Raw genomic sequence first — 57,671 nt, 5'->3', positions numbered from 1 at the left:
GGCGTACCGCGCCGCAGCACGGCGCTCGTAGCCCATGAACAGCCCCGCCGTGATCGTGCCGCCGGAGCGGGAGACACCGGGGATGAGGGCGAGGGCCTGGGCGCCTCCGAAGATCGCGCCGTCGCCGTAGGTCAGGCTCTTCAGTCGTCGCTTCTTCGCTCCGACGGCGTCGGCGACACCGAGCAGGATGCCGAACACGATGAGCATGATCGCGACGATCCACAGTGAGCGGAAGGTCGTCTCGATCTCGTCCTGGAACAACAGGCCGAGCACGACGATGGGGACGCTGCCGATGATGATCAGCCACCCCATGCGGGCGTCGGCGTCATCCCTCGGGATCTTGCCGACGAGGGCCTTGCACCAGGAGGAGATGATGCGGACGATGTCGCGCCAGAAGAACACCACGACGGCGGCCTCGGTACCGATCTGGGTGATCGCCGTGAACGCCGCGCCAGGGTCCTTCGCCCCCGGGAGGAACTCGCCGAGGATGCGCAGGTGCGCACTCGACGAGATCGGGAGGAACTCGGTGAGTCCCTGGACGAGTCCGAGGATGATGGCGTTGATGAGGTCCACAGGGCACCTTTCTGCAGCCGGATGGCTGGTGTTCGGCCGGATCCGGCAGTCGTCGGCGGGGCGGCTCCTGGAGCGTCTCGCGGCTCGGAGGGCGCGAAGACGGACCGTGGGAAGTCAGTAGTCGAGGAGGAGGTCCGTGAGGACCTGCTTGCCAAACCCTAGCGCGTCGAGCGGCACGCGCTCGTCGACTCCGTGGAACATCGCGGGGAAGTCCAGGTGTTCCGGCAGGCGCAGCGGAGCGAAGCCGTACCCGGTGATGCCGAGGAGCGACAGCGCCTTGTTGTCGGTACCGCCGGAGAGCATGTACGGGAGCACCGGGGCGCCGGGGTCGTGGCGCCCGAGCGTCTCGACGACCGCGTCGACGAGCGGACCCGAGAACGGTGTCTCGAGGCCGATGTCGCGGTGCATGACGATGATCTCGATGTCCTCACCGACGATCTCCGCGACGCGCGCGAGCACGGCGTCCTCCTCGCCGGGCAGGGTGCGGATGTCGACGAGCGCCTCGGCGCGATCGGGGATCACGTTGTGCTTGTAGCCGGCCTGCAGCAGGGTCGGGTTGCTCGTCGTGCGCAGCGAGGCCTGGATGAAGCCGGAGGCCGTACCCGTCGCGAGGGCGAGCTCGTCCGGGCCGAGCCGTTCGGGTGTGGTGCCGAGGATGGTGGCGATCTCACGGAGCAGCTGCTCGGTGGTGTCGGTGAGTCGGACGGGCCACTCGGTGCGTCCGATGGCCGCCACCGCTTCCGCGAGGCGGGTGACGGCGTTGTCCTGCACGTAGCGGGATCCGTGGGCCGCTCGTCCGGTCGCGACCAGTTTGATCCAGACGAGGGCCTTCTCCGAGGTCTGGAGGAGGTAGGAGCGGCGTCCGCCGAACGTGATCGAGTACCCGCCGACCTCGCTGATCGCCTCGGTCGCGCCGGCGAAGAGCTCGGGTCGTTCCGTCACGAGGTGGTGCGAGCCGAACACACCGCCGTTCTCCTCGTCCGAGAACATCGCGATCACGAGGTCGCGTTCCGGGCGGCGGCCGCTGTCGAGGATCTCGCGGAGCGACGCGAGGATCATCGCGTCCATGTTCTTCATGTCGACGGCCCCGCGTCCCCACAGCAGGCCGTCCTTGATCTCGCCGCCGAAGGGGTCCACCGACCAGTTCGCAGGGTCGGCGGGCACCACGTCGAGGTGTCCGTGTACGACGAGCGCCGGCTTCTCGGGGTTCGCACCGGCGACCCGCGCGACCACGCTGGTCCGGCCCGGAGCGGCGTCGATCAGCTCCGGCTCCAGACCGAGGTCGCGGAGGTACGCCTCGACATATTCGGCGGCCTCCGTCTCGCCGTTGGAGCGGCCCTCACCGTAGTTCGTCGTGTCCATGCGGATGAGGTCCCGCGCGATCCGCGTGGTCTCGTCGAGCGTGAGGTCGGATGCGTCTGAGCCGGAGGTCATGGTTCCACGCTACCCGTCGGCCCTGACCGCTGCACCTCTCCCCCGTTCTGCGCGGTCGGCGCACGGCCGGAAGCCGTCGAGAAGATCCTCTGGCGGTACGAGGTGGTGAACGGCTGTCGAAATCCGTGCTAGAGTTTCTTCTCGTGCCCAGCGAAAGCCGGACACGATCACAACACGCGCGGGTGGCGGAAATGGCAGACGCGCTAGCTTGAGGTGCTAGTGCCCTTACGGGCGTGGGGGTTCAAGTCCCCCTTCGCGCACACCGTGTTGAGACGGCGAACGGCCGGAGCGAAAGCTCCGGCCGTTCTTGTTTTTCCGCCGGACTCCACGACACGCCGACACCCGAGATCGTCTTCGGCCAGAGCGAAATCCGGCGCACCTCCGCCGGTCCCAGAGCCTGCACCGCCGGTCCCTGAGCATCCTCCGCCGGTCCCTGAGCCTGTCGAAGGGTGGTCGGAGCAGGGGCCCTCGTGGGCACTTCGACAAGCTCAGTGACCGGGAGAGCTCCGTCCGGAACACGCCGGTCCCTGAGCCTGTCGAAGGGCAGCTCCGGCGGGCTGACCGCGATGCAGGAGAACGCGCGCGCGAGAAGAAGCGCTGTCCTCAGTGCCCGTGGCCCAGGCGCCGACGGAGCAGGTCGATGCGCGACTGCAGCTGCGTCACGCTCGCCTGTGCCACGGCGGGGCCGCCGCAGACGCGTCGCAGTTCGGCGTGCACGAGTCCGTGCGGCTCCTTCGTGTGCTTGGCGTAGAGGCCGACCAGGGTGTTGAGCACCTGGCGCTGCTCCTTGAGGGTGCGGTAGAGCGGAGCGGGGATGTCCGCCTGCGGACTCGGCGAGGCGGCGTTCTTGTCGACGAACGCCCCGCGCTTGGCCTGGCGGCTCTGGCGCTGCACGAGCAGCTCGTGCACCTGTTCAGGCTCGAGGAGCCCGGGGAACCCGATGAAGTCGAACTCCTCCTCGGTGCCCGGCTGGGCGAGCTCGCCGAACTCGTCGCCGTCGAACACCACCCGGTCGAAGTGCGCGTCCGAGGAGACGGCCTGCCAGGTGAACTCCTCGAGGAGTGAGTCGGAAGCCTTGTCCTCGCGCTCCGCGGCCGCCATCATCGCGTCCTCCGGGTTGAAGAGGTCGCCCTCCGCGTCCGGGTCGCTCGGGCGGTCGAGTGCGTGGTCGCGTTCGAGCTCGAGTTTCTCAGCGAGGGCCATCAGGTTCGGCACGTTCGGGAGGAAGATGCTGGCGATCTCGCCGCGTCGACGTGCCCGGACGAATCGCCCGATCGCCTGCGCGAAGAACAGCGGCGTGGCGGACGACGTCGCGTAGACGCCGACGGCGAGTCGTGGGACGTCCACGCCTTCCGACACCATGCGGACCGCGACCATCCAGCGCTTGGTGTTCCCCGAGAAGTCGGCGATCCGGTCGCTGGCCTCCTTCTCGTCGGAGAGGACGATCGTGGGCTGCTCCCCCGTCAGCTCGTGCAGGATGGCGGCGTAGGCTCGCGCGGTCGTCTGGTCGGTGGCGATCACGAGTCCGCCGGCGTCGGGGACCGCTTGACGGACCTCGGACAGTCGGAGGTCAGCGGACTTCAGGACCGCCGGGATCCAGTCACCCTGGGGGTCGAGGGCGGTGCGCCAGGCCGCGGAGGTGATGTCCTTCGTGTTGCCCTCGCCGAGGCGGGCCTCCATCTCGTCGCCGGCCTTGGTCCGCCAGCGCATGTGGCCGGCGTAGACCATGAAGAGCACCGGACGGACGACCCCGTCCTGGAGTGCTCGACCGTACCCGTAGTTGTAGTCGGTGACGGAGGTCCGGATGCCCTGGTGATCCGGCTGGTAGACCACGAACGGGATCGGTGCCGTGTCTGACCGGAACGGGGTCCCGGTCAGGGACAGGCGACGAGTCGCCCGCGAGAAGGCCTCGTGGATGCCGTCGCCCCAGCTCAGGGCGTCGCCGCCGTGGTGGACCTCGTCGAGGATGACGAGGGTGCGACCCGAATCGGTCGTGCGCTGATGCACGGGCGGGTTCGCCGCGACCTGGGCGTAGGTGACCGCGACACCGTGGTAGTGGCGGCCGAAGACCTGATCGCGGTTCGCGAAGTTCGGGTCGAGGCGGATGCCGACCCGGCTCGCGGCCTCGGCCCACTGGCGCTTCAGATGATCGGTCGGGGCGACGACCGTGATGCGGTCGATCGTTCCGCGATGGAGGAGTTCGGAGGCGAGCCGCAGCGCGAACGTCGTCTTGCCTGCGCCCGGTGTCGCCGCCGCGAGGAAGTCACGGGGTTCGGTCGTGAAGTACTGCTCGAGCGCCTCGGCCTGCCAGGCTCGAAGTTTGCTCGCCGTGCCCCACGCTGCGCGTTCCGGGAAGGCCGGTGAGAGGTGTTCGGCTGCGGACCCGCCCAGGTGCTGGGTCGAAGAGATTTCCGCGTTCACTGGAGACCACTGTACCCGGCCGCACCGACACCGCCGACCATCGTGTGCGTCCCCGACACCCATCCGGATGTCCGACTCGCGACTGATCCGCCAGCCGAGGGGCGGGCGTACGCTGGAGGTTCCGGATGCACAGCAGGAGGAACCACCCATGACCGAACAGCACCATCCCTGGTCGCGGTACGTCGCCATCGGCGACTCGTTCACGGAGGGGATCGGCGATCCCGAGCCGGGGGCGCCGGGCGGGCACCGCGGATGGGCCGATCGCGTCGCCGAGGTGCTGGCCGCGCAGAACTCGGACTTCGCCTACGCCAACCTCGCGGTGCGCGGCAAGCTCGCTCAGCAGATCCTCGACGACCAGGTGGAGCCGGCCCTGGAGCTGCACCCGGACCTCATCACGATCTCGGCGGGCGGCAACGACGTGATCCGGCCCGGCACCGACCCCGACGACATCGCCAGACGACTCGAGCAGGCGATCATCCGACTCCGGAGCGACGGAGCGACGGTCGTGCTGTTCACCGGCGTGGACGTCGGCTTCTCCCCCGTCTTCCGGAGCATCCGCGGCAAGGTCGCGATCTACAACGAGAACCTGCGGGCCATCGCCGCCCGACACGACTGCATCATCGCCGACCAGTGGGCCCTCCAGGCGATCCAGGATCCGCGGATGTGGGCACCGGACCGCCTACACCTGAACGCGCTCGGCCACCACGAGGTCGCCCGCCTCGTCCTGCACGCGCTGAACGTCGAGAACGACCTCAAGCCGCTGCAGCCGGAGCCGCTCCCCGTCAGGCGTTGGCGTCAGGCCCGGACCGAGGACTTCGCCTGGGCGCGCGAGTACCTCGTGCCGTGGGTGCTCCGTCGGGTGCGGCACCAGTCGTCCGGCGACCACATCACCGCCAAGCGACCGCTCGCCGGCCCGTTCCTCACGGTCGCAGCGCAGGACCAGGAACTCGACGTCTGACCGTCCGGCCGATCACCCGGGCTCCGGCGTCTGCTGCGGTCACGGGTTGGTCAGGCGCCACCAGGGCGTGACCGGCGCGACGTCCGCGTCGAGGGCCAGCGGGACGTCGATCGTCGCCGCGCCGCCCTCCGCGCCCGCCCCCACGGTGTAGCTGAGCTTCCCGACCGTCGAACCGGCGGCACCCGCGTCGATGGCTCTGGCGCGGCTCTCGACCGTGATCGGGGTGTCCTGCCAGACGAGCACGGAGGCGTCGGACGCCACGACGACCTTCGCGGCCTGATCCCATGCGGTCGAGTACGAGCCGACCGATTGCCCGGCGGTGGCGAGCTGGACCTGGTGGAATCCGGCCGGCACGCTCTGCAACAGGGAGACCACGGCCTCGTTGAGCACGGTGTGGTCGTCGGCGCCGAGGATGACGCCGACGACGGTCACCGTCCGCCCCTCCACCTGGAGGTCGGCGGAGAACAGCAGGCAGGCGCCGGAGGCGTCGTCGGTCCCCGTCTTCATGCCGGTCACCCCGTACTGGCCGAGGAGGGCGTTCGTGTTCTCGACCTCGCCGATGGCGGGCAGCACCGCGGTGGGCTCCTTGACGATCGACGAGAGCACCGGGTCGGCGAGCACGAGCTTGCCGATGGTCACGAGGTCGCTCGGGGTGCTGACGTTCGTCTCGCCCAGCCCGCTCGTGTTCGTGACGGTCGTTCCCGTCAGCCCACGTGCATCGAGCCAAGCGCGCGCCGCGTCGAGGTACGCGTCGACCGAACCGAAGGCCCAGACGGCGAGGGAGATGCTGTAGTTGTTCGCCGACGGGAGGAGCAGTGCTTCGAGCATCTGCCGCTGGGTGAACACCGACCCGGCGACGACGGGTGCCGCTGAACCGTTCTCCGCGATGGTGTCGTAGTAGAACCCGACGTCGGCGTCGGTCAGCGTGATGGACGGGCCCTGATCCCCCGCGGCGAGCGGCTTGGCCTCCAGCACGACGAGGGAGGTGATCGTCTTCGTGATGCTCGCGATGGGGAACGGCGTCTGCTCGCCACTCGAACTCAGGACGCCGTCGAACCCGACGGCACCGATGGCGCCCCGACCGAACCCTGGCCAGGCGACCGGTGTGGTCTGCTGGACGAGCGAGGTGGTGAGGGCGTCGCTGGATTCGAGCGTCGCGGCCGCGGCCGGCACCGGTCGGAGCAGCGCGCCAGCGCTGTAGCCGAACAGCCCGATGAGGAGGGCGAGGACGCCGAAGACGGCGAGACGGCGGCGGCGGTAGATCTGTCGTCTCGTGAGTGGCACCCGGTCATGCTACCCGGCGCTCCTGCGCGTACCCTGTCGCGACGTGCCGCCGACCGGGCGTCCTCGAGCAGCGTGGGACCGTGGTCAGCGGACCCGGAGCTCCCAGAGGGCGACGGCACTGGCCGACGCGACGTTCAGCGAGTCGACGCCGTGGAGCATCGGGATGGTCACGATCGTGTCGGCGGCGGCGAGGGCCGAGGCGCTCAGACCGTCGCCCTCGGCGCCGAGCACGATGGCGAGCCGTTCCGGCGCGGTTCGAGCATAGGTGTCGAGGTCCACGGCGTCGTCGGCCAAGGCGAGGGCGGCCGTCTCGAAGCCGGCATCCCGCAGGACGCCGGAAGCGACGTCCCATTCCGGCAGGCGGGTCCACGGCACCTGCAGGACCGTGCCCATGCTGACGCGGACGCTTCGACGGTACAGCGGGTCGGCGCAGCGCGGGGTGATCAGGACCGCGTCGGCACCGAGGCCGGCGACGGAGCGGAAGATGGCGCCGACATTGGTGTGGTCGACGATGTCCTCGAGGATGACCACCCGGCGGGCGTCGGCGAGGAGCTCGGCGGGGTCGGCGAGCGGTGGGCGGTGCATCGCCGCGAGCGCTCCCCGGTGCAGGTGGAAGCCCGTCAGCTGCTCGAGGAGTGCGGGCTCGCCGACGAAGACCGGGACGTCGTGGCCCTCGAGGAGTGGCGAGACGTCCTCGAGCCACTTCTCCTGCAGCAGGACCGATCGCGGTCGGTGCCCGGCGCGCAGCGCACGTTCCATGACCTTCGTCGACTCGGCGATGTACAGGCCACCCGCGGGTTCGGACACCCGGCGGAGGGCGACGTCCGTCAGTCGCGCGTAGTCGTCGAGTCGTCCGTCGTCGAGATCGGTGATCCTGATGACCTGCATGGGAGACGTCCTCTCGACGCGATGTTCGACCTCCACCTTGCCAGAGTGGGAACACGATCGAAAACGAGGCCGTTTAGACTCAGGGGAAGCGATGGCCTGGAGCACTCCGATCATCGCGGACGGATGGACGGAGCAGGCATGAGCACGCTGATCGCAGCAGGGGATCCCGCTGACGAGACGGCCGAGGCCGGGCTCGAACGGGCGATCGAGCTGCTCGCGGACCGCCGTGTCGCCTTCCTCACCGGGGCCGGCGTGAGCACGGACTCCGGCATCCCCGACTACCGGGGCCAGGGTGCTCCGGTGCGGACCCCCATGACGGTCGACCAGTTCCTGTCCAACGACGACGCCGCGCGCAAACGCTACTGGGCCGGCAGCCACCTCGGGTGGAAGCGGTTCGACGGTGCTCGCCCGAACGCCGGCCACCGGGCCATCGCGCTCCTCGAGGAGGCAGGCATCGCCGACGGCGTCATCACGCAGAACGTCGACGGCCTCCACGTCAGGGCCGGCTCGCGCCGCGTCGTCGACCTGCACGGGTCGATGGACCGCGTCAGCTGTCTCTCCTGCGGGCAGAGTTACGCCAGGTCGAGCATCGCGGAGCGCATGACGGACCTGAACCCGTGGCTCGACACCGAGACGGACGTGACGATCAACCCGGACGGCGATGCCGAGGTCGGGCGCGTGGACGAGATCGTCGTCCCCGTGTGCACGGTCTGCGGTGGCATGTTGAAGCCGGACGTGGTCTTCTTCGGCGAGTTCATCCCGACGGAGAAGTACGCCGAGGCGGCAGCACTCGTGCGCGGCGCCGACGCACTCGTGATCGCCGGCTCCTCCCTCGTGGTCAACTCGGGGATCCGGCTCCTCGAACTCGCCCGCCGGAAGCGGTTGCCGATCGTCGTCATCAACCGCGGCGTCACGAAGGCGGACGGCCGCGCGGACGTGAAGCTCGACGCTGGTGCCAGTGAGACGCTCACCGGGATCGCCGCTCGCCTGGTCCCGTCCGCCTTCACGAGCGTCGTCTCGCAGGAGGCGACCGACGCCTGACGCCTCAGGCGTCGGTGCGGTCGTCCGCGAGGAACGCGGTGAGGCGCTGCGCCGCGTCGTGCGGCTCCTCGTAGTGGATGAGGTGTCCGACGCCCGGGATGACGTGCAGCTGCGCGTCGGCGAACCGCTTCGCGAGCGCGTACTGCGCGGCCACGGGCGTGATGTCGTCACGCTCGGCGGCGATGAGCAGCGTGCGGCTCGGGATCCGGTCGGCGTACTCGCTGACGTCGTGGCTGACCGAGGCGGTGAACGACTCGAGGACGACCTCCCGGTCGGCGAAGGCGCTGAAGTACTGGTCGTGCTGGGCGTGGATCCACCGACGGAGCGTCGGGTCCTTCGTCTTCGACATCGCGACGCTCATGATGCGCACGACACCCTTGTTCCGGAGGAAGGCGAATCCCAGGCGTTTCGGGAGCTTCGCGGACGACCAGTAGTAGAAGACCGCGAGCCTCGTCAGGACACCTCGAGGACCCTGGAGCGCCGGGGCGGCGATCGGGTTCACGAGGATGAGGTCATCCGGTCGGAGTCCCCCGGCGACGGCGGCGCTCGACACGATCGAGCCGAACGAGTGCCCGAGCAGGACGACACGGCCGGTCAGGTGCAGTTCCTCGATGAACCGTCCCAGCCAGGCGGCGTACCCCTCGACGGAGTGGGTGGCCTCCGGGAAGGGAGCCGAGCTGCCGAAGCCGGGGAGGTCCGGAGCGATGATCCGGAACCCGGAGAGCTGCGCGACGACCGGTTCGAGGCCGTGGTGGTCACCCCGGAACCCGTGCACCATGACGATCGTCGTCGACGCCTCGTGGTCGCCGTAGTCCCAGAACCGGGTCTCGGCTCCGTCCACGATGAGCGAGCGCTCCCGGACGGGGATGCGGTCGAGCTGGTCGGCGTACGGTGATTCGACGGGCATCCACTCAGTCTAGGCAGTCCGGCTCCGCGTTCACCCGACGACGCGGACCGTGCCGCCCCGGCGTGGCACAGGACCCTGTCGGAGGTGCGTCATAGGGTGAAGGCGTGAACACGGTCGATGCGAATCCCCACTGGACGGACCGCCTGGCGGTCTTCGATCTCGAGACGACGGGCATCGAGGTGGAGACGAGTCGCATCGTGACCGCCTTCGTCGGTGTCATCACCGCGGACGGTTCGGTCGAACGTTCGTGGTCGTGGATGGCCGATCCCGGGGTCGAGATCCCCGCTCGCGCCGCCGAGATCCACGGCGTCACGACGGAGCGGGCCCGGGCGGAGGGGCGTCCGGCGCCGGCCGTCGTCGGAGAGATCGTCGCCGTCCTCACCGAGCTGTTCGCCGCGCGGACCCCGGTGGTCGCCTACAACGCTCCGTACGACTTCTCCCTCCTGCACTTCGAGGCGGAGCGACACGGGGTGACGTCGATCGCCGACCCGTCCCCCGTCGTCGACCCGCTGATCCTCGACCGGCGGCTCGACACCTTCCGGCGCGGCAAGCGGACGCTCGAGGTCGTCGCCGCCCTACACGGCGTTCCGCTCGAGGGTGCGCATGACGCGGGGGTGGACGCCGTCGCCGCCGGACGCGTCGCTCAAGCCATCGGTCGGCTTCATGCCGACGCCCTGCCGACGAGCGTCGACGAGTTGCACGAGGCCCAGCGGACCTGGTCGCTCGAGCAGGCGGAGAGCTTCCAGTCCTACATGCGCCGCGTGCGCGATCCCGAGTTCGTCGCCGACGGTGCTTGGCCCATCCGCACGGGACGCCCTGCCGCCCGACCCGAGGCGCCGATCATCGTCCCAGCGGACCAGCTGCCCATCGGCATCTGAGCTGTACGGCTCGCCACGACGACGAACGCCCCGATCCGAGGATCGGGGCGTTCGTGTATTCCAGCTGAAGGACTACTTGCCGAAGCCCTTGAAGCGCTGGTTGAACTTCTCGACGCGACCGGCGGAGTCCATGATGCGCTGCTTGCCCGTGTAGAACGGGTGCGACTCGGACGAGATCTCCACGTCGATCACCGGGTAGGTGACGCCGTCGAGGTCGATCGTCTTGCCCGACGAGACCGTCGAGCGCGTGAGGAACGTCGCGCCGGAGGCGAGGTCGCGGAAGACGACGGCTTCGTACGTGGGGTGGATGTCAGATTTCATCAGCAGTCCTTGTTGAGTGGATGGTGTGGGTAGTACCCGCGCTCGGAACTCCAGGCACGAGGCAGAAAGCTCTTGGCTCCGCGAGCCAAAGGTCGACTTTACCAGACTCGGCGCGCGTCTGCTCGCCAGCCGAGGACGACTCGCCGAGGCGTGGCCGTCAGGAGGGGGCGACGGCCGAGCGTCCGGCGCGGACGGAGCGGGCGTGGAACCGGCCGTCCTCCTCGCTCAGCTCGATCGGGAGGTCGAAGGTCTCGCTGAGGTGCTCGGCCGTGAGTGTCTCGGCGATCGGGCCGGCGGCGACGATGCCGCCGTCGCGAACGAGCAGGACGTGGGTGAAGCCGACGGGGATCTCCTCGACGTGATGGGTCACCATGATGATCGCCGGCGAGTCGTCGGCGCTCGCGTAGCCGCCGAGTAGTTCGACGAGCTCCTCGCGCGTGCCGAGGTCGAGGCTCGCGGCCGGCTCGTCGAGCAGGAGGAGTTCGGGGTCGGTCATGATGGCCCGCGCGATCTGCACGCGCTTCTGCTCGCCGTCGCTCAGAGTGCCGAAGCGGCGGTCGGCGAGGTGGTCGAGCTTCCATTCGGCGAGGACCCGCGACGCGCGCTTCACGTCGATGTCCTCGTACTGCTCGACCCAGCGCCCGGTGACCGAGTAGGCCGCCGTGAGCACGACGTCCAGGACGGTCTCCTCCGGCGGCACCCGCTTCGCGAGGGCGGAGGACGCGAAGCCGATGCGTGGGCGCAGTTCGAAGACGTCGACCCGGCCGAGCGTCTCGTCGAGCACGGAGACCGTGCCCTTCGAGGGGTGGATGAGCGTCGCCGCGAGCTGCAGGAGCGTCGTCTTGCCGGCGCCGTTCGGGCCGAGGACGATCCATCGCTGGTCGCCCGTCACCGTCCAGTCGACGCCATCGAGGATGGGGTTGAGATTGCGGACGACGGACACATCGGAGAACTGCAACACGCTCGGCATGGTCCTAGCCTATCCGCCAAGACTCGTCGCGCGTCGCCGTCCTCCGAGGTGCCCGCAGGTGGTTCAGACCAGGCTGCGGTACAGCTCCGCCGTCTGGGTGGCGATGCGCGACCAGCTGAAGTCGGACTCCGCGCGTCGGCGACCAGCGGCCCCGTAGGCCCTCGCCTGGGCGGGATCCTGGACGACCTCGGTGAGGGTGGCGGCGAGGTCGGCGACGAAACGCTCCGGGTCGAGCGGGGTGCCGGTGCCGTCGGACGCCTGCGCGAGCGGGACGATCCTGCCGGTCACGCCGTCCTGCACGACCTCCGGGATGCCGCCGGTCCCCGTCCCGACCACGGCGGCACCGCAGGCCATCGCCTCGAGGTTGACGATGCCGAGCGGCTCGTAGATCGACGGGCACACGAAGGTCGTGGCGGCGGTGAGGACGGTGCACAGCTCGTGACGCGGGAGCAGTCGTTCGATCCACACGACCCCGGTGCGCTCGCGCTGCAGCTCCTCGACGAGCGCCTTGACCTCGGCGAGGATCTCCGGGGTGTCGGGAGCGCCGGCACACAGGATGAGCTGCACGTCGGGCGGCAGCAATCGGGCCGCGCGGAGCAGGTACGGCAACCCCTTCTGACGGGTGATCCGACCGACGAAGACGACGGAGGGACGGGACGGGTCGATGCCGAGGGACCGCAGCAGCTCGTCGTCCACGCGTGGCTGCCAGTCGGTCAGGTCGATGCCGTTGTAGATGACCTGCACCTTGGCCGGGTCGAGGCTCGGGTACGACCGCAGGATGTCGCGACGCATGCCGTCGCTGACCGCCACGACGGCCGCGGCGCCTTCGTAGGCGGACTGCTCGATCCAGCTGGACACGCGGTACCCACCGCCGAGCTGCTCGGCCTTCCACGGGCGGAGCGGCTCCAGACTGTGCGCGGTCACGACGTGCGGGATGCCATGCAGCAGCGACGCGAGGTGACCGGCACCGTTCGCGTACCAGGTGTGCGAGTGCACGAGGTCGGCCCCGGCGACGTCCTGGGCGATCATGAGGTCCGTCCCGAGGGTCGTGAGGGCGCCGTTCGCCCCCTGGAGCTCGGCCGGGACACCGTACGCGACGGTGTCGGCCTCGTCGCGTGGCGCGCCGAAGCAGCGCACGGTCACGTCGATGTCGCTGCGGAGGGATTTCACCAGCTCCGACACGTGGACGCCTGCGCCGCCGTAGATCTCCGGCGGGTACTCCTTTGTCACAAGATCAACTCGCATGTCTAGACGCTAGTACAGGTCTCGTCCGGCATCTATTGTGAAGCCATGGCCGCCTCAAAGAAGATCTTCGGAATCGTCCTCGCTGGTGGGGAAGGGAAGCGGTTGATGCCGCTGACCGCAGACCGCGCGAAACCGGCCGTACCGTTCGGCGGGCAGTACCGCCTGATCGATTTCGCGCTGTCGAACCTCATCAACTCCGGACTCACCCAGATCGTCGTCCTCACCCAGTACAAGTCCCACAGCCTCGACCGCCACGTCTCGCAGACCTGGCGGTTGTCCGGCCTGCTCGACTCCTATGTCGCGTCCGTGCCGGCGCAGCAGCGGCTCGGGAAGCGCTGGTTCAGCGGATCCGCCGACGCGATCCTGCAGAGCCTCAACCTGATCCGCGACGAGAAGCCCGACATCGTCGTGGTCGTCGGCGCCGACCACGTCTACCGCATGGACTTCGCGCAGATGATCGAGGCGCACATCGCCTCGGGCAAGAAGGCGACGGTCGCCGCGATCCGTCAGCCCATCTCCCTCGCCGACCAGTTCGGCGTCATCGACGTCGACGCAGACGACCCGACGACCATCGCCCGCTTCCTCGAGAAGCCGCTCGACGCGCCGGGCCTGCCCGACTCCCCCGGTGAAGTGCTCGCCTCGATGGGCAACTACGTCTTCGACGCCGACGCCCTCATGCAGGCGGTCATCGACGACGGCGAGGTGACGAGCTCGAACCACGACATGGGTGGCGACATCGTCCCGTACTTCGTCGATCGCGGCGAGGCCGGCGTCTACGACCTCCAGCGGAACGATGTACCCGGATCGACGGATCGCGATCGCTACTACTGGCGCGACGTGGGGACGATCGAGTCGTTCTACGAGGCCCACCAGGACCTCATCTCGACGCTCCCGATCTTCAACCTGTACAACCGCGACTGGCCGATCTTCAGTTCGCAGCTGAACTCGCCGCCGGCGAAGTTCGTGCGGGACGCGAAGGGCAATCTCGGCCAGACCATCGACTCGATCGTCTCGCTCGGTTCGCTGCTGTCCGGTGCCCACATCGAGCGCAGTGTCCTCGGGCCGTGGGCGCTCGTGGAATCCGGCGCCCACGTCTCCGACTCAGTCGTGTTCGACAAGGTCCACATCGAACCGGACGCCGTCGTCAAGCGGGCTATCCTGGACAAGGATGTGGTGGTCACCTCCGGCGCGAGCGTCGGTGTCGACCACGACCGTGACCGCGCTCGCGGCTTCACGGTCACCGAATCCGGTCTCACCGTGGTTGGCAAGGGAGTACGCGTCGTTCCATGAGTACCGAGCGTTCGGCAGTGGCGGATCCCGAGGCAGCACTCCCCCCACAGGCCGGACGAGGCGTCCGGTTCCTCGCGGTCCTCGACGCCGACTCGACACTCATCGAGAACGAGGTGATCGAGCTGCTCGCCGAGGAGGTCGGCAGCCTCCCCGAGGTCGCCGCCATCACCGAGCGCGCCATGCGCGGTGACCTCGACTTCGCCGACAGCCTCCGGGCCCGGGTCGCGACGCTCGCGGGCCTGCCCGTCGACCGGATCCCGGTGATCGCCGAACGGATCCGGACGACGGCCGGCCTGGAGACGCTGATCGGCCGGCTGCATGCGCACGGGTCGCGGATCGGTGTTGTGTCGGGCGGGTTCCATGAACTGCTCGACCCGCTCGCCGAGGCACTCGGCCTCGACCATGTGCGGGCGAACCGCCTCGAGACCGCCGACGGTCGGTTGACGGGAGGCCTCAGCGGTCCCATCATCGACGCGGCGGCGAAGGCGGCCGCACTGCAGGAGTGGGCCGATGAGGACGGCGTGCCGTTGGCACGGACGATCGCGATCGGCGACGGAGCCAACGACCTCGAGATGATGGCCGTCGCCGGGCTCTCGGTCGCGTTCAACGCGAAGCCGATCGTCCGCCGCCATGCCGACCTCGTCGCCGGGCGGGTCGACCTCGCCGGCGTCCTCCCGCTCCTCGGGCTCTGATCCGCGCGTCGGTGTCAGCGCCCGAGGTCGGGTTCTGCTCGGTGCGGTGCTGCCCGGGTCAGTGACCCATGCCGAGGCCGCCGTCGACCGGGATCACGGCGCCGGAGATGTAGCCCGCGTCGTCACCGGCGATCCACGTGACGACCTTCGCGACCTCGTTCGCACTCGCGAAACGCGCTGCCGGGATGCTCTTCTTGTACTCGGCCTGGGTCTCGGCGGGCAGTTCGGCGGTCATGTCGGTCTCGATGAACCCCGGGGCGATCACGTTCGCCGTGATCCCGCGTGCACCGAGCTCGCGGGTGATGGATCGTGCCATGCCGATGAGCCCGCTCTTCGAGGCCGCGTAGTTGACCTGTCCGGCGGACCCGTAGAGACCCACGACGCTGGAGATGAGCACGATGCGCCCGAAGCGTGCCTTGAGCATGCCCTTGGACGCGCGCTTGACGACGCGGAAGGAGCCGCCGAGGTTCGTGTCGACCACCTGGTCGAAGTCGTCCTCGCTCATCCGCATGAGCAGGGTGTCCTTCGTGATGCCCGCGTTCGCGACGAGCACCTCGACCGGCCCGAGCTCCGACTCGATCTCGGTGAACGCCGCGTCGACGGAGGCGGCGTCGGTGACGTCCGCGCGGACCGTCAACGTGCCGGCGGGGCCCTCGCCGGATCGTGCGGTGACGGCGACGCGGTGACCCTGCGCGACGAACTCCTCGGCGATGGCGAAGCCGATCCCCCGGTTGCCTCCGGTGACGAGTACGGTGCGTGGTGCGGTCATGGTCGATTCCTCTCCTGCGGCGATACCGGCCGACTCGTGCGGCGGCCGTCGGGGCGCGCGGCGTTCCGGCCGCGGACCCGTACCAGCATATGGGGGTACTCCCTTTCTCCCGGTGATTTGGGGGCTTCGCCCACCCGCCGAGCGCGTAGGCTGGTCATGGCATGAAGCAGCAGAGCATCACCTCCCTCCCACCGGCTCCCGAACAGGAGCGCCGGCAGCGGCTCATCAAGTACTCGATCACCATGGGTGTCCGGTTGCTTTGCCTCGCTGCGCTCCCGTTCGTCCAGGGCGGCTGGATGTTCGCGGTGGCAGCCGGCGCCATCTTCCTGCCGTACGTCGCCGTGATCATCGCGAACGCCGGGTCGCTGCCGTCGCAGGGGGCCATCGAGCGCCCCACCGGTGTCGTCGTGTCCCAGCGGCCGACCATCGTCGACGACTCGGTTCCGCCTCGTCCGGCCGACCAGGCATGATCGGGTTCGGTGCCGAGCCCGACGGCGTGATCTGCTCCCGGGCCGGCTGCCGCGCGGCGGCGAGCTGGCGGATCGAGTGGCGCAATCCGAAGATCCACGCGGAGGACCGCGTGAAGGTCTGGACCGCCTGCGACGAACACGTCGACTTCTTGGAGGCCTTCCTCGAAGCCCGCTCCTTCCCGCTCGAGCGGCGTCCGCTGGCGTCGGCGGTCGGCTCATGAGCGCGGGGTGGCGGTTCGCCTTCAGCCGCCGTTGGCTCGGCTACCTCGGCGTGGCGATCGTGTTCGCGATCGTGTGCGTCCTCCTCTCCAACTGGCAGCTCGCCCGGGCGAGCGAGAAGGAGGAGGAGGTCCAGCGCATCGAGACCAACTGGGACGCGACCCCGATCCCGCTCGACGAAGCGCTGCCGTCGCTCGACTCCTTCAGCGTGGCCGACGAATGGCACCCGGTGTCGATGAGCGGTACCTACCTGCCTGACGAACAGCTGCTGGTGCGGAACCGTCCCCGGAACAACCAGGCGGGCTTCAACGTCCTCACGCCGCTCCGACTTGCCAACGGAGACGTGTTCATCGTCGACCGTGGCTGGGTCGCTGCGAACGATTCACTCGAAGCACCCGAATCGATCCCGGCGCCTCCGAGCGGTGAGGTCTCGGTCGTCGTCCGCATCCGACCCGGCGAACCGACGCTCCCGGGCCGCGGGGCCGCCGACGGCCAGGTGGCCACGATCAACCTCCCGCAGATCGCCGAACTCCGCGGCGAGACGCTCTACTCCGGTGCGTACGGCATGCTCCTCTCGGAGAGCCCGGCGCCTGCCGAGGCGGCACCGCTTGGTCCGATCAAGCCCGAGCCGAACGAGGGGATGCACCTCTCGTACGCGCTGCAATGGGTGGTCTTCGCGCTGATGGGCTTCATCTTCCTCGCCTATGCCATCCGTCAGGAGTACCGCATCCTGAACTCCGACGACCCGAAGGAGCAACGGCGTGCGGCTGCGCGCGCCGAACGGCTCGCCGCGAAGGCACGGTCCGACGCCGACATCGAGGATGAGATCCTCGAAGCGAGTCGCTGACCCGACTGCCCCGAGCCGTCGACGGACGGGGCATACCCGGCCCGTGATGCTCATGGGCCAGCGGGCCGGCCCGCTGGCGCTAGGCCAGGCTGACGAGGTCCTGGTAGTCCTTGTTCCAGTGGTCCTCGACGCCGTCGGGCAGGATGAGCACCCGCTCGGGGTTGAGCGCCTCGACGGCGCCCTCATCGTGACTCACGAGCACGACGGCACCCTCGTAGTGGGCGAGCGCGTCGAGGATCTCCAGCCGGCTGGCCGGGTCGAGGTTGTTGGTCGGTTCGTCCAGAAGGAGCATGTTCGCGCCCGAGACGACGATCATCGCGAGAGCGAGTCTCGTCTTCTCGCCACCGGACAGCACGCCCGCGAGCTTGTTGGAGTCGTCGCCGGTGAACAGGAACGAGCCGAGGACCTTGCGCGCTTCCATCTCGGTGATGTTCGGCGACGAGGAGACCATGTTCTCGAGCACGCTGCGCTTCACGTCGATCGTCTCGTGCTCCTGCGCGTAGTAGCCGATCCGCAGGCCGTGCCCGGGCTCGAGCTGCCCGGTGTCGGGCTGGTCCACTCCGGCGAGGATCCGCAGCAGGGTCGTCTTGCCCGCACCGTTGAATCCGAGGATGACGACCTTCGAGCCACGGTCGATCGCGAGGTCGACGGCCGTGAAGATCTCGAGCGAGCCGTAGCTCTTCGACAGGTTGCTCGCCATGAGCGGCGTCCGGCCACAGGGCGCCGGGGTCGGGAACCGCAGCTTGGCCACGCGGTCTTGCGCGCGGACCTCTTCGAGCCCGGAGAGCATCCGCTCGGCGCGAGCCACCATCTGGTGGGCTGCGGCCGCCTTGCTGGCCTTCGCACCGAACTTGGCCGCCTGGAGCTGGAGCGCCGTCGCCTTCTTCTCGACGTTGGTGCGCTCCTTCTTCCGGCGCTCCTCGTCGGCTTCGCGCTGACGCTGGTAGTTCTTCCAGTTCATGTTGTAGATGTCGATGACGGTGCGGTTCGCATCGAGGTAGAAGACCCGGTTGACGGTCTCGCCGACGAGCTCGATGTCGTGCGAGATCACGATGAACCCGCCCTTGTACTGCTTGAGGAACTCACGCAGCCAGACGACGGAGTCGGCGTCGAGGTGGTTGGTCGGCTCGTCGAGGATGAGCGTCTCGGCGTCGGAGAAGAGGATGCGCGCGAGTTCGATGCGGCGACGCTGTCCACCCGAGAGCGTCTTCAGCTGCTGATCGAGGATGCGGTCGGGCAGGTTCAGGTTCGATGCGATCGAGGCCGCCTCGGCCTCTGCGGCGTACCCGCCGAGCGCGTTGAACCGGTCGGTGAGGTTGCCGTACTTCTTCATGGCGGCTTCCGCCACCTTCGGGTCGTCGCTCGCCATGGCCATGCTGGACCCCTGCATGCCGAGCGCGAGCTGGCCGAGACCGCGCGCATCGAGGATGCGGGTGCGGGCGAGGTCCTCCGGGTTACCGGAGCGCGGGTCCTGCGGCAGGTAACCGATCTCGCCACCGCGATCGATCTTGCCGTTCGTCGGGAGGGTCTCCCCAGCCAGCGTCTTGGTCAGGGTCGTCTTCCCGGCACCGTTACGGCCGACGAGGCCGATCTTGTCGCCGGCGGACACGCGGAAGTTCACGTGCTCCATGAGCACGCGTGCCCCCACGCGGATCTCGAGGTCGTGCACACTCAGCACAGGCATAGTCCATTTCTTCGGGTGCGTTTCGACAACGCGGAGGGTGGGGGTCAGCCTCCCAGTATAAATCGTGAATCCGATGCTCAGCACCGCGGCCGTTCCGGCAGGGTTCCGGCGCGGCCGGACGGGCGTCAACGCAGGGCGGAGATCCGTCCGATCGCCTCGGTGAGGAGCTCGGGTGAGCAGGCCAGGTTGAGTCGTGCGTGGCCGACGCCTCCGGGCCCGAACGGGGCTCCCTCCTGCAGGGCCACGCGCGCCTCGCGCAGGATGCGCCGCGCCGGGGGTTCGGTCCAACCGAGCGCGGTGCAGTCCAGCCAGGCGAGGTACCCGGCGGCAGGCGGACGGTAGCCGACCTCTGGCAACTCGGTGCCCAGCAGCTCACCGAGCAGCCGCCGGTTGCCGTCGAGCAACCCGAGGAGCCCGTCCAACCAGGGCTCTCCGGCCTCGAAGGCGGCGACCGAAGCCAGCACACCGAACTGACCCGTCCGCCAGAACACCTCGACCGGCATCCCCGCGACCACGCTCCGCGGCCCCGGGCCGGCGGTGACCATCACCGCGCACTTCAGGCCGGCGAGGTTCCAGGCCTTGCTCGCCGACAGGACGGCGTACCCGTGTTCGGCGGCCTCGTCGGACACGCTGAGATAGGGGACGAACCGCTCGCCCGGCTGGGTGAGCGGAGCGTGGATCTCATCGCTCACGACCGTGACCCCGTACCGCGCGGCCAGCGCGGCGACCGAGCGGAGTTCGTCGACCGTGTGCGGCCGACCGATCGGGTTGTGCGGGTTGCAGAGCAGGAACGCCTTCGCGCCGTTGCGGAAGGCGGCTTCGAGACCGTCCAGGTCGAGCCGCCAGCCTCCGGCGGGATCGTCGGCGCGGCTGGACCCGAGCAAGGGGACGTCCACCACGACTCCCCCGGCCTCGATGACGAGGTCGAAGAACGGCGGGTAGACCGGCGAGGTGATCACGACGCCCTCGCCGGGCGAGATGACGCGACGCAGGATCTCGACGATGCCCATGCTGACGTCGGCGGTGGTGAACACGGAGCCGGGATCCACGACCCATCCCCAACGTCGCGCTGCGAAGTCGGCGAACACCTGCGGGAGCCGCGTGCGGCTCGCGACATACCCGGCGTCACCGCGGTCGATCGCCGCGTGCAGGGCATCGCGGACCACGGGTGCCAGGGGGACGTCCATCTCGGCGACGAACATGGGCAAGACGTCGTCGGGGTACTCGGACCACTTCTCGCTCGTCCGGCTGCGCAGGACGTCGAGGGGGTCTGCGGACACGATCTCGGTCATGCCTCGACCCTATCCGGGATCAGCCGGACGACGCTGCCGGGAACAGGACGACGGACGGCTGCAATGCAGCCGTCCGTCGTCGTGGAGGTTCGATCAGATCGAGAAGCCGAGGGCACGCATCATGTCGCGCCCGTCGTCCGTGATGCGCTCCGGGCCCCACGGCGGCATCCACACCCAGTTGATGCGGAAGGCGTCGACGATGCCGTCGAGCGCTTGACCCGTCTGCTCCTCGAGGACGTCCGTGAGCGGACATCCGGCGGAGGTCAGGGTCATGTGGATGATGAGCGCGTCGTTCTCGTCATCCCAACCCAGGTCGTAGATGAGACCGAGGTCGACCACGTTCACCCCGAGCTCGGGGTCCATGACGTCCTTGAGCGCCTCTTCGACCTCGTCGAATCGTTGCGGACTGAGCGTTGTTACCATGTCGTTATCTTAGACCGCTCGCGCGGCTTCAGGCACCTTCCGGGGCGACGACGGCATCGACGAGGAAACGGTCGTAGCCTTCGTTCTCGAGTCGGTCGGCGAGCTCGGGACCGCCCTGCTCGGCGATCTTGCCGGCGACGAAGACGTGCACGAAGTCCGGCTTGATGTAGCGCAGGATGCGCGTGTAGTGCGTGATCAGCAGGACGCCGAGGCCCGTGTTCTCCTTGGCGCGGTTGACGCCCTCGGACACGATCTTGAGGGCGTCGACGTCGAGGCCGGAGTCGGTCTCGTCGAGGACTGCGAACTGCGGCTTCAGCAGCTCGAGCTGGAGGATCTCGTGACGCTTCTTCTCGCCACCGGAGAAGCCCTCGTTGACGTTGCGCTCGGCGAAGGCAGGCTCCATGCGCAGGTTCTTCATCGACTCGCGGACGTCCTTGATCCAGCCGCGGATCGCGGGCGCCTCGCCGTCGACCGCGGTCTTCGCCGTGCGAAGGAAGTTCGTGACCGTGACACCGGGGATCTCGACGGGGTACTGCATCGCGAGGAAGAGTCCGGCACGGGCGCGCTCGTCGACGCTCATCGCGAGGACGTCCTCGCCGTCCAGCGTGATGGATCCGCTGTCGACGGTGTACTTCGGGTGGCCGGCGATCGTGTACGCGAGCGTGGACTTACCCGAACCGTTCGGACCCATGATCGCGTGGGTCTCGCCCTTCCGGATGGTGAGGTCGACGCCACGCAGGATCGGCTTGGTGCCCTGTTCGGTTTCGACGCTGACGTGCAGGTCGCGGATTTCGAGGACTGACATGGTGCTAGATCTCTTTCGTTGCGGTCGGGTCGATGTAGATGTCGCCGTCGATGAGCTCGACGGTGTAGACGGGGACCGGCTCGTAGGCCGGAAGGGTGAGCGGCTTGCCCGTCGTGAGCGAGAACTGCGAGCCGTGTGCCCAGCATTCGAGGTTGCCGTCCTCGACGAAGCCTTCGGACAGCGAGATGTCGCCGTGGGTGCAGACGTCGCCGATCGCGAACAGTTCGTCCGATGCGTCGCGCACGAGGGCGATCGGCACGCCGTCCACCACGACCCGCTTGGCCTGGTTGACGGCGAGCTCGTCGAACGAGCACACCTTCGTCGCCATCAGTGCTGCGCTCCGCCGGTGCCCTGTCCGTCGGCGCCGAGCAGTTCGGCCTCGATGGCCGCCGAGAGGCGCTCCTGCAGCTCGGTGTCGCCGATCTGCTGGATGATCTCCACGAGGAAGCCGCGGACGACGAGTCGTCGTGCCTCGTCCTCAGGGATGCCTCGAGCCTGCAGGTAGAAGAGCTGCTCGTCGTCGAAGCGTCCGGTCGCGCTCGCGTGACCGGCACCGGCGATGTCGCCGGTCTCGATCTCGAGGTTCGGAACGGAGTCGGCACGGGTGCCGTCGGAGAGAACCAGGTTGCGGTTCTGCTCGTAGCTGTCGGTGCCGACGGCACGGTTGCTGATGAGGACGTCGCCGATCCACACGGACCGCGCACCCTCGCCCTGCAGTGCGCCCTTGTAGGTCACGCGCCCGCGGGTGTTCGGTGCGTCGTGGTGCATGTAGACCTGCTGCTCGAGGTGCTGACCCGCGTCGGAGAAGTACACGCCGAGCGAGTCGAGGTCCGAGCCCTGACCGGCGAGGTGCAGGGTCGGGTTCACCCGGACGACCTTGCCGCCGAGCGACACCACGACGTGCTTGAGGTGGGCGTCGCGACCGATGGACGCGAAGTGGCTGGCGAGGTGCACGGCTGCGTCGTCCCACCACTGCACGGTCACGACGGTCACGTCGGCCTGCTCGCCGACGACGATCTCGACGTTCTCGGTGAGGCGGGCGTCGCCCGCGTTCTCGATGATGATGAGGCCGCGGCTGAACGGTGCGGCGGTGATGACGGTGTGCGCAGCGCGGGCGCCGTCGCCGAGCCCGCTCCGCTCGAGGCGCAGGGTCTTGGACTCCTCGCCCGTGACCGAGATCGCCAGCGCCTGGTCGAAGCTCGACCAGGCGTTCGCGGAGGCGCGCTCCTCCGGCACGCCGGCGGAGCCGACGCGGGCGTCGTCGCGACTGATCCACTCGACGCTGAAGCCGTCGACGTCGTCGTGCGTGATCGGGGTGGGCGAGCCGTCGAGCTCCCCCGCGGTGAGGTCGGTGAACTGCGCGACCGGGCTGAGCTTCCAGACCGCCTCGCGTCCCGTCACCGCTGGGAAGTCGGCGACATCATAGGAGCTGAAGCGCTCCGATCGGGTCTGCACCGGGATGACGCGTCCTGCGCCGTCGCTGTGTGCCGTGATGCCGTGCTGTCCTTCGGTCTGAGTCGGTGCTGCAGTCGTCATTAACCGACGGATCCTTCCATGCCCATCTCGATGAGCTTGTTGAGTTCGAGTGCGTACTCCATGGGCAGTTCGCGGGCGATCGGCTCGATGAAGCCGCGGACGATCATCGCCATGGCCTCGTCTTCCGGCATGCCGCGGCTCATGAGGTAGAAGAGCTGCTCCTCGCTGACCTTGGACACCGTCGCCTCGTGTCCGAGCTGGACGTCGTCCACACGGATGTCGATCGCCGGGTACGTGTCGCTGCGGGAGATGGTGTCGACCAGGAGCGCGTCGCAGCGCACGGTGTTGGCCGAGTGATGGGCGTTGGCGTCCACCCGGACCTCGCCGCGGTATCCCGCGCGTCCGCCGCCTCGGGCGATCGACTTGGAGACGATGGACGACTGCGTGTACGGAGCCATGTGGATCATCTTCGCGCCGGCGTCCTGGTGCTGGCCGGGACCGGCGAACGCGACGGACAGGGTCTCGCCCTTGGCGTGCTCGCCCATGAGGTAGATGGACGGGTACTTCATCGTGACCTTGGATCCGATGTTGCCGTCGATCCACTCCATGGTCGCGCCTTCGGCGGCCGTGGCGCGCTTCGTGACCAGGTTGTAGACGTTGTTCGACCAGTTCTGGATCGTCGTGTAGCGGACGCGGGCGTTCTTCTTGACGATGATCTCGACGACCGCGGAGTGCAGCGAGTCCGACTTGTAGATCGGCGCGGTGCAACCCTCGATGTAGTGCACGTAGCTGCCCTCGTCGGCGATGATCAGCGTGCGCTCGAACTGACCCATGTTCTCGGTGTTGATCCGGAAGTAGGCCTGCAGCGGGATCTCGACGTGCACGCCGGGCGGCACGTAGACGAAGGAGCCACCCGACCACACGGCGGTGTTCAGCGCGGCGAACTTGTTGTCGCCGGACGGGATGACCGTGCCGAAGTACTCCTCGAAGAACTCGGGGTGCTCACGCAACGCCGTGTCGGTGTCCATGAAGATGACACCCTGCGCCTCGAGCTCCTCGTTGATCTGGTGGTAGACCACCTCGGACTCGTACTGCGCGGCGACGCCGGAGACGAGGCGCTGGCGCTCCGCCTCGGGGATGCCGAGCTTCTCGTAGGTGTTCTTGATGTCGTCCGGCAGGTCCTCCCAGGTCTGAGCCTGCTTCTCGGTGGACCGGACGAAGTACTTGATGTTCTCGAAGTCGATCTCGGAGAGGTCGGCGCCCCACGTCGGCATGGGCTTGCGCTCGAACAGCTGCAGGGCCTTGAGGCGGCGCTGCAGCATCCAGTCCGGTTCGCTCTTCAGTGCGGAGATGTCGGCCACGACCTCCGTGGAGATGCCGCGGCGCGCTGAAGCGCCGGCGACGTCGCCGTCGTGCCATCCGAACTCGTATTGGCCGAGTCCGGCGAGCTCCGGGCGATCGATCAGGATGTCTGACATGTGTCCCTCTTTCCTCCCTGGAGACAACCACCGGCTGGAGGTCGTCATTCCCTCCCATGGCACGCGCCTGATCGGAGCGGATTGGGGAGGGGATGTGCGGGCGGCTTCTTCGCGAACCTACAATGTTCATGAACCATGGCGCTTCTCGCGCGCACCGTGAACCTCATAATCCTACAGCTTCCTGTGGGTTGTGGGTGAGGACGGTGGATACCGCAGCCGTGGCCACCGCGAACCGAAGGATCGACCCGTGTCACACCACTCCAAGACCGCCGGTCGACCGACGCCGGCACCGTCCCTTCCCGACCGGGTGCGGGCCACCCGGTTCTGGCAGTGGTTGCCGACGACGATCGACAAGCGCGTACGGGTCGTCGCCTGGCTCTCGTTCGCCTTCCAGCTCGTCCTCATCGGGACCGGGGGCGCCGTCCGCCTGACGGCCTCCGGGCTCGGATGCCCGACGTGGCCGCGCTGCACGGACGACTCCTTCGTCAACACGCCGGAGATGGGCATCCACGGCTTCATCGAGTTCGGCAACCGCCTTCTGACCTTCGTCCTCGCGGCCATCGTGATCGCCGCGTTCCTCGCGGTGATCCGCATGCGTCGGCAGCGCCCCGACCTCTTCCGACTGACCCTGCTCCAGGGCCTGTCGATCCCCGCGCAGGCAGTCCTCGGCGGCATCACCGTCCTCACCGGGCTGAACCCGTACGTGGTCGGGCTGCACTTCGTCATCTCGATCGTCCTGGTCGCCCTCGCGACGATGCTCGTCCATCGGGTCTACCGAGGCCCTCGCGGTGCGGTGAAGGTCATGCCCGGCTGGTACCTCGGCGTCGTCCACCTGACGAGCCTCTTCGTCGCCGTCACCGTCGTGTTCGGCATCCTGACGACGGGCTCGGGCCCGCACGCCGGCGACAACTCGAAGGAGGTGCCGGCGCCGCGCAACGGGTTCGACCCCGAGTTCCTCCAGCACCTGCACAGCTGGCCCGCCTACGCGACGCTCGCCGGCACCATCGTGCTGCTCGTCGGCGCGATCGCGCTCGGTGCCCGCCGCGGGTCGCGCGGGGTGCGCACCGCGGTCTCCACGCTACTCGCGGTCGAAGTGGTGCAGATCATCGTGGGGCTCACCCAGGCCCGCCTCGGACTCCCCGAGGTGCTCGTCGGGCTGCACATGGTGCTCGCCGGACTGCTCGTCGCCGCGATGACCTGGGTCGTGCTGCAGCAGCGGATCCCGGTCCGGACCGCGTCACGCGTCGAGGAGTCGGCATCCCTCAGCGTCTCCCGCTGACGGCTCAGACGCACTTCCGCTGACGGGTCAGCGGGCCTGCCGACGACTCACTGCGCCTGCTGACGACTCAGAGCATCCCGACCGCGGTCACGCGGACGACCGCGGTCCCGGTCTCGTCGGAGGCGTCGAGATCGATGACGGCGCTGATCCCCCAGTCATGGTCGCCGGCCGGATCGGCGAACACCTGACGCACCCGCCAGACACCACCCGCGTCGCCGACGGGGCGCTCGTCCTCGTCGTCGACGACCAGCAGCTCCGGGCTCCGTGCTGCAGCACCGGTCGGGAGTTCACCGTGCTCCTCGAAGTACGGATCCATGGCATCGGCCCAGGTGTCGGCGTCGAATCCGGCCGACGCGTCGAGCTCGCCGAGCGCGTCGTAGTGCTCCAGCGACGCGAGCTGGACCCGGCGGAAGAGTTCGTTCCGGACGAGGACGGTGAACGCCCGGCGGTTGGCGAGGACACTCCGTGGCGTGGGCGGGAGTGACCGACTCGCCTCCGCATGGCGTTCGGGGTCCGGGTGGGACAGTTCCTCCCACTCGTCGAGCAGACTCGAGTCGACCTGTCGGACGAGTTCGCCGAGCCACTCGATGAGGTCCTGGAGCTCCTCGTCCTTGAACTCGTCCGGCACGCTCTGCCGGATCGCACGGAAGGCGTCGGAGAGGTACCGCAGGACGAGTCCCTCGGACCTCGAGAGACTGTAGAACGAGACGAACTCGCTGAAGTTCAGTGCACGCTCGATGAAGTCGCGCACGACCGCCTTCGGGCGGAGCTCGAGGTCGAGTGCCCACGGCTGCGCAGCGGTGTAGCTCGTGAACGCCGCCTCGAGGAGTTCCGCCAGCGGCCTCGGATGGGTGACCGCCTCGAGGAGCTCCATGCGCTGGTCGTATTCGATCCCCTCGGCCTTCATCGCCTGCACGGCCTCGCCCCTGGCGAGGTGCTGCTGGGCCATGACGATCTGGCGCGGATCGTCGAGCGTCGACTCGACGACCGAGATGACGTCGAGGGCGAAGCCGGGCTCCGCGGGGTCCAAGAGCTCGAACGCGGCGAGGGCGAACGGCGACAGCGGAGCGTTGAGCGCGAAGTTCGGCTGCAGCTCGACCGTGAGGCCGATGACGACCTCACCCGTCTCGGGGTCGATCGTCTGGGTGATGACGCCTGCCGTGCGGAGGGTGCGGTAGATCTCGAGCGCGCGCCTGGCCAGGGCGAAGCGTCTCGCCCGAGGCTCGTGGTTGTCGAAGACGAGGGAGCGGATGGTGCCGAAACTGTCACCGCCGCGTGCGATGACGCTGAGCATCATCGCGTGGGTGAGCTGCATGTGGCTGGTCAGTGTCTCAGGCTCGGCCGCGACGAGACGCTGGAAGCTCGGCTCCCCCCAGGACACGAACCCCTCCGGCGCCTTCTTCCGGATGATCTTCCGGCGCTTCTTCGGGTCGTCGCCGGCCTTCTCGATGAGCTTGAGGTTCTCGGTCTCGTGCTCGGGGGCCTGGACGACGACGGTGCCCGCAGTGTCGTAGCCGGCCCGACCCGCACGACCGGCGATCTGGTGGAACTCCCGGGCGTTCACCTGCCGCATCTTCGTGCCGTCGTACTTCGTGAGCGCCGTGAACAGGACGGTGCGGATCGGGACGTTGATCCCGACGCCGAGGGTGTCCGTCCCGCAGATGATGCGGAGGAGACCACGTTGGGCCAGCTGCTCCACGAGGCGTCGGTACTTCGGCAGCATGCCGGCGTGGTGCACGCCGATCCCGCTGCGGACGAGTCGGGACAGCGTCGTGCCGAACGCGGTGCTGAACCGGAAGTCGCCGATGGCGTCGGCGATCTCGTCGCGTTGCTCGCGGGTGACGACCTTGAGGCTGGTCAACGCCTGTGCCCGCTCGAGCGCCGCCGCCTGCGCGAAGTGGACGATGTAGATCGGAGCCTGTCCCGTGTGGAGGAGGTCTTCCACGGTCTCGTGGATCGGTGTGGTCGCGTAGGAGAAATGGAGCGGGACCGGTCGTTCGACACCGGTCACGATGGCGGTCTCGCGGCCGGTCCGGCGCTCGAGGTCGCGCGCGAGATCGCCGACGTCGCCGAGGGTCGCGGACATGAGGATGAACTGCGTGTCCGGGAGGGTGAGGAGCGGCACCTGCCACGCCCACCCGCGGTCGGGGTCGGCGTAGAAGTGGAACTCGTCCATCACGACCTGGTCGATGCCGGCGTCCTCGCCGTGCCGGAGCGCCAGGTTGGCGACGATCTCCGCGGTGCAGCAGACGATCGGCGCGTCGGCGTTCACCGAGGAGTCCCCGGTGACCATCCCGACGTTCTCCGCGCCGAACATCTCGACGAGTGCGAAGAACTTCTCGCTGACGAGCGCCTTGATCGGGGCCGTGTAGTAGCTGCGGCGACCGGAGCTCAGCGCCGCGAAGTGTGCGCCGGCGGCGACGAGGCTCTTGCCGGTCCCCGTCGGGGTGGAGAGGATGACGTTGGCGCCGTCGACGATGCCGATGAGCGCCTCCTCCTGCGCCGGGTACAGGCTGAGTCCGCCGGCCTCGGCCCAGGAGACGAACCGGTCGAAGACGATGTCGGGGCTCTCCCCCGCCGCAGCGATCAGCCGGCCGCGTTCCGCTGCGTCAGCCACCGGGTCAGAACGGGAGCAGCGGGTCGATGCCGACGGCGAGGAACAGGAGGGTCAGGTAGGTGATCGAACCGTGGAAGACGCGCATCGGCGAGACGTGCTCGTGGCGGATCGCGAGGTTGTACAGGCGGTGGGTCTCGTAGACGAACCAGCCGCCGGACAGGAGGGCGACGGCGCTGTACAGCAGCCCCATGTCGGCCACCGGGATGAGCAGGAGCGAGCAGACGACCGTCGCCCACGCGTACAGGATGACCTGGAGGCCGACCTGCGCGCGACCGCGGACGACGGCGAGCATCGGCACGCCGACGGCCTGGTAATCACTGCGGTACTTCATGGACAGCGGCCAGTAGTGGGGCGGCGTCCAGAGGAACACGACCGCGAAGAGGATGATCGGTGCCCACGAGAGCGAACCGGTGACGGCGGCCCAGCCGATGACGACGGGGAAGCAGCCCGCGATGCCACCCCAGATGATGTTCTGCTGGGTGCGTCGCTTCAGCCACAGCGTGTACACGAAGACGTAAAAGAGGATCGCGCCGACGGACAGTGCGGCCGCGAGCCAGTTGGTGGTGGCGAGGAGCCAGACCGTCGAGACGACGCCGAGCGTCCACGCGAACACGAGTGCCTCGCGCGGCGTGAGCTCGCCGGTCACGAGGGGGCGCTTCTTCGTGCGGTCCATGACCGCGTCGATGTCGCGGTCGATGTAGCAGTTGAACGCCGCCGCGGAGCCGGCGCTCAACGACCCGCCGATGACGGTCGCGATGACGAGCCACCAGTCGGGCAGACCGCCCTTCGCGAGGATCATGACGGGGATCGTCGTCACGAGCAGCAGTTCCATGACCCGCGGCTTGGTGAGGGCGATGTACGCCTTCGCCTTGCGTCGGAAACCGAGCTTGGGGCTCGACACACGTTCTGCTACAGCGACGTCCATTGCTCCTCTAACGTTCGGTTCACCACGCACTGCTCGCCCGGTGCGCGGTCCGCAGACGATTCTACGACACGCGCGGGCGGCTCCCTACTCACGGTGCGCAGGCGCGCGGTCCCTCACCGGGTGACGCCTGTCCTGCAAGCTCTGCGACCATCCGTGACGTCGCGTGTTCGCGCTCGTCGAACATCGACCCTCGGCTGCAGGGGTTCGCTATGCTGGGAAGTGCTCGCCAGCCACTGTGCACGCGTGCGCCCCCCTTCACCCAGTTCGAAGAGCGGTGTCGTGTGCTCGGACGCCGAAGACGACGTGGGCCGCGAACGCACAGAAGAAGGCTCGACCGCTCGTCGGCCTCCTGTTCCGATGAGAAGGGTCAGTATTCAGTGGCAGATCTGCAGTGGGAAAGCATTGACAGCAAAGCAGTCGACACGGCGCGCATCCTCGCCGCCGACGCGGTGGAGAAGGTCGGCAACGGCCACCCGGGAACGGCGATGAGTCTCGCCCCCGCCGCCTACCTGCTGTTCCAGAAGGTCATGCGACGCGATCCGAAGGACCAGGACTGGCTCGGACGCGACCGCTTCGTCCTGTCGGTCGGGCACAGCTCGCTGACCCAGTACGTCCAGCTCTACCTGGGCGGCTACGGTCTGGAACTCTCCGACCTCGAGGCGCTCCGCACCTGGGGCTCGCTCACGCCGGGTCACCCGGAGTACGGCCACACCGACGGCGTCGAGATCACCACCGGTCCCCTCGGCCAGGGGCTCGCCTCCGCCGTGGGCTTCGCGTACGCGTCCCGCTTCGAGCGTGGCCTGTTCGACCCCGAGGCCGAGGCGGGCACGAGCCCGTTCGACCACTTCGTCTACGTCATCGCCGGTGACGGCGACCTGCAGGAAGGCGTCACGAGCGAGGCCTCCTCGCTCGCCGGTCACCAGCAGCTCGGCAACCTCATCGCGATCTACGACTCCAACCAGATCTCGATCGAGGACGACACCAACATCGCCTTCACCGAGGACGTCAAGGCCCGCTACGAGGCCTACCACTGGCACGTCCAGGTCGTCGACTGGAAGAAGACGGGCGAGTACGTCGAGGACGTCCACGCGCTCAACGACGCGATCGAGGCCGCGAAGGCCGAGACCGACAAGCCGTCGCTCATCATCCTCAAGACCATCATCGGTTGGCCGGCTCCCAAGAAGCAGAACTCCGGCAAGATCCACGGTTCGGCGCTGGGCGCCGAGGAGCTCGCGGCCGTCAAGGAGGTGCTCGGCTTCGACCCCGAGCAGAACTTCTTCGTCGCTGACGAGGTCATCGAGCACACCCGCAAGGCGATCGACCGCGGTGCCGAGGCACGCGCCGAGTGGCAGCAGACGTTCGACGCCTGGGCCGCGGCCAACCCGGAGCGCGCTGCGCTGCTCGAGCGTCTCGAGGCCGGCGAACTCCCCGAGGGTGTCGAGTCGGCGCTGCCCGTGTTCGAGGCCGGCAAGGACGTCTCGACCCGCGCCGCATCCGGCAAGGTGCTCAACGCCCTCGGCCCGGTCATCCCGGAGCTCTGGGGCGGTTCGGCCGACCTCGCCGAGTCGAACAACACGACGATCGAGGGCGGTGCGTCGTTCATCCCGAGCGAGCACTCCACCCACGAATGGACCGGGAACCCCTACGGTCGCGTCCTGCACTTCGGCATCCGCGAGCACGCCATGGCCGCGATCCTCAACGGCATCGTCCTGCACGGCCCGACCCGCGCGTTCGGTGGCACCTTCCTCATCTTCAGCGACTACATGCGTCCGGCCGTCCGTCTCGCCGCGCTCATGAACGTGCCGTCCATCTTCGTGTGGACCCACGACTCCGTCGCCCTCGGTGAGGACGGCCCCACGCACCAGCCGATCGAGCAGCTCGCCTCGCTCCGTGCCATCCCGAACCTCGCCGTCGTGCGACCGGGTGACGCGAACGAGGTGGCCTATGCCTGGCTCGAGATCCTCAAGCGTCGCGGCGGCCCGACCGGCATCGCGCTGACCCGTCAGAACATCCCGGTGTTCGAGCGCGGCACGGGCGACGCCACCGGCGAGACCTTCGCTGCAGCGTCGAACGTCGCCAAGGGTGCGTACATCCTCGCCGAGGCGCCCGGCGGCACGCCGGACGTCATCCTCATCGCGACGGGCTCCGAGCTCCAGCTCGCCGTCGAGGCCCGCGAGGTCCTGCGCGGCGAGGGCGTCAACGCCCGCGTCGTCTCGGTGCCCGCACTCGAGTGGTTCGAGGAGCAGTCCGCCGAGTACCGCGAGTCCGTCCTCCCGAAGGCCGTCACCGCACGCGTCTCCGTCGAGGCGGGTCTCGGCCTGACCTGGAAGAGCATCGTCGGCGACGCCGGCCGGACCGTGTCGATCGAGCACTTCGGTGCGTCCGCCGACTACAAGACGCTGTTCCGTGAGTTCGGCATCACCACGGAGGCAGTCGTCTCCGCAGCACACGAGACGCTCGGCAAGTAGCCCGGGCGAAGGAGACAGAAGAACATGACTGAAACCCCAACCGCCCAGCTGTCCGCCGCCGGCGTCAGCATCTGGCTCGACGACCTCTCCCGCGGACGCATCCAGTCCGGTGGGCTGGAGCAGCTCATCGCCGACCGCAACGTCGTCGGTGTCACGACGAACCCGACGATCTTCGCGTCCGCGCTCAGCAACGGCGACGTCTACGCCGAGCAGGTCGCCCAGCTCGCCGCCGAAGGCAAGGACGTCACCGAGGCGGTCTTCGAGATCACCACCGACGACGTGGCCGCGGCATCGAAGATCTTCCGTGGGGTCTACGACTCCTCCAACGGGTACGACGGCCGCGTGTCGATCGAGGTCGAGCCGGGCTTCGCGCACGACGCCGCCTCGACGATCGACCAGGCCAAGCAGCTCTGGGCCAAGGTCAACCAGCCGAACGCGATGATCAAGATCCCCGCGACGGTCGAGGGCCTCGAGGCCATCACCGCCGTCATCGGCGCCGGCATCAGCGTCAACGTCACGTTGATCTTCAGCCTCACCCGCTACCGCGAGGTCATCAACGCGTTCCTCACCGGTCTCGAGCAGGCGAAGGCCGCTGGCCACGACCTCTCGACGATCCACTCGGTCGCCTCGTTCTTCGTGTCGCGGGTCGACACCGAGATCGACAAGCGTCTCGACGCGATCGGCAGCCCCGAGGCGACCGCGCTGAAGAGCAAGGCCGGCGTCGCCAACGCCCAGCTCGCCTACCAGGTCTTCGAGCAGGAGTTCGCGAGCGAGCGTGCCACCGCGCTCCTCGAGGCCGGCGCCAACAAGCAGCGTCCGCTCTGGGCCTCGACGGGCGTCAAGTCCGCCGACCTCCCCGACACGCTCTACGTGACCGAGCTCGTCGCCGACGGCGTGGTCAACACCATGCCGGAGAAGACCCTCGAGGCGACCTTCGACCACGGCGTCATCACCGGCGACACCGTCACCGGCTCCTACGCGGCTGCGAACGAGGTCCTCGACGCCATCGCCGCACTCGGTGTGTCCTACGACGAGGTGACGGCGCTGCTCGAGCGTGAGGGCGTCGAGAAGTTCATCGTGTCCTGGGACGAGCTGCTCGAGACCGTGAAGACGGCTCTGGAGGCCTCCAAGTGAGCTTCAAGATCCGCGTCAGCGGCGCGGCGGAAGCCGCTGTCGCATCGGTGGTCCCCACGCTCGTCAGCGACCTCGTCGCGTCGCGCATCACGGACCAGGACCCCACGCTGTGGGGTCCTGCGGCCGAGGCCGAGGCGTCCAAGCGCCTCGGCTGGGTCCAGGCGGTCTCCATCTCCCGCCCGCTGGTCGAGCCGATCCTCGCGCTCCGTGAGCAGTTCAACGACGAGGGCATCGACCACATCGTGCTCGCGGGCATGGGCGGTTCCTCGCTCGCACCCGAGGTCATCACGAACACGCTGGGTGGCAACCTCACCGTCCTCGACTCGACCGCTCCCGGTCAGGTCCTCGCGGCCCTGGCGGACCGGCTCGAGACCTCGGTGCTCGTCGTCTCCTCGAAGTCCGGCTCCACGGTCGAGACCGACAGTCAGCGCCGCGCCTACGAGGCCGCGTTCACGGCTGCGGGGATCGACCCCGCCGGTCGCATCGTCATCGTCACCGACCCGGGATCCCCGCTCGAGGCGGCGGCGAACGAGGCCGGCTACCGGGTCTTCAACGCCGACCCTAACGTCGGCGGTCGCTACAGTGCGCTCACCGCCTTCGGTCTCGTGCCGTCCGGTCTCGCCGGTGTCGACATCGGCGCGCTGCTCGACGAGGCCGACGCGGTGCTCGGAGAACTCGCGATCGACGACGCGTCGAACCCTGGACTCATCCTGGGTGCGGCGATCGGCGGCACCGTTCCGCTGCGCGACAAGGTCGGTCTCATCACCGACGGGACGCACATCGTCGGATTCCCGGACTGGGCCGAACAGCTGATCGCCGAATCGACCGGTAAGTCCGGTCGCGGCCTGCTGCCCGTCGTGCTCAACCCGCTCGCTCCCGAGCTCGAGTCGAAGCCGGCCGACCTCCAGATCGTCCGCATCGTCGACGACGCCCACGAGTTCCACCTGCTGCGCCACGACCGCCACGAGGGCGAGATCCTCGTCAGCGGCAGCCTCGGCGCGATGATGCTGGTGTGGGAGTACGCGACCGTCGTCGCCGGGCGCCTCATCGGCATCGACCCGTTCGACCAGCCGGACGTCGAGTCCGCGAAGGTCGCCACCCGTGGTCTGCTCGACAACCGTCCGGAGCCTGAGGCACCCGCCTTCGTCGCCGACGGTGTCGAGGTCCGCGGCTCGGCCGGTCTGCTCGACGGCGTGACCACCCTGTCCGGCGCCGTCGAGGCACTGCTCGCGCAGCTCCCCTCCGACGGCTACGTCGCGATCCAGGGCTACGTCGACCGTCTCGCCTCCCCGCAGCTCGAGAGCATCCGCGACCTCGTCGCGGCGAAGGCGGCACGACCCACGACCTTCGGGTGGGGTCCGCGCTTCCTGCACTCGACGGGTCAGTACCACAAGGGCGGCCCCGCGAACGGCGTGTTCCTGCAGATCACCGAGACGGCCCCCGTCGACCTGGAGATCCCCGAGCGCCCGTTCACCTTCGGCCAGCTCATCGAGGCCCAGGCTGGCGGCGACGCCCGCGTCCTCGCCGAGCACGGTCGTCCGGTCCTCACGCTGACCCTCACGGCGCCGGACCAGAACATCGTCACCCTCTTCGACGCCGTCAACGACTAGCGCGTCACTGCACAAGGAGCTTCATGTCCCCGGTGGAAATCACCCCGGAGTCCAACCCGCTGCGGGTGGACACCGACCGACGCCTCAATCGGATCGCCGGTCCGAGCGGCCTCATCATCTTCGGCGTGACAGGCGACCTGTCGCGCAAGAAGCTGATGCCGGCCGTGTACGACCTGGCGAACCGGGGCCTCCTGCCCCCCGGCTTCTCACTCGTCGGGTTCGCCCGACGGGACTGGGAGGACCAGGACTTCATGGAGGTCGTCCACGAATCCGTCAAGCAGTACGCCCGGACCGAGTTCCGCGAGGACGTCTGGAACCAGCTCGCCCAGGGCATCCGGTTCGTCCCCGGAGAATTCGGTGACGACGCGGCCTTCGAGAAGCTGAAGGAGACCATCGAGGAGCTCGATGCGGATCGCGGGACGATGGGCAACCACGCGTTCTACCTCTCGATCCCACCGAAGGCGTTCCCGCAGGTCACCGAGCAGCTCCGTCGCTCGGGACTCGCGGAACCCGCTGACGGTCAGTGGCGCCGGGTGGTCATCGAGAAGCCGTTCGGCAGCGACCTCAAGACGGCTCGCGAGCTGAACGACATCGTGCAGTCGGTCTTCCCGTCGGACTCGATCTTCCGGATCGACCACTACCTCGGCAAGGAGACCGTCCAGAACATCCTGGCGCTCCGGTTCGCCAACCAGCTGTACGAGCCCATCTGGAACGCCAACTACGTCGACCACGTGCAGATCACCATGGCCGAGGACATCGGCGTCGGCGGTCGCGCCGGGTACTACGACGGCATCGGAGCAGCGCGCGACGTCATCCAGAACCACCTGCTGCAGCTCCTCGCCCTCACGGCGATGGAGGAGCCGATCTCCTTCAACGCCGCAGACCTGCGCGCGGAGAAGGAGAAGGTCCTCGCGGCCGTCCGCCTCCCCGACGACCTCGGGGCCGCGACGGCCCGTGGACAGTACGCCGGTGGTTGGCAGGGCGGCGAGCACGTGCTGGGCTTCCTCGACGAGGACGGGATGAACCCGGAGTCGACGACCGAGACCTACGCGGCCATGCGGCTCGACATCAACACGCGTCGGTGGGCCGGCGTGCCGTTCTACCTGCGTGCCGGGAAGCGCCTCGGACGCCGCGTCACCGAGATCGCGGTCGTCTTCAAGCGTGCTCCGCAGTACCTGTTCGCGGAGAGCCAGACCTCGGCGCTCGGCCAGAACGCCTTGGTCATCCGGGTCCAGCCCGACGAGGGTGTCACCATCCGCTTCGGTTCGAAGGTCCCGGGTGCCGGCACCCAGGTCCGCGACGTCACGATGGACTTCGGCTACGGCCACGCCTTCACCGAGGCGAGCCCCGAGGCGTACGAACGTCTCATCCTCGACGTCCTGCTGGGCGACCCGCCCCTCTTCCCCCGTCACGAGGAGGTCGAGCTCTCCTGGAAGATCCTCGACCCGATCGAGGAGTACTGGGCCGCTCAGGACACGCCGCTCGAGCAGTACGCTCCCGGCACCTGGGGCCCGTCCTCGGCCGACGACCTCATGAACCGCGACGGACGCACCTGGAGACGACCATGATCGTAGACCTGCCAGACACGACCACGAGCAAGCTCTCGAAGGCGCTCGTGACCATCCGCGAGGACGGCGGCGCCGTCGCCCTGGGTCGCGTGCTCACCTTGGTGATCTCGACGCGGCTCGGAGCCGAGGAGGAGGCCATCGAGGCCGCCAACGAGGCCTCCCGCGAGCACCCCATGCGGGTCATCGTCCTCTCCACGGAGCACGACGACCAGCACTCCTCCATCGGAGACCGGCTCGATGCCCAGATCCGCGTCGGCGGCGACGCCGGAGCGAGCGAGGTGGTCATCCTCCGCGCCTACGGTGCGGTGGCCGAGAACGAGGAGAGCCTCGTGACCGGTCTGCTCCTGCCCGACGCGCCCGTGGTCGCCTGGTGGCCGGGAGAGGCACCGGAACGCGTCTCGACGTCACCGATCGGCCGCATCGCCCAGCGTCGCATCACCGACGCGTCCGCGGCGGCGGACACCCACGCCGCCCTCCGCGGTCGCGCGGCGAACTACGCCCCCGGAGACACGGACTTCGCGTGGACCAGGCTCACGCTCTGGCGTGCACAGCTCGCGGCGGTGCTCGACCAGCCGCCGTACGAGCCCGTCACGGCGATCGAGGTGTCCGGAGCATCGGACTCCCCGTCGACCGAGCTGCTCGCCGCCTGGCTCCAGCTGCAGTTGCAGGTCGACGTGACCCACGAGCTCAGCATGGCGCACGGGTCGAGCGGCATCCACGGGGTCCGCCTCACGCGGGCGTCCGGCAACGTCGTCCTCGAGCGTCCCGTTCCCGACATCGCGACGCTGATCCAGCCCGGACAGCCGACGCACGACCTCTCGCTCCCCCGTCGCAGTCTGCGCGACTGCCTCGCCGAGGAGCTGCGCACGCTCGACCCGGACGTCCTGTACGGACAGGTCATCACCGTGGGCCTCCCCGGCCTCGGCGAGCCGGTCACGCTCCGCGCTCGGACGAGCTGATGCCGACCGAGCGACGCGTCCTCGTCTACCAGGACCGCGACCAACTGACGACCTCGGTCGCCAAGCGGTTCCTCTCCCGAACCCGCGAACTGCTCGAGTCGCAGGACACGGTCCACGTCGTCCTGACCGGCGGTACCGTCGGGACGGGGACGCTCGCCGCCGTGGCCGCGTCGAAGGACCGCGACCGGGTGGACTGGTCCCGGGTGCACCTCTGGTGGGGAGACGAGCGCTGGGTCGCTCGGGACGACGCCGATCGGAACGAGTTGCAGGCACGCGAGGCCTTGCTGGAGACCCTGCTGGCGCTTCCGGAGCGTGGCCTCGTCGCCGAACACGTGCACGGATACCCGGCGCCGGAGGACGGCATCGACCTCGACGCCGCCGCGGTGCGGTACGCGGACGAGCTCCGACGGTTCGCGCGGCCCGGCGAGGACCACCCGCGGTTCGACATCACGTTCCTGGGTGTCGGTCCCGACGGTCACGTGGCGTCGCTCTTCCCGGAGCGGGCCGAGGTCTCGGTCACCGACACCTCGGTCGTGCCGGTGCGGAACTCCCCCAAGCCGCCGTCGGAACGACTCAGCCTGACGCGGCCGGCCATCAACTCCTCCGTGCGGGTCTGGCTCGTCCTCGCCGGCACCGACAAGGCGTCGGCACTCGGCCTCGCCCTCGCGGGTGCCAGCTACAACGAGGTCCCCGCCGCCGGGGCCAAGGGACGTAAACGGACGGTGTTCTTCGTCGACCAGGATGCCGCCGCCGAGGTCCCGGATTCGTTGATCCTCCCGGAGTACTAGCGGAGGCCGGCCGCCGAGCCGGTGCCAGCATGCAGAAAGGCCGTTCCCCGAGGGGAACGGCCTTTCTGCATGTGGTGCTGTCCGGCTACTTCGCTGCCGTACCGCGTCGTGCGCGGAGCTGCTGGAGTGCTTCTTCGAGCAGCTGCTCGGCCTCCTCCTCCGTGCGCCGTTCCTTCACGTAGGCGAGGTGCGTCTTGTACGGCTCGAGCTTCGCGACCTCCGGCGGGTTCGCCTTGTCGCGACCGGCCGGCAGACCGGACGTCGGGCAGTCGATCGTCTCCGGGATCTCCTCGTCGGGGACGTTCGCCGCGAAGTGGCGGACCGTCTCGTTGCCGAGGGCGTCCCAGTAGGAGATGGCGATGCGGTCCGCGTGGTAGCCGTGGTCCTGCTCGCCCATGGGACCGGCGCCGACGCGTGATCCCCTGATAGCGCTTCCGCCTGATGCCATGGTGTTTCCTCTTTCTCGTACTGTCGAGAGTGGTTCGGGTGTGATGCGTCGAGTTGCGTCCCCGGGATCGGGGCTTCGCGGCCGGTCTAGGCGGCGGCGAACTTCGTCAGGAGCCCGATCACGACGATGCAGGCACCCCAGGTCAGGCCGAGGATGACGGTGAAGCGGTTGAGGTTGCGCTCGGCGACCCCTGACGAACCGAGGTTGCTGGAGGAGCCGCCGCCGAACATGTCGGACAGACCGCCGCCGCGGCCCTTGTGCAGCAGGATCAGGAAGGTGAGCAGGAGGCTGGTGATGCCGAGCAGCACCTGCAGGATGACCTGGAGAATCTCCACGTGAGACCTTTCGCATTCGCGTTCAGAGGGGCTGAACCGCCGTCCAGTATACCTCGACGGTTCAGCGGACACGGCTCGGCCCGCGGCTGGTGCCGCGGGCCGAGCCGTGTCGGTGCTGCTGGTGCAGCAGGTCGGTCAGAGTCCGACGTGCTGCGAGAAGCGGGCGATCCCGGCGAACTCGTCGGCGAGCAGGCTCGCGCCGCCGACGAGGGCACCGTCGACGTCGGGTTCGCGCATGAAGCCGGCGATGTTCGAGGCCTTCACCGAACCGCCGTAGAGGATCCGCGTGCGCTGCGCCGCCTGGTCGCCGAGGACCTCGGCGAGCGTGCTGCGGAGAGCGGCTGCGACCTGCTGCGCCTGGTCGGGCGTCGCCGCCTGACCGGAACCGATGGCCCACACCGGCTCGTAGGCCACGACGATGTCCGCGTCCGGCGCGAGTCCGTCGATGGCCGCCTTGAGCTGCGCCACGGGGACGGCCGACGGGCCGTGTTCCTCGAGGTCTTCGGCGGTCTCTCCGATGCAGATGACGGGGACGAGGCCGTGTCGCACGGCTGCGGCCGTCTTCGCCTGGACGACCTCGTCGGTCTCGTTGTGCAGCGTGCGGCGCTCGGAGTGTCCGACGAGCACGTAGCGGCAGTCGAGCTTCGCGAGGAACGCTCCGGAGATCTCGCCGGTGTAGGCGCCCGAGTCGTGCTGCGACAGGTCCTGCGCGCCGTAGGCCAGCTTGAGCTTGTCGGCGGCGACGATCGTCTGGACCGATCGGAGGTCCGTGAACGGCGGGAAGATGGCCACCTCGGCGTCGGCGTAGTCGTGCTTGCCGTCCTTGAGCGTCCAATCGAGCTTCTGGACGAGGGCGATCGCCTGGAGGTGGTCCAGGTTGAGCTTCCAGTTGCCGGCGATCAGGGGCACACGCGTGCGCCCGGGGGTTACTGCTGCCATCCGAGGACCTCCAGTCCAGGCAGACGCTTGCCCTCGAGGAACTCGAGGCTGGCGCCGCCACCAGTTGAGATGTGACCGAACTGGTCATCATCGAAGCCGAGCGCACGAACCGCTGCGGCCGAGTCACCGCCACCGACGACGCTCAGGCCGTCCGTGCGGGTGAGTGCTTCAGCGACCGCGCGCGTACCGGCGGCGAAGGGCGCGAGTTCGAACACGCCCATCGGGCCGTTCCAGAACACCGTCTTGGACGCGGCGACGATCTCGGCGAACGCTGCAGCCGTGTCCGGTCCGATGTCGAGTCCGAGTCCGGAGGCACCGAACGGGGTGTCCTCGATGGCGTCGGCCGGGCGCACGACGTGCTCGGCGTCGGCACCGAACGCCGAGGCGACGACGACGTCGGTCGGCAGGACGATCGTCACGCCGAGCTCGTCGGCCTTCGCGAGGTAGCCGCGGACGGTCTCGATCTGGTCCGCTTCGAGCAGGCTCGAACCGACGGCGTGCCCCTGGGCGGCGAGGAAGGTGAACAGCATGCCACCGCCGATGAGCAGCGAGTCGACGCGCGGTAGCAGGTGGCCGATGACGCCCAGCTTGTCGGACACCTTCGAGCCGCCGAGGACGACCGTGTAGGGGCGCTCCGGGGTCTCGGTGAGACGGTCGAGGACCTCGAGCTCGGCGGCGATGAGCAGCCCGGCAGCGCTCGGGAGCAGCTTGGCGAGCTCGTACACGCTCGCCTGCTTCCGGTGGACGACACCGAAGCCGTCCGAGACGACGACGTCGCCGAAGGCGGCGAGCTTGGCGGCGAACGCCTCGCGTTCGCCGGCGTCCTTGCTGGTCTCGGCCGAGTTGAAGCGCAGGTTCTCGAGCAGCACGACGTCGCCGTCGGTCTGCGCGGCGACGGCGTCGGTCGCGGCACTGCCGACGGTGTCGGCGGCGAAGGTCACGGGCTTGCCGAGGAGTTCGGACAGCCGCTGCGCGACGGGCGCAAGGCTGTACTTCGCGTCGGGTGTGCCGTCGGGGCGGCCGAGGTGCGAGACGATGACGACACGCGCACCCTGGTTGATGAGCGCGTTGAGGGTGGGGAGTGCCGCGCGGATGCGGCCGTCGTCGGTGATGACGCCGTCCTTCAGCGGAACGTTGAGGTCGAGGCGGACGACGGCTCTGCGACCGCTGAGGTCGCCCAGCGAGTCGAGGGTGCGGAGGGTCATGAGGAAGGTCTTTCTCTGCGCTGAGCCACGACCACCGACGAAGCCGAACGGGCGCCCTGAAGATGATTCAGGACGCCCGTTCGGACCATGCGGTGTCTGGCTGCTCGGGTGAGGAGTGCGGCAGACAGCCGGTTGGTTAGAGGCGGTCCGCGACGTACTCGGTGAGGTCGACGAGGCGGTTCGAGTAGCCCCACTCGTTGTCGTACCACGAGGCGACCTTGACCTGCGAGCCGATGACCTTGGTGAGGCCGGCGTCGAAGATCGAGGAGTGCGGGTCGGTCACGATGTCGCTCGAGACGATCGGGTCCTCGGTGTACTTCAGGATGCCCTTGAGGGGGCCCTCGGCGGCAGCCTTGTACGCGGCGTTGATCTCCTCGACCGTGGCCGGGTTGGTCAGCTCGACCGTGAGGTCGGTGATCGAACCGGTCGGGACCGGGACACGCAGGGCGTAGCCGTCGAGCTTGCCGACGAGCTCCGGGATGACCAGGCCGAGTGCCTTGGCTGCACCGGTGGAGGTCGGGATGATGTTGACGGCGGCGGCGCGTGCACGACGGAGGTCGCTGTGCGGGCCGTCCTGCAGGTTCTGGTCGGCGGTGTAGGCGTGGACCGTGGTCATGAGGCCACGCTCGATGCCGAAGTTGTCGAGCAGGACCTTGGCGAGCGGCGCGAGGCAGTTCGTCGTGCAGGACGCGTTCGAGATGATGTCGTGCGTCGCGGCGTCGTAGGTGCCCTCGTTGACGCCGAGGACGATCGTGGCGACGTCGCTGCCGGTGGCGGGAGCGGACACGAGGACCTTCTTGGCGCCGGCGGTGATGTGCTTGCGGGCGTCGTCGGACTTCGTGAAGCGACCGGTCGACTCGATGACGATGTCGACGCCGAGCTCGCCCCAGGGGAGGTCGGCGGGGTCGCGCTCCGCGAGCACGATGATGGGCTTGCCGTTGACGATGATCTTGTCGCCGTCGAGCTCGACCGTCGCGTCCAGACGACCCGTGATGGAGTCGTACTTCAGGAGGTGGGCGAGCGCCTTGTTGTCGGTGAGGTCGTTGACAGCGACGATCTCGAGGTCGCTGCCCTTGGCGAGGGCGGCGCGGAAGAAGTTGCGGCCGATGCGGCCGAAGCCGTTGATGCCGATCTTGACGGACACAGATGACTCCTGATACTGAGGCGCCAGACGGCGCGATTGTACGGTCTGCTCGGAGTGAGCGCCCTCCCCGAGTGAGGAGGAAGGTGGTCCGTCCCGGCCCGTGGGACCGGGACGGACCGGTCAACTACGACAGTACCAGCAGGCCGTTGGTCTGCTTGCGCGCGATCTCGAAGCGTGCCTGGACGTCGGCCCAGTTGACGATGTTCCAGAACGCCTTGACGTAGTCGGCACGGACGTTCTTGTAGTCGAGGTAGTAGGCGTGCTCCCAGACGTCGAGCAGCAGCAGCGGGACGGTGCCGGCCGGGAAGTTGCCCTGCTGGTCGAAGAACTGCTGGATGTTGATGCGCTGACCGAGGGTGTCCCAGGTGAGCGCGGCCCAACCGGATCCCTGGACGCCGAGCGCCGCGGCGGTGAAGTGCGCCTGGAACTTGTCGAAGCTGCCGAAGTACTCGTCGACGGCCGACTCGAGCTCGCCGGTCGGCTTGTCGCCGCCGTCCGGGGAGAGGTTGTTCCACCAGATGGTGTGGTTGACGTGACCGCCGAGGTTGAACGCGAGGTCCTTCTCGAGCTTGTTGACGTTCGTGAAGTCGTTGGCGTCGCGGGCCTCAGCGAGCTTCTCGAGGGCCGTGTTCGCGCCGGCCACGTAGGTGGCGTGGTGCTTGTCGTGGTGGAGCTCGGTGATGGTCGCACTGATGTGCGGCTCGAGCGCACTGTAGTCGTACGGCAATTCGGGCAGTGAGTAAACAGCCATTCTTCGTGATCTCCTCGTGTTGTCCCGTGCGCTGTCTGCACACGGCTCTGAGCGTCATCACCCAGTCTAGTGAGCGGCAACCGTCGGGAGTCGGGGCTTGTTCCCAGCATGACGAACCGCGACGATGGCGGGTCGGCGAGGATTCACGAGCTGTTTCAGTCCTCGTAATCCGCCGGGAGGTTGGCGTCGGTGCCCGGGATGCCGAGATCGCTCGCGTGCTTGTCCGCCATGGCGAGCAGGCGCCGGATGCGGCCGGCGATGGCGTCCTTCGTCATCGGAGGGTCGGCGAAGTGGCCCAGTTCGTCGAGGCTGGCCTCACGGTGGTCGAGGCGCAGGGCACCGGCGTACTGCAGGTGGTCGGGCACCTCGTCGCCCAGGATCTCGAGGGCGCGCTCGACGCGCGCGCAGGCCGCCACGGCCGCCTGGGCGGAGCGGCGCAGGTTGGCGTCGTCGAAGTTGACGAGTCGGTTCGCGGTCGCCCGGACCTCCTTGCGCTGCCGCATCTCCTCCCAGGAGGTGACGGTGCCGGTGGCACCCATGAGCGACAGCATGCCGCTGATCGCGTCGCCCTCGCGGATGACGACACGGTGGATGCCGCGGACCTCCCGCGCCTTCGCGGAGACACCGATGCGGCCGGCGGCACCGACGAGCGCCATCGCGGACTCGTTACCGGGGCACACGACGTCCAGTGACGCGGATCGGCCGGGGTCGGTGAGGGACCCGGTGGCGAGGAACGCGCCCCGCCAAACGGCGGCGAGTTCGTCGCGCGACCCGGTGGTCAGCCGGTTCGGCAGCCCGCGGACCGCACGCCGCCGGGCGTCGAGGAGTCCGGTCTGCCGGGCGAGGGTCTCGCCACCCTCGATGACGCGCACCACGAACAGGCTCGGCTTGCCCGAGCTGCCGGGGTTCTGCACGAGGATCTCGCTGCGGATCCCGTAGAGCTCGCCGATGTCGCGCCGCACCCGCTGCGCGAGGGTCGGACTGTCGAGTTCGGCTTCGATCGCCACGCGTCCGGAGATCGTGTGGAGTCCGCCGGAGAAGCGGAGCAGGGACGCGAGTTCGGCCGCTCGGACCGAGTTGCGGGTCTCGCGGACGAGCGCCAGTTCGTTCTTGACGTCGGCGGTGAGGGCCACGGTGGTTCCTATCTGTCGTGATCGCGCCGTCGGAGTGCGGCGTCGATCCTGCATGTTCGCGATCCGGAGGCGTGGTGCCTCGGACCGTTCGGGCTCCGCCGCGGCTGCGTCGGGCCCATGGGCGTCATTCGCGCCCGAGGTCTCGGTGCCGGACGTGTACGGCGACGCCGGACTGGTTCCGCAGCCGGTCGGCGAGTTCGAGGGCGACCGCGACCGAGCGGTGCTTGCCCCCCGTGCAGCCGACGGCGATGGTGACGTGACGCTTGTTCTCACGCTGGTACCCGGCGAGGACGGGTTCGAGGGCGTGGGCGTAGCTCTCGAGGAACTCGGCGGCTCCGGTCTGCGAGAGCACGTACTCACTGACCTCGGGGTCCTGACCGCTCAACGCACGCAGCTCCGGAACCCAGAACGGGTTCGGGAGGAACCGCATGTCGGCGACGAGGTCCGCATCAGGGGGCAGGCCGTATTTGAACCCGAAGCTCAGCACGGTGACCTGGACACCCGGTGTCTCCGCGCCGGCGAAGAGCTCACGCGTGGTCGTGGCGAGCTGGTGGATGTTGAGGTCGCTCGTGTCGATGATGACGTCGCTCGACTCACGGATCTCGCTCAGTCGGTGACGCTCCGCCACGATGCCGTCGAGGATCGTTCCCTCGCCCTGCAGCGGGTGCGGCCTGCGGACGGCTTCGAACCGGCGGACGAGCGCCGCGTCGGTCGCCTCCAGGAAGATCATGCGGAGGTGCGTCCCGCCCCGGAGCGCCGGCACGATCTCCTGCAGCTCGCTGAAGAAGTCGCGGCCGCGGACGTCGACCACCGCGGCGATCCGCGGCAGACGTGATCCGGCGCGCTCGGCGAGGTCGACGAGGGGGCGGAGCATCTGCGGGGGCAGGTTGTCGACGACGTACCAGCCGAGATCCTCGAGCGCGTTCGCGACGGTGGAGCGTCCGGCGCCGGACATCCCCGTGACGATGAGGACTTCCTGCTGGTGCTGCGGCTGGCCCGGGGTCATCGACACGCTTTCCTCGAAGGTCTGAAGTCCCAGCCTACCCATTCCGCGAGGCCTGCGAGGGCTGTGCGGAGCCGGAGGTCAACGCCTCGTGCACCGTGGCCGCCAGTTTGTCGCCGATGCCCTTGACCTCGGTGATCTCGGCCGGCGTCGCGGTCTTCAAGCGGGCGACGGATCCGAAGTGCTTGAGCAGCTCGCGGACCTTCGCCGGACCGAGCCCGGGGATCTCACCGAGGACGGTCGAGATGTCGCGCTTCCGCTTCTGTCGCTGGAAACTGATGGCGAACCGGTGCGCCTCGTCGCGGACCCGCTGGAGGAGGAACAGCGCTTCGCTCCCCCGCGGCAGGATCACCGGATACGGGTCCTCAGGCAACCAGATCTCCTCCAGTCGCTTCGCCAGTCCGCACAGGGTGATCCCGGTCAGGCCGGACTCCTCCAGCGCACGCGCGGCAGCGGCGACCTGCGGTTGCCCGCCGTCGACGATGAGGAGCTGCGGCGGATAGGTGAACTTCCGGCGCTTGCGCTCCCCCGTGGTCTCGTCGACCGTCTCGACGGGCTCGGACGACGTGAGGTGTGCGAGTCGCCGGGAGACGACCTGGTAGATCGAGTCGGTGTCGTCGGTGGACTCGGCGACGCCGAAGCGACGGTACTCGTCCTTGCGGGACAGCCCGTCCTCGAAGACCACCATCGACGCCACGATGTTGGTACCGCTCAGGTGTGACACGTCGAAGCACTCGATCCGCAGCGGCGCCTCGGGCATCCCGAGCGCATCGCGGATGTCCTCGAGTGCCTGCGTCCGGGCGACGAAGTCGGAGCTGCGCCGGGTCTTGTAGAGCATGAGGGCCTGCTTGGCGTTGACGACCGCGGTCTCCATGAGCGTCGCCTTCTCGCCGCGCTGGGCGACGCGGAGGGCGACCTTCGAGCCGCGGCGTTCGGCCAGCCAGTCCTCGAGGCTCTCGGCGTCGTCCGGCAGTTCCGGGACGAGCACCTCTCGCGGGACCTCGGTCCCACTCGCGGCGGCGTACACCCGTTGGACGACGCTGTCGACGAGCTCGGCGGTCGACATGTCGAGCTCCTTGTCGACGGTCCACGACCGTACACCGCGGATGCGGCCGCCACGGACGATGAACTGCTGCACCGACGCGGCGAGCTCGTCGTGGTCGATGCCGAACAGGTCGGCGTCCACGGCGTCGCGCAGGACGACCGCGCTCTTCGCGAGCACCTGGTCGAGCGCCTGGAGCTGATCCCGGTAGACGGCCGCGGACTCGTAGTCCTGGCGGGCCGCGGCGGCCTTCATGTCGGCGGTGATGCGCGTCGTGAACCGGCGGTCGTTGCCGACCATGAACGAGACGAAGTCGTCGACGATCGCGCGGTGTTCCTCGATGGTGACCTTGCCGGAGCACGGGCCGCCGCACCGCCCGATCTGTCCGGGGAAACAGGGCTTCCCCGAGGCCATGGCCCGCTTGTACGCCGAGTCGGAGCAGGTGCGGATCGGGAAGACCTTGATCATGAGGTCGACCGTGTCGTGGACGGCCCAGATCTTCGGGTACGGACCGAAGTACTTGGCCCCCGGGATCCGGGTGTTCCGGGTGACCATGACGCGCGGCGCCTCGTCACCGAGGGTGACCGCGAGGTACGGGTACGACTTGTCGTCGCGGAACTTGACGTTGAACGGCGGGTCGTACTCCTTGATCCACGTGTACTCGAGCTGCAGCGCCTCGACGTCGCTGCCGACCGTCGTCCAGGTGACCCCGGTCGCGGTCGTCACCATGCGGCGCGTTCGCTCGTGCAGCGTGTGCAGGGGCGCGAAGTAGTTGCTGAGCCTCGCCCGGAGGTTCATCGCCTTGCCGACGTAGAGCACCCGGCCCGAGTCGTCGCTGAAGCGGTACACGCCGGGCATGGTGGGGATCTCCCCCGCCTTCGGCCGGTACGCCAGACCACTTCCGCCGCGGACGGCCACCACGTCAGCCCGCCTTGCGGCTGCCGCCGGCCTCTGCCTCGAACAGTTCGTTCAGGAAGAAGCCCGTGTGGCTGCCGGGGACCGTCGCGAGGTGCTCGGGTGTTCCCGTGGCGAGGACCGTCCCGCCACCGGCTCCACCCTCGGGGCCCATGTCGATGAGCCAGTCGGCGGACTTGATGACGTCGAGGTTGTGCTCGATCACGATGACCGTGTTGCCCTTGTCGACGAGCCCGCCGAGGACGAGCAGCAGCTTCCGGACGTCTTCGAAGTGCAGACCCGTGGTCGGCTCGTCGAGGACGTAGACACTGCGCCCGTTGCTCCGCCGCTGCAGCTCCGTCGCGAGCTTGACGCGCTGGGCCTCGCCGCCGGACAGCGTCGTGGCGCTCTGGCCGAGACGGACGTAGCCCAGGCCGACCTCGACGAGCGTCTTCAGGAACCGGTGGATCGAGGAGATCGGCTCGAAGAAGTCGGCAGCCTCGGCGATCGGCATGTCGAGGACCTCGGCGATGTTCTTGCCCTTGTAGTGGATGGTCAGGGTGTCGCGGTTGTACCGCGCTCCCCCGCACACCTCGCAGGCGACGTAGACGTCGGGCAGGAAGTTCATCTCGATCTTGATCGTGCCGTCACCCGAGCAGGCCTCACAGCGGCCGCCCTTGACGTTGAAGCTGAACCGTCCGGCGAGGTAGCCGCGGACCTTGGCCTCCTGCGTCTCCGCGAAGAGGTTGCGGATCTTGTCGAAGACGCCGGTGTACGTGGCGGGGTTCGAGCGAGGGGTGCGGCCGATGGGCGCCTGGTCGACGTGGACCACCTTGTCGAGGTGCTCCAGACCCGTGACCCTGGTGTGCTTGCCGGGCAGCTTGCGCGCGCCGTTCAGCTTGTTCGCCAGGACCCGGTACAGGACGTCGTTGACGAGCGAGGACTTCCCGGAACCGCTCACGCCGGTGACGGCGGTGAGGACTCCGAGCGGGAAGTCCGCGCTGACCTTCTTCAGGTTGTTGGCCTGCGCTCCGATCACCTGGATCTGACGCTTCGTGTCGATCGGACGACGCTTCGCCGGGATCTCGATGGCCTTGCGGCCGGAGAGGTAGTCGCCGGTGAGGGACTCGGTGTTGGCCTCGAGCGCCTCATACGACCCGGAGTGCACGACGCGGCCGCCGTTGACGCCCGCGCCGGGACCGATGTCGACGATCCAGTCGGCGGTGCGGATGGTGTCCTCGTCGTGTTCGACGACGATCAGCGTGTTGCCGAGGTCGCGCAGGGCCACGAGGGTCTCGATGAGGCGGCGGTTGTCGCGCTGGTGCAGGCCGATGCTCGGTTCGTCGAGGACGTAGAGCACGCCGGTGAGTCCCGAGCCGATCTGTGTCGCGAGGCGGATGCGCTGCGCCTCGCCGCCCGAGAGGGAGCCGGCGGTCCGGGCCAGATCGAGGTAGTTGAGTCCGACCTGGATGAGGAAGTCGAGTCGGACCTTGATCTCGCGCAGCACCTGCGCGGCGATGTGGGCCTCGCGGTCGCTCAGCTCGAGGCGGTCCATGAACGCGCGGGCGTCGGAGAGGCTCAGCTCGGCGACCTCGGCGATGTTGTGGTCGTGGATCAGGACGGAGAGGACCTCCGGCTTCAGGCGACGACCGCCGCAGACCTGGCACGGGACTTCGCGCAGGTACTCGGACCAGCGCACGCGCTGGCTGTCGGTGTCGGCCTGGAGGTACTGACGCTCGATGTACGGGATGACGCCCTCGAAGCCCGAGGAGTAGCTCATCTCGCGGCCGAAGCGGTTCTTCCACTTGACCTTGACCTTGAAGTTGTCGCCGCGGAGCACCGCCTCCTGGACCTTGGAAGGCAGGTCGCGCCAGGGGGTGTCGAGCGAGAAGTCGAGGTCGCGGGCAAGCCCGTCGAGCAGCTTCTCGTAGTACTGATAGAGCCCCTTGCCCTGGGTGGTCCACGGGACGATGACGCCCTCGTTGATGCTGAGTTCCTCGTCGCCGAGGAGCAGCTCCGCGTCGACCGACATGCGCGTGCCGAGGCCCGAGCACTCCGGGCAGGCACCGAACGGGGCGTTGAACGAGAACGTCCGCGGCTCGATCTCGGTCAGCTGCAGCGGGTGGTTGTTCGGGCAGGAGAGCTTCTCGGAGAAGGTGCGCCAGGCGTCGTCGCCCTCCTCGTCGACGAAGTTGATCGTCACGAGGCCGTCGGTGAGCTGCAGTGCCGTCTCGAGGGAGTCGGTCAGGCGACCGAGGATCTCGGGCCCGGCGACGAGGCGGTCGACGACGACCGCGATGTCGTGCTTGACCTGCTTCTTGAGGGTCGGCGGTTCCGCGAGCTGGATCGCCTCGCCGTCGACGATGGCGCGCGCGAAGCCCTTGGCCGAGAGCTCCTTGAAGAGGTCGACGAACTCGCCCTTCTTCTGGCTCACGACGGGGGCGACGATCTGGTAGCGGCGTCGCTCCTCGAGCTCCATCAGCTGGTCGGCGATCTGCTGTACCGTCTGGCGCTGGATGACCTCGCCGCAGACCGGGCAGTGCGGGACGCCGATGCGCGCCCAGAGCAGCCGCATGTAGTCGTAGACCTCGGTGATCGTCCCGACGGTCGACCGGGGGTTGCGGTTCGTGGACTTCTGGTCGATCGAGACCGCGGGGCTCAGGCCCTCGATGAAGTCGACGTCGGGGCGGTCGACCTGACCGAGGAACTGGCGGGCGTACGCCGAGAGCGACTCGACGTAGCGTCGTTGGCCCTCGGCGAAGATCGTGTCGAAGGCGAGTGAGGACTTCCCCGAGCCCGAGAGACCCGTGAAGACGACGAGCGAGTCGCGAGGGATCTCGAGGTCGACGTTCTGAAGATTGTGGACGCGGGCACCGCGGACGCTGAGCGTGGAGTGGTGATCTACCTTGGCAATTGACACCCTTCGAGTCTACGCAGCACCACCGACACCGGACTCCCGAGCGGTGTCTGTGGTACTGCGCTCTCAGCGAAGCGCCGGACTAGATGTGCCCGGCCTTGGCCATCTGTCGGAGTTCCTGCTTGAGCTCGGAGACCTCGTCGCGGAGACGGCCGGCGAGTTCGAACTTGAGCTCCGCAGCGGCGGCCAGCATCTGCGCGTTGAGGTCGGCGATGATCGACTCGAGGTCGTTCGCGCCCTCGGCGGCGATGCCCTCCCGACGCAGGTTCGGCGTCGGGCTCTTCTTCTTGCCGTTGTCGCGTCCGGCGAGCAGTGCCGCGGTGTCCGCGCCTTCCCGGGCGAGTGCCTCGGTGATGTCGGCGATCCGCTTGCGCAGCGGCTGCGGATCGATCCCGCGCTCCTCGTTGTAGGCGACCTGCTTCTCGCGGCGACGGTCCGTCTCCTCGATCGCGCGCTTCATCGAGTCGGTCAGGACGTCGGCGTACATGTGGACCTCGCCGGACACGTTGCGGGCGGCACGACCGATGGTCTGGATGAGCGAGGTCGACGAGCGGAGGAAGCCCTCCTTGTCGGCGTCGAGGATCGCCACGAGCGAGACCTCCGGGAGGTCGAGCCCCTCGCGCAGCAGGTTGATGCCGATGAGGACGTCGTAGACGCCCTGCCGGAGTTCGCTCAACAGCTCGACCCGCCGGAGGGTGTCGACGTCGGAGTGCAGGTAGCGGACGCGCACGCCGGCCTCGGTCAGGAAGTCGGTGAGCTCCTCTGCCATCTTCTTGGTGAGGGTGGTGACGAGGACGCGTTCGTCGCGCTCGGCGCGGACCCGGATCTCCTCGAGGAGATCGTCGATCTGGCCGTTGGAGGGCTTCACGATGATCGCCGGGTCGACGAGGCCGGTCGGGCGGATGATCTGCTCGACGATGCCGTCCGCGATGCCCATCTCGTACTTGCCCGGCGTCGCCGAGAGGTACACCGTCTGGCCGACGCGGTTCTTGAACTCGTCCCACCGGAGCGGGCGGTTGTCCATCGCACTCGGGAGTCGGAACCCGTGCTCGACGAGGGTGCGCTTGCGGGAGGCGTCGCCCTCGAACATCGCGCCGATCTGCGGGACGGTGACATGCGACTCGTCGATGACGGTGAGGAAGTCGTCGGGGAAGTAGTCGAGGAGGCAGTTCGGTGCCTCACCGGCCGAGCGGCCGTCGATGTGGCGCGAGTAGTTCTCGATGCCGGAGCAGAAGCCGATCTGCTGCATCATCTCGAGGTCGAAGGTGGTCCGCATGCGGAGCCGCTGGGCCTCGAGGAGCTTGCCCTCGCGTTCGAGCGACTGGAGCCGCTCCGCCAGTTCTTCCTGGATGGTGCCGATGGCACGCTGGATCGTTTGCGGGCTGGCGGCGTAGTGGGAGGCCGGGAACACCGACACCGCGTCGAGCTTCTTCACGACGTCGCCGGTGAGCGGGTGCAGGGCGTAGAGGGCCTCGATCTCGTCGCCGAAGAACTCGATGCGGATCGCGAGCTCCTCGTAGACCGGGATGATCTCGATGGTGTCGCCGCGCACACGGAAGTTGCCGCGCGAGAAGTCGACGTCGTTGCGGTTGTACTGCATGCCGACGAACTTGCGGATGAGGCGGTCGCGCCCGATGTTCTGACCGACCTGCAGCGCGGCCATCGCCTCCAGGTACTCCTCCGCCGCACCGAGGCCGTAGATGCACGACACGGTCGACACGACGATGACGTCGCGACGGCTCAGCAGCGAGTTGGTGGTCGAGTGCCGCAGTCGCTCGACCTCGGCGTTGATCGACGAGTCCTTCTCGATGAAGGTGTCGGTCTGTGGGACGTACGCCTCGGGCTGGTAGTAGTCGTAGTAGGAGACGAAGTACTCGACCGCGTTGTTCGGCATGAGCTCGCGGAACTCGTTCGCCAGCTGGGCCGCGAGCGTCTTGTTGTGCGCCAGGACGAGCGTCGGGCGCTGGACGGCTTCGATGAGCCAGGCGGTCGTCGCGGACTTACCGGTACCCGTGGCGCCCAACAGGACGACGTCGGTCTCGCCGGCGTTGATGCGCCCGGACAGCTGCTCGATGGCGGCGGGCTGATCGCCGCTCGGCTCGTACTCGCTGATCACCTCGAAGGGGCGGACGGCGCGTGTTGGTTCCATGCTCCGAGTCTACGGAGGACCACCGACACCACTGCCCCGCTTCGCCCACAGCGGAGCGGGCGAAGCGCTCAGACGCCGTCCTGACGGTCGGGCGCCGGTACAGCGGCCGCGGCGGCGCGGTGCCAGACCGCGTCGACCTGGCTGAGGGTGTACTCGAGCGAGCCGGCGGTGTCGATCACCACGTCGGCGACGGCGGCGCGCTGCTCCTCGGTCGCCTGGGCCGCGATCCGTCGTTCCGCCTCGCCCCGGTCGAGCCCGCGGAGGTCGACGAGCCGACGGGCGCGCTCCCCTTCCGGAGCTGCGGCGACGACCACGAGGTCGAACTCGTCTGCGCGGCCGGTCTCGACGAGCAGCGGGACGTCGTAGACGACGACGGCACCGGGGTCGCTCGAGGCTTCGGCGATCCGGGCCTGTGAACGCCGCTTGACCTCCGGGTGCACGATGGCGTTGAGGTCGGCTCGCGCCTGGTCGTCGGCGAAGACGATGGAGCCGAGCGCAGCGCGGTCGAGCGCTCCGTCGGGCCCGATCACGTCGGCACCGAAGCGCTCCGCGATGGCGGCCAGTCCCGGGGTCCCCGGCTCGACGGCCTCTCGTGAGAGGACGTCCGCGTCGATGACGACGGCGCCGTGTTCAGCGAGCCGGGCCGCGATGGTCGATTTGCCGGAGGCGATCCCGCCGGTGAGGCCGATGAGGTACATGTCAGCCAGCGTACCCGCGGAGCGTGCAGCGCCTTCGACCAGCGCCCCTCGCACAACGCAGCAGGGGGCCGCCCGAAGGCGACCCCCTGCTGGACACCGACGCTGGTCGGTGCTGGTGGGACTAGTTGCTCGAGAGCTTCTCGCGGAGAGCCGCGAGGGACTCGTCGTCAGCGAGCGTGCCGCCGCCGGCGGAGTCGCTCGAGAACGAGGAACCGGCCGACGAGGACGCGGTCGACGAGGAAGCCTGGTTGGCCTCTTCGACGGCTGCGGCAGCGACCTGCTTCTTGTGCGCTTCCCAACGAGCCTGGGCGGCAGCGTAGTCCTGCTCCCACTTCTCGCGCTCGGCGTCGAAGCCTTCCTTCCACTCCTGCGTCTCGGCGTCGAAGCCCTCGGGGTACTTGTAGTTCCCGAGTTCGTCGTACTCCGTGAGCATGCCGTAGAGGGCCGGGTCGAACTCGGTGCCCTCGGGGTCGACACCCTCGTTGGCCTGCTTGAGGCTCAGCGAGATGCGGCGACGCTCGAGGTCGATGTCGATGACCTTGACGAAGACCTCTTCGCCGACCGACACGACCTGCTCGGCGAGCTCGACGTGCTTGCCGGAGAGCTCCGAGATGTGCACGAGGCCCTCGATGCCGTCTGCGACGCGGACGAACGCACCGAACGGGACGAGCTTGGTGACCTTACCCGGTGCAACCTGGCCGATGGCGTGGGTGCGGGCGAAGACCTGCCACGGGTCCTCCTGGGTCGCCTTGAGCGACAGCGAGACGCGCTCGCGGTCCAGGTCGACCTCGAGGATCTCGACGGTGACTTCCTGACCGACCTCGACGACCTCGCTGGCGTGCTCGATGTGCTTCCAGCTGAGCTCGGAGACGTGGACGAGACCGTCGACGCCGCCGAGGTCGACGAACGCGCCGAAGTTGACGATCGAGGAGACGACGCCCTTGCGGACCTGTCCCTTCTGGAGGTTGTTGAGGAAGGTGGTGCGGCTCTCGGACTGCGTCTGCTCGAGGAGCGCACGGCGCGACAGGACCACGTTGTTGCGGTTCTTGTCGAGCTCGAGGATCTTCGCCTCGATCTCCTGGCCGAGGTACGGCGTGAGGTCGCGGACGCGGCGCAGCTCGATGAGCGAAGCCGGGAGGAAGCCACGAAGGCCGATGTCGACAATGAGGCCGCCCTTGACGACCTCGATGACCGAACCGGTGACGACGCCGTCGGATTCCTTGATCTTCTCCACGTCGCCCCAAGCACGCTCGTACTGCGCGCGCTTCTTCGACAGGATCAGACGGCCTTCCTTGTCCTCCTTCTGGAGAACGAGAGCCTCGATCGTGTCGCCGACGTTGACGACCTCGGAGGGGTCGACGTCGTGCTTGATGGAGAGTTCACGCGAGGGGATGACACCCTCGGTCTTGTAGCCGACGTCGAGGAGGACCTCGTCGCGGTCGATCTTCACGACGGTGCCCTCGATGAGGTCGCCGTCGTTGAAGAACTTCAGAGTCTTTTCGACCGCTGCGAGGAAGTCCTCAGCAGATCCGATGTCGTTGATTGCGACCTGCTTGGGGGCGGTCGTTGCGCTTGTCATGTAGTAATTGCTCCAGGTGGACAATGATTCAGGCCGGCCTCGCGCACGGCCCCGGACCCGTGGATGACCACGGACGTTGATCGAAGCGATGCTGTTGTGTGAACCGATCCGGGGATCGGTGTCGCTCTGCGAGACGGGCAGGCGGATAGGACGTCACAATTGTGACAGTCCAGTCTAGCGATTTTCCGGGTGTGCAGGCAAGCCACGGTCGGAGAGGATGTCCCGCAGCGCTGGATCGAGCGTCGGGTGCTCGAACCGGTAGCCCGCCTGCAGCAACCGCTCCGGCATCGCCCAGCGACTCTTCAGGACCAGCTCGCTCTCGGTACGCAGGATGGACATCCCGATCTCCAGCAACCAGCGGGGTGCGGGGAGGCCGACCGGCATCCCGAGCACGTACCGCACGGTCCGCATGAATCCGCGGTTGTCGGTGGGGTTCGGGGACGTCACGTTGACGACGCCGTCGAGTTCGGGATGGCCACGGAGGAACCGGACGATGCCGACGACGTCGTCCAGATGGATCCAGCTGAACCGCTGCCGCCCGCCCGGCGTCCCGAAGCGGTGATCCGTCCCAGCGGCACGACGCGATCGGGAACGGGGCCAGTGACCGTCCAGTTGGGGTCCGCCGAGGCCGAGGCGCGCCAACCACTTGAGCGGGGTGAGTGCTCCGCCGTCGCCCAGGACGATCGCGATGCGGAGGGCGACCCGTCGTGTCCCGGGCAGCTCGTCCGCGAAGAACGCCTGCTCCCAGGCGGTCGCGACGTCGACGGAGAACCCGGAACCGATCTCACCGTCGGCTTCCGTCATCGGGCGGTCGTCGGCATGGCGGTAGATCGTGGCGGTCGACGAATTGATCCAGAGCGGCGGAGGCGCAGCGGCTGCACGCACCGCCCGCGCCAGCTCCGTCGTCGTGTCCACGCGGGACCGGAGGATCTCGGCACGATTCGACGGGGTGTAGCGACAGTTCACGCTCTTCCCGGCGAGGTTGACCAAGAGGTCCGCGCCGTCGACCAGCCGGGCGATGCCCGCGTGGTCACCCCACCGCGCGTCGGCGGCACCGCGCCCGATGACGGAGACGGTGGCGCCGTCGGCCCGGAACGACTCGACCAGACGACGCCCGATGAACCCGGACGCGCCGGCGACGACGATCCGTTCGGCCGTCATCCGAGCATCGCCGACCGCAGCGTGTCGAGCCCGACGCCACCGAGGTCCAGTGCCCGACGGTGGAAGTCCTTGATGTCGAAGGCGTCCCCGGCGCGGCGGGCCGCGTCGTCACGGAGCTGTTCCCAGATGCGCTGGCCGATCTTGTACGACGGCGCCTGGCCGGGCCAACCGAGGTACCGGTTGACCTCGAACCGGACGAACTCCGGCGACATGTTGACGTTGCGACCCATGAAGTCGAAGGCGTACTCGGCGGTCCAGGTCCCGCTGCCGTCCGGCAGCGGCTTGCCGAGGTGCACACCGATGTCGAGGACGACGCGGGCCGCGCGCATCCGCTGACCGTCGAGCATGCCCAGACGGTCCGCCGGGTCGTCGAGGTATCCGAGCTGCTCCATCAGGCGCTCGGCGTAGAGGGCCCAGCCCTCGGCGTGGCCGGAGGTACCGGCGAGCTGTCGACGCCAGAGGTTGAGCGTCTTCCGGTTGACGACGGCCTGCCCGATCTGCAGGTGATGTCCTGGCACACCCTCGTGGTAGACGGTCGTGAGCTCGCGCCACGTGTCGAACTCGGTGACGCCGGCGGGGACGGACCACCACATGCGGCCAGGGCGTGAGAAGTCGTCCGTCGGGCCGGTGTAGTAGATCCCGCCCTCCTGCGTCGGCGCGATCATGCACTCGAGCGCGCGGATCTCCTGCGGGATGTCGAAGTGCGTGCGCCCCAGCTCCTCGACCGCACGGTCACTCGTCTCCTGCATCCATCGCTGGAGCGCGTCGGTGCCGTGCAGCTTGCGCGCCGGATCCTGTTCGAGGAAGGCGACCGCCTCCTCGACGGACGCGCCGGGGAGGATCTCATTCGCGATCGCCTCCTGCTCCGACACCATGCGCGCCAGTTCCTCGATGCCCCATTCGTAGCTCTCGTCGAGGTCGACCGTCGCGCCGAGGAATCGGCGGGACTGCAGTGCGTAGAGCTCGCGGCCGATGGCGTCCTCCTGGGTCGCAGCAGGCAGCAGTTCGTGCGCGAGGAAGTCCGCCAGACGGTTGTAGGCGACGGCTGCGGCGCCGGCACCCGTCGAGAGTTCGGCGGCGAGGGACGCCGGGAGCTGACCGTCCGCCGGTCCGGCGTTGGCGGCGAAGCCGATGAAGAACCCGTCGTCGGCGCCGGTGCGGAGGACCTGCTCGTACACCTCGGCCACCTGGCGGCGTGCCGGGGTGATCCCCCGGGCGATGCCCTCGCGCAGGGTCTCGATGTACCCGTCGACCGCGTCCGGCAACGCGCCGAGGCGGGTCCGGATGGTGCTCCAGTCCTCGACCGTCGCGGTCGGCATCAGGTCGAAGACGTCGCGCAGCTCCTGCGACGGCGACGCGATCACGTTGAGGTCGCGGTACTGGAGACCGGCCTCCGACGAGGCGAGGTCGAGTTCCAGCTCCGCCGAGAGGTCGGTCTGGGTGACGCGGTCGACAGCGTCGACCGGTGCGGCCGACCGCAGCTCGCGAAGCGTGCGCGATGCCGCTTCGATGTAGGCCTCGTGGCCGGCAGGCGAGTAATCGCCGTACCGCCCGCCGACGTCCGTGCGGCCGATGTAGGTGCCGACCTCCGGTTTCAGCTGGACGAGGGTCTCCACCCAGCTCTCGGCGATGGCGTCGATCGGTGTGCTCTGACGAGGTTCTTCGTGGGACATGACGTCGAGCCTAGTCCGCACCCGCCCGACGCCCGGGTGCGGACCCGCAGGGCGCTCAGTGGGCTGCGGCGTCCCAATCGTGCCCGCGGCCGATCTGGACCTCCAGGGGTACCGACAGCTCGGCGGCACCGGCCATCTGCGCTCGGACGATGCGCTCCAGGGCGTCCCACTCCCCCTCGGCGACCTCGAAGATCAGTTCGTCGTGCACCTGCAGCATCATCTGCGAGCTGAGGGATTCAGAGCGCAGCTCGGACTCGATGCCGATCATGGCGCGTTTCATGATGTCGGCGGCCGAACCCTGGATCGGGGCGTTCAGCGCCTGGCGTTCGGCGTTCTCCCTGACCAGTCGGTTGGGGCTCGAGAGCTCGGGGAAGAGCCTGCGACGACCGAAGATCGTCTCGGTGTAGCCGTCGAGTTTAGCCTGCTCGACGACGTTGCGCAGGTAGTCACGGACCGCACCGAAGCGCTCGAAGTAGTCGACCATGAGCTGCTTCGCCTCAGCGCTCGAGATCCGCAGCTGCTTCGAGAGCCCGAACGCGCTCAGACCGTAGGCGAGTCCGTACGACATCGCCTTGACCTTGTTGCGCATCGCGGGGGTCACGTCCTCGGCGGCGACGCCGAAGATGCGCGCGCCGACGAAGCGGTGGAGATCCTCGCCGGACTTGAACGCCTCGATGAGGCCGGCATCGCCGGAGAGGTGCGCCATGATCCGCATCTCGATCTGCGAGTAGTCGGCGGTCAGCAGGGTCTCGTACCCGGAGCCGGCTTGGAAGGCGGCGCGGATGCGGCGTCCTTCCTCGGTGCGCACGGGGATGTTCTGCAGGTTCGGGTCGGTCGAGGAGATCCGACCGGTGCTGGTCCCGATCTGCACGTACGTCGTGTGGATA

General features: G+C 68.5%; 50 protein-coding genes and 1 tRNA gene (2 of these 51 cut by a window edge). 16 read left to right on the top strand and 35 right to left on the bottom strand.

Annotated features, from left to right (window positions below; translation table 11 throughout):
- Both IFR14_RS11740 and IFR14_RS11735 read right to left on the bottom strand, forming a co-directional pair.
- Positions 1-573, bottom strand: the 5' portion of a protein-coding gene (locus IFR14_RS11740) for an undecaprenyl-diphosphate phosphatase (RefSeq protein WP_086473245.1). The gene continues 252 nt to the left of window position 1, outside the view; only the first 573 of its 825 coding nucleotides appear in the window; its start codon is at positions 571-573; its stop codon lies off the left edge, out of view.
- A 114-nt stretch (positions 574-687) separates the two neighbouring features.
- Positions 688-2,007, bottom strand: coding sequence for a M20/M25/M40 family metallo-hydrolase (locus tag IFR14_RS11735; protein ID WP_086473246.1), 1,320 nt, complete (start codon positions 2,005-2,007; stop codon positions 688-690).
- Between the two features lie 176 nt (positions 2,008-2,183).
- Here IFR14_RS11735 and IFR14_RS11730 point away from each other — a divergent pair.
- A tRNA-Leu gene (locus tag IFR14_RS11730) sits at positions 2,184-2,267 on the top strand.
- 343 nt (positions 2,268-2,610) lie between these two features.
- On the opposite strand, the gene IFR14_RS11725 is transcribed toward IFR14_RS11730, so the two are convergent.
- Positions 2,611-4,428 (bottom strand): DEAD/DEAH box helicase, encoded by a 1,818-nt coding sequence (locus tag IFR14_RS11725; RefSeq protein WP_240043850.1) that lies wholly within the window; start codon positions 4,426-4,428, stop codon positions 2,611-2,613.
- 148 nt (positions 4,429-4,576) lie between these two features.
- On the opposite strand from IFR14_RS11725, the gene IFR14_RS11720 reads away from it, so the two are divergent.
- A complete protein-coding gene (locus tag IFR14_RS11720; protein WP_079705978.1) occupies positions 4,577-5,386 on the top strand; it encodes an SGNH/GDSL hydrolase family protein in 810 nt (269 codons plus the stop codon).
- 39 nt (positions 5,387-5,425) lie between these two features.
- On the opposite strand, the gene IFR14_RS11715 is transcribed toward IFR14_RS11720, so the two are convergent.
- Both IFR14_RS11715 and IFR14_RS11710 read right to left on the bottom strand, forming a co-directional pair.
- Positions 5,426-6,670: a D-alanyl-D-alanine carboxypeptidase gene (locus IFR14_RS11715; protein ID WP_191941122.1), complete on the bottom strand. Its 1,245-nt coding sequence runs from the start codon at positions 6,668-6,670 to the stop codon at positions 5,426-5,428.
- Positions 6,671-6,754: 84 nt separating this feature from the next.
- A complete protein-coding gene (locus IFR14_RS11710) occupies positions 6,755-7,558 on the bottom strand; it encodes a TrmH family RNA methyltransferase (protein ID WP_191941121.1) in 804 nt (267 codons plus the stop codon).
- A 138-nt stretch (positions 7,559-7,696) separates the two neighbouring features.
- Here IFR14_RS11710 and IFR14_RS11705 point away from each other — a divergent pair, with 138 nt between their 5' ends.
- The gene (locus IFR14_RS11705) at positions 7,697-8,599 is read left to right on the top strand and encodes a Sir2 family NAD-dependent protein deacetylase (RefSeq protein WP_079705976.1); all 903 of its coding nucleotides are present in this window, start codon (positions 7,697-7,699) and stop codon (positions 8,597-8,599) included.
- Positions 8,600-8,603: 4 nt separating this feature from the next.
- On the opposite strand, the gene IFR14_RS11700 is transcribed toward IFR14_RS11705, so the two are convergent.
- The gene (locus tag IFR14_RS11700) at positions 8,604-9,506 is read right to left on the bottom strand and encodes an alpha/beta fold hydrolase (RefSeq protein WP_137241650.1); all 903 of its coding nucleotides are present in this window, start codon (positions 9,504-9,506) and stop codon (positions 8,604-8,606) included.
- A gap of 104 nt (positions 9,507-9,610) precedes the next feature.
- On the opposite strand from IFR14_RS11700, the gene IFR14_RS11695 reads away from it, so the two are divergent.
- Positions 9,611-10,384: an exonuclease domain-containing protein gene (locus IFR14_RS11695; protein WP_191941120.1), complete on the top strand. Its 774-nt coding sequence runs from the start codon at positions 9,611-9,613 to the stop codon at positions 10,382-10,384.
- A 72-nt stretch (positions 10,385-10,456) separates the two neighbouring features.
- Here IFR14_RS11695 and IFR14_RS11690 read toward each other — a convergent pair whose 3' ends face one another.
- The 3 genes from IFR14_RS11690 to glgA form a co-directional block, all read right to left on the bottom strand.
- Positions 10,457-10,705 (bottom strand): type B 50S ribosomal protein L31, encoded by a 249-nt coding sequence (locus tag IFR14_RS11690; protein ID WP_056005588.1) that lies wholly within the window; start codon positions 10,703-10,705, stop codon positions 10,457-10,459.
- 157 nt (positions 10,706-10,862) lie between these two features.
- Positions 10,863-11,675 (bottom strand): ABC transporter ATP-binding protein, encoded by an 813-nt coding sequence (locus tag IFR14_RS11685; RefSeq protein WP_085510924.1) that lies wholly within the window; start codon positions 11,673-11,675, stop codon positions 10,863-10,865.
- 63 nt (positions 11,676-11,738) lie between these two features.
- On the bottom strand, positions 11,739-12,920 hold the full coding sequence (glgA, locus tag IFR14_RS11680; protein ID WP_191941119.1) for a glycogen synthase: 1,182 nt from the start codon (positions 12,918-12,920) through the stop codon (positions 11,739-11,741).
- 45 nt (positions 12,921-12,965) lie between these two features.
- On the opposite strand from glgA, the gene IFR14_RS11675 reads away from it, so the two are divergent.
- Positions 12,966-14,210 (top strand): glucose-1-phosphate adenylyltransferase, encoded by a 1,245-nt coding sequence (locus IFR14_RS11675; RefSeq protein ID WP_064296946.1) that lies wholly within the window; start codon positions 12,966-12,968, stop codon positions 14,208-14,210.
- Positions 14,207-14,902, top strand: coding sequence for a phosphoserine phosphatase SerB (serB, locus tag IFR14_RS11670; protein WP_191941118.1), 696 nt, complete (start codon positions 14,207-14,209; stop codon positions 14,900-14,902). The genes IFR14_RS11675 and serB overlap by 4 nt, the downstream gene beginning before the upstream one ends.
- Before the next feature lie 58 nt (positions 14,903-14,960).
- Here the strand turns inward: serB and fabG are convergent, their stop codons facing one another.
- Positions 14,961-15,671 (bottom strand): 3-oxoacyl-ACP reductase FabG, encoded by a 711-nt coding sequence (fabG, locus tag IFR14_RS11665; protein ID WP_079705970.1) that lies wholly within the window; start codon positions 15,669-15,671, stop codon positions 14,961-14,963.
- 161 nt (positions 15,672-15,832) lie between these two features.
- On the opposite strand from fabG, the gene IFR14_RS11660 reads away from it, so the two are divergent.
- From IFR14_RS11660 to IFR14_RS11650, 3 genes are read left to right on the top strand one after another with little or no spacing between them, the layout of a single operon-like run.
- Positions 15,833-16,141, top strand: coding sequence for a DUF3099 domain-containing protein (locus IFR14_RS11660; protein ID WP_085510920.1), 309 nt, complete (start codon positions 15,833-15,835; stop codon positions 16,139-16,141).
- Complete coding sequence (locus IFR14_RS11655; protein ID WP_079705968.1) at positions 16,138-16,362, top strand: hypothetical protein; 225 nt, start codon at positions 16,138-16,140, stop codon at positions 16,360-16,362. Before IFR14_RS11660 ends, IFR14_RS11655 begins: the two co-directional genes overlap by 4 nt.
- Positions 16,359-17,207, top strand: coding sequence for an SURF1 family cytochrome oxidase biogenesis protein (locus tag IFR14_RS11650; protein WP_137241655.1), 849 nt, complete (start codon positions 16,359-16,361; stop codon positions 17,205-17,207). The genes IFR14_RS11655 and IFR14_RS11650 overlap by 4 nt, the downstream gene beginning before the upstream one ends.
- A gap of 79 nt (positions 17,208-17,286) precedes the next feature.
- On the opposite strand, the gene IFR14_RS11645 is transcribed toward IFR14_RS11650, so the two are convergent.
- The 7 genes from IFR14_RS11645 to sufB all read right to left on the bottom strand — a co-directional run bounded on the left by IFR14_RS11645 (position 17,287) and on the right by sufB (position 24,365).
- On the bottom strand, positions 17,287-18,885 hold the full coding sequence (locus IFR14_RS11645) for an ATP-binding cassette domain-containing protein (protein WP_191941314.1): 1,599 nt from the start codon (positions 18,883-18,885) through the stop codon (positions 17,287-17,289).
- 131 nt (positions 18,886-19,016) lie between these two features.
- Positions 19,017-20,183: a MalY/PatB family protein gene (locus IFR14_RS11640; protein WP_191941117.1), complete on the bottom strand. Its 1,167-nt coding sequence runs from the start codon at positions 20,181-20,183 to the stop codon at positions 19,017-19,019.
- A gap of 93 nt (positions 20,184-20,276) precedes the next feature.
- On the bottom strand, positions 20,277-20,606 hold the full coding sequence (locus IFR14_RS11635; RefSeq protein ID WP_056005622.1) for a metal-sulfur cluster assembly factor: 330 nt from the start codon (positions 20,604-20,606) through the stop codon (positions 20,277-20,279).
- A 28-nt stretch (positions 20,607-20,634) separates the two neighbouring features.
- A complete protein-coding gene (gene sufC, locus IFR14_RS11630; RefSeq protein WP_079002531.1) occupies positions 20,635-21,411 on the bottom strand; it encodes a Fe-S cluster assembly ATPase SufC in 777 nt (258 codons plus the stop codon).
- A gap of 4 nt (positions 21,412-21,415) precedes the next feature.
- Positions 21,416-21,739, bottom strand: coding sequence for a non-heme iron oxygenase ferredoxin subunit (locus tag IFR14_RS11625; RefSeq protein WP_064296937.1), 324 nt, complete (start codon positions 21,737-21,739; stop codon positions 21,416-21,418).
- Positions 21,739-22,947 (bottom strand): Fe-S cluster assembly protein SufD, encoded by a 1,209-nt coding sequence (gene sufD, locus IFR14_RS11620; RefSeq protein ID WP_191941116.1) that lies wholly within the window; start codon positions 22,945-22,947, stop codon positions 21,739-21,741. The genes IFR14_RS11625 and sufD overlap by 1 nt, the downstream gene beginning before the upstream one ends.
- Positions 22,947-24,365 carry a Fe-S cluster assembly protein SufB gene (sufB, locus tag IFR14_RS11615; RefSeq protein ID WP_056005633.1) on the bottom strand — a complete coding sequence of 473 codons (1,419 nt, stop codon included), beginning with the start codon at positions 24,363-24,365 and terminating at the stop codon, positions 22,947-22,949. Before sufB ends, sufD begins: the two co-directional genes overlap by 1 nt.
- Positions 24,366-24,672: 307 nt before the next feature.
- Between sufB and IFR14_RS11610 the strand changes: the two genes are divergently transcribed.
- Entirely contained in the window at positions 24,673-25,644 is a 972-nt protein-coding gene (locus IFR14_RS11610) for a COX15/CtaA family protein (RefSeq protein WP_137243062.1), read from the top strand.
- A 67-nt stretch (positions 25,645-25,711) separates the two neighbouring features.
- Here the strand turns inward: IFR14_RS11610 and IFR14_RS11605 are convergent, their stop codons facing one another.
- Complete coding sequence (locus IFR14_RS11605) at positions 25,712-28,261, bottom strand: DUF3516 domain-containing protein (RefSeq protein WP_191941115.1); 2,550 nt, start codon at positions 28,259-28,261, stop codon at positions 25,712-25,714.
- Positions 28,262-28,265: 4 nt separating this feature from the next.
- Complete coding sequence (locus IFR14_RS11600; RefSeq protein ID WP_064296933.1) at positions 28,266-29,186, bottom strand: heme o synthase; 921 nt, start codon at positions 29,184-29,186, stop codon at positions 28,266-28,268.
- A gap of 377 nt (positions 29,187-29,563) precedes the next feature.
- Between IFR14_RS11600 and tkt the strand changes: the two genes are divergently transcribed.
- Genes tkt through pgl form a run of 6 tightly spaced genes read left to right on the top strand, consistent with a single transcriptional unit; the run spans position 29,564 to position 37,713 of the window.
- A complete protein-coding gene (gene tkt, locus IFR14_RS11595; protein WP_064296932.1) occupies positions 29,564-31,654 on the top strand; it encodes a transketolase in 2,091 nt (696 codons plus the stop codon).
- Positions 31,655-31,678: 24 nt separating this feature from the next.
- On the top strand, positions 31,679-32,788 hold the full coding sequence (gene tal, locus IFR14_RS11590; RefSeq protein WP_159878827.1) for a transaldolase: 1,110 nt from the start codon (positions 31,679-31,681) through the stop codon (positions 32,786-32,788).
- Entirely contained in the window at positions 32,785-34,398 is a 1,614-nt protein-coding gene (locus IFR14_RS11585; RefSeq protein WP_191941114.1) for a glucose-6-phosphate isomerase, read from the top strand. The genes tal and IFR14_RS11585 overlap by 4 nt, the downstream gene beginning before the upstream one ends.
- 23 nt (positions 34,399-34,421) lie before the next feature.
- Positions 34,422-35,966, top strand: a complete 1,545-nt coding sequence (zwf, locus tag IFR14_RS11580; RefSeq protein WP_064296929.1) for a glucose-6-phosphate dehydrogenase — start codon at positions 34,422-34,424, stop codon at positions 35,964-35,966.
- Entirely contained in the window at positions 35,963-36,925 is a 963-nt protein-coding gene (locus tag IFR14_RS11575) for a glucose-6-phosphate dehydrogenase assembly protein OpcA (RefSeq protein WP_079705959.1), read from the top strand. Before zwf ends, IFR14_RS11575 begins: the two co-directional genes overlap by 4 nt.
- On the top strand, positions 36,925-37,713 hold the full coding sequence (gene pgl, locus IFR14_RS11570) for a 6-phosphogluconolactonase (RefSeq protein WP_137241661.1): 789 nt from the start codon (positions 36,925-36,927) through the stop codon (positions 37,711-37,713). Before IFR14_RS11575 ends, pgl begins: the two co-directional genes overlap by 1 nt.
- Before the next feature lie 85 nt (positions 37,714-37,798).
- Here the strand turns inward: pgl and IFR14_RS11565 are convergent, their stop codons facing one another.
- The 16 genes from IFR14_RS11565 to polA all read right to left on the bottom strand — a co-directional run.
- Entirely contained in the window at positions 37,799-38,161 is a 363-nt protein-coding gene (locus IFR14_RS11565; protein ID WP_064296926.1) for an RNA polymerase-binding protein RbpA, read from the bottom strand.
- A gap of 86 nt (positions 38,162-38,247) precedes the next feature.
- Positions 38,248-38,496, bottom strand: coding sequence for a preprotein translocase subunit SecG (secG, locus tag IFR14_RS11560; RefSeq protein ID WP_056005661.1), 249 nt, complete (start codon positions 38,494-38,496; stop codon positions 38,248-38,250).
- A gap of 135 nt (positions 38,497-38,631) precedes the next feature.
- Positions 38,632-39,435, bottom strand: a complete 804-nt coding sequence (gene tpiA / locus IFR14_RS11555) for a triose-phosphate isomerase (RefSeq protein WP_137241662.1) — start codon at positions 39,433-39,435, stop codon at positions 38,632-38,634.
- Complete coding sequence (locus IFR14_RS11550; RefSeq protein WP_079705956.1) at positions 39,423-40,640, bottom strand: phosphoglycerate kinase; 1,218 nt, start codon at positions 40,638-40,640, stop codon at positions 39,423-39,425. Before IFR14_RS11550 ends, tpiA begins: the two co-directional genes overlap by 13 nt.
- A 136-nt stretch (positions 40,641-40,776) precedes the next feature.
- Positions 40,777-41,784: a type I glyceraldehyde-3-phosphate dehydrogenase gene (gene gap, locus IFR14_RS11545; protein ID WP_064296923.1), complete on the bottom strand. Its 1,008-nt coding sequence runs from the start codon at positions 41,782-41,784 to the stop codon at positions 40,777-40,779.
- A 124-nt stretch (positions 41,785-41,908) separates the two neighbouring features.
- Positions 41,909-42,535 carry a superoxide dismutase gene (locus IFR14_RS11540; RefSeq protein ID WP_191941113.1) on the bottom strand — a complete coding sequence of 209 codons (627 nt, stop codon included), beginning with the start codon at positions 42,533-42,535 and terminating at the stop codon, positions 41,909-41,911.
- A gap of 155 nt (positions 42,536-42,690) precedes the next feature.
- A complete protein-coding gene (gene whiA, locus IFR14_RS11535) occupies positions 42,691-43,668 on the bottom strand; it encodes a DNA-binding protein WhiA (protein ID WP_064296921.1) in 978 nt (325 codons plus the stop codon).
- Positions 43,669-43,792: 124 nt separating this feature from the next.
- On the bottom strand, positions 43,793-44,674 hold the full coding sequence (gene rapZ / locus IFR14_RS11530; RefSeq protein ID WP_064296920.1) for an RNase adapter RapZ: 882 nt from the start codon (positions 44,672-44,674) through the stop codon (positions 43,793-43,795).
- A gap of 34 nt (positions 44,675-44,708) precedes the next feature.
- Positions 44,709-46,634: an excinuclease ABC subunit UvrC gene (gene uvrC, locus IFR14_RS11525; RefSeq protein ID WP_290368182.1), complete on the bottom strand. Its 1,926-nt coding sequence runs from the start codon at positions 46,632-46,634 to the stop codon at positions 44,709-44,711.
- Position 46,635: 1 nt separating this feature from the next.
- On the bottom strand, positions 46,636-49,527 hold the full coding sequence (gene uvrA, locus IFR14_RS11520) for an excinuclease ABC subunit UvrA (RefSeq protein ID WP_137241663.1): 2,892 nt from the start codon (positions 49,525-49,527) through the stop codon (positions 46,636-46,638).
- A gap of 79 nt (positions 49,528-49,606) precedes the next feature.
- On the bottom strand, positions 49,607-51,673 hold the full coding sequence (gene uvrB, locus IFR14_RS11515) for an excinuclease ABC subunit UvrB (RefSeq protein WP_056777426.1): 2,067 nt from the start codon (positions 51,671-51,673) through the stop codon (positions 49,607-49,609).
- Positions 51,674-51,741: 68 nt separating this feature from the next.
- On the bottom strand, positions 51,742-52,371 hold the full coding sequence (gene coaE / locus IFR14_RS11510; RefSeq protein WP_159878817.1) for a dephospho-CoA kinase: 630 nt from the start codon (positions 52,369-52,371) through the stop codon (positions 51,742-51,744).
- 121 nt (positions 52,372-52,492) lie between these two features.
- On the bottom strand, positions 52,493-53,950 hold the full coding sequence (gene rpsA, locus IFR14_RS11505; RefSeq protein WP_056005690.1) for a 30S ribosomal protein S1: 1,458 nt from the start codon (positions 53,948-53,950) through the stop codon (positions 52,493-52,495).
- 174 nt (positions 53,951-54,124) lie between these two features.
- On the bottom strand, positions 54,125-55,111 hold the full coding sequence (locus IFR14_RS11500) for an epimerase (RefSeq protein ID WP_137241665.1): 987 nt from the start codon (positions 55,109-55,111) through the stop codon (positions 54,125-54,127).
- Entirely contained in the window at positions 55,108-56,784 is a 1,677-nt protein-coding gene (locus tag IFR14_RS11495; protein WP_086473273.1) for a DUF885 domain-containing protein, read from the bottom strand. The genes IFR14_RS11500 and IFR14_RS11495 overlap by 4 nt, the downstream gene beginning before the upstream one ends.
- 55 nt (positions 56,785-56,839) lie before the next feature.
- Positions 56,840-57,671: the final stretch of a DNA polymerase I gene (gene polA, locus IFR14_RS11490; protein ID WP_137241666.1), read on the bottom strand. It continues 1,829 nt past the right edge of the window; 832 of the gene's 2,661 nt are visible here — the last part of the coding sequence; its start codon lies beyond the right edge, outside the window; the stop codon is at positions 56,840-56,842.

Origin of the sequence: Plantibacter sp. CFBP 8775 (assembly GCF_014839505.1) — a bacterium.
Taxonomy (GTDB): Bacteria; Actinomycetota; Actinomycetes; order Actinomycetales; family Microbacteriaceae; genus Plantibacter; species Plantibacter auratus.
Note: the sequence above shows the minus strand (reverse complement) of the source record. Positions and strands in the feature narration are given on the sequence as shown.

Coding starts and splice junctions, on each gene's coding strand:
- IFR14_RS11655 (WP_079705968.1), top strand. CDS start 16,138: ATGATCGGGTTCGGTGCCGAGCCCGACGGCGTGATCTGCTCCCGGGCC.
- IFR14_RS11500 (WP_137241665.1), bottom strand. CDS start 55,111: ATGACGGCCGAACGGATCGTCGTCGCCGGCGCGTCCGGGTTCATCGGG.
- rpsA (WP_056005690.1), bottom strand. CDS start 53,950: ATGACAAGCGCAACGACCGCCCCCAAGCAGGTCGCAATCAACGACATC.
- IFR14_RS11495 (WP_086473273.1), bottom strand. CDS start 56,784: ATGTCCCACGAAGAACCTCGTCAGAGCACACCGATCGACGCCATCGCC.
- IFR14_RS11675 (WP_064296946.1), top strand. CDS start 12,966: ATGGCCGCCTCAAAGAAGATCTTCGGAATCGTCCTCGCTGGTGGGGAA.
- IFR14_RS11650 (WP_137241655.1), top strand. CDS start 16,359: ATGAGCGCGGGGTGGCGGTTCGCCTTCAGCCGCCGTTGGCTCGGCTAC.
- IFR14_RS11700 (WP_137241650.1), bottom strand. CDS start 9,506: ATGCCCGTCGAATCACCGTACGCCGACCAGCTCGACCGCATCCCCGTC.
- tpiA (WP_137241662.1), bottom strand. CDS start 39,435: ATGGCAGCAGTAACCCCCGGGCGCACGCGTGTGCCCCTGATCGCCGGC.
- uvrB (WP_056777426.1), bottom strand. CDS start 51,673: ATGGAACCAACACGCGCCGTCCGCCCCTTCGAGGTGATCAGCGAGTAC.
- zwf (WP_064296929.1), top strand. CDS start 34,422: ATGTCCCCGGTGGAAATCACCCCGGAGTCCAACCCGCTGCGGGTGGAC.
- IFR14_RS11685 (WP_085510924.1), bottom strand. CDS start 11,675: ATGCCGAGCGTGTTGCAGTTCTCCGATGTGTCCGTCGTCCGCAATCTC.
- IFR14_RS11710 (WP_191941121.1), bottom strand. CDS start 7,558: ATGCAGGTCATCAGGATCACCGATCTCGACGACGGACGACTCGACGAC.
- sufB (WP_056005633.1), bottom strand. CDS start 24,365: ATGTCAGACATCCTGATCGATCGCCCGGAGCTCGCCGGACTCGGCCAA.
- IFR14_RS11600 (WP_064296933.1), bottom strand. CDS start 29,186: ATGGACGTCGCTGTAGCAGAACGTGTGTCGAGCCCCAAGCTCGGTTTC.
- sufC (WP_079002531.1), bottom strand. CDS start 21,411: ATGTCAGTCCTCGAAATCCGCGACCTGCACGTCAGCGTCGAAACCGAA.
- IFR14_RS11575 (WP_079705959.1), top strand. CDS start 35,963: ATGATCGTAGACCTGCCAGACACGACCACGAGCAAGCTCTCGAAGGCG.
- fabG (WP_079705970.1), bottom strand. CDS start 15,671: ATGACCGCACCACGCACCGTACTCGTCACCGGAGGCAACCGGGGGATC.
- serB (WP_191941118.1), top strand. CDS start 14,207: ATGAGTACCGAGCGTTCGGCAGTGGCGGATCCCGAGGCAGCACTCCCC.
- rapZ (WP_064296920.1), bottom strand. CDS start 44,674: ATGACCCCGGGCCAGCCGCAGCACCAGCAGGAAGTCCTCATCGTCACG.
- IFR14_RS11625 (WP_064296937.1), bottom strand. CDS start 21,739: ATGGCGACGAAGGTGTGCTCGTTCGACGAGCTCGCCGTCAACCAGGCC.
- IFR14_RS11550 (WP_079705956.1), bottom strand. CDS start 40,640: ATGACCCTCCGCACCCTCGACTCGCTGGGCGACCTCAGCGGTCGCAGA.
- IFR14_RS11565 (WP_064296926.1), bottom strand. CDS start 38,161: ATGGCATCAGGCGGAAGCGCTATCAGGGGATCACGCGTCGGCGCCGGT.
- pgl (WP_137241661.1), top strand. CDS start 36,925: ATGCCGACCGAGCGACGCGTCCTCGTCTACCAGGACCGCGACCAACTG.
- IFR14_RS11690 (WP_056005588.1), bottom strand. CDS start 10,705: ATGAAATCTGACATCCACCCCACGTACGAAGCCGTCGTCTTCCGCGAC.
- IFR14_RS11660 (WP_085510920.1), top strand. CDS start 15,833: ATGAAGCAGCAGAGCATCACCTCCCTCCCACCGGCTCCCGAACAGGAG.
- IFR14_RS11640 (WP_191941117.1), bottom strand. CDS start 20,183: ATGACCGAGATCGTGTCCGCAGACCCCCTCGACGTCCTGCGCAGCCGG.
- IFR14_RS11735 (WP_086473246.1), bottom strand. CDS start 2,007: ATGACCTCCGGCTCAGACGCATCCGACCTCACGCTCGACGAGACCACG.
- IFR14_RS11540 (WP_191941113.1), bottom strand. CDS start 42,535: ATGGCTGTTTACTCACTGCCCGAATTGCCGTACGACTACAGTGCGCTC.
- coaE (WP_159878817.1), bottom strand. CDS start 52,371: ATGTACCTCATCGGCCTCACCGGCGGGATCGCCTCCGGCAAATCGACC.
- tal (WP_159878827.1), top strand. CDS start 31,679: ATGACTGAAACCCCAACCGCCCAGCTGTCCGCCGCCGGCGTCAGCATC.
- IFR14_RS11720 (WP_079705978.1), top strand. CDS start 4,577: ATGACCGAACAGCACCATCCCTGGTCGCGGTACGTCGCCATCGGCGAC.
- IFR14_RS11635 (WP_056005622.1), bottom strand. CDS start 20,606: ATGGTAACAACGCTCAGTCCGCAACGATTCGACGAGGTCGAAGAGGCG.
- glgA (WP_191941119.1), bottom strand. CDS start 12,920: ATGCGAGTTGATCTTGTGACAAAGGAGTACCCGCCGGAGATCTACGGC.
- sufD (WP_191941116.1), bottom strand. CDS start 22,947: ATGACGACTGCAGCACCGACTCAGACCGAAGGACAGCACGGCATCACG.
- IFR14_RS11705 (WP_079705976.1), top strand. CDS start 7,697: ATGAGCACGCTGATCGCAGCAGGGGATCCCGCTGACGAGACGGCCGAG.